Raw genomic sequence first — 55,534 nt, 5'->3', positions numbered from 1 at the left:
ACGGCCTCTTCGACGCCTGGGTGCACGGCACCCGGCTGCCCGCGCTGCCGGCCCAGATCCCGGCGCGCCCCACGCACCCGCCGACCAACGCCGAGTCGGCGTAGGCGGGCGGGCCGGGCAGAATGGCCCCCATGTCCCGACGTCCCTCGCCTTCCTGTCCGTGCGGTCTCGCGGAGACGTACGAGAAGTGCTGTGGCCGCTTCCACCGGGGTGAGGCGGCCGCACCCACCGCCGAGGCGCTGATGCGTTCGCGCTACAGCGCCTTCGTCCAGCGCGACGAGCCCTACCTGCTGCGCACCTGGCATCCGCGGACCCGTCCCGCCCGGGTCGGCTTCGACCCCGGGATGCGCTGGACGGGCCTGGAGATCCTGGACACCGCCGACGGCTCGGCCTTCCACGCCACCGGCACGGTGACCTTCCGCGCGTCCTTCAGGGGCGGTGCGCTGCACGAACGGAGCCGCTTCGAGCGGGTCGAGGGGGCGTGGGTGTACGTGGACGGGGAGTTCCTCGAGGACTAGAGCGCGCCGAGTTCCCCGTAGAGGCGGACACAGGTGTCGGTTCCGCGGTGCAGGCTGCTGAGGGCGAAGCGTTCGTCGGGGGCGTGGATGTTGTCGTCGGGGAGGCCGAAGCCCAGGAGGAGTGCCCGGGTGCCGGTGGTGGCGAGGTCGCCGACGAAGGGGATGGAGCCGCCCGAGGGCAGCAGGAGGGGCGGCCGGCCGAAGACGGGGGCCGCGGCCCGGCGTGCGGCGGCGACCGCGGGGTCGCGGAGGTCCAGCTGGTACGGCCCGCAGGAGGACAGCGGTGTCAGCCGCACGCTGACCCCGCGCGGGACGCCCTGTGCCAGATGGGCGCGCAGGGCCCGGAACACGGTGGCCGGCTGCTGACCGGGCACCAGACGGACGCCGAGTTCGGCGCCTGCCCGGCGCGGGACTGCGGCACGGGCCGCGGCGTGCAGGGCGGTGACGACCACGGCCGGGCGGACGGTGGCCCGCTCGAAGGCGGAGTAGCCGGGTTCGCCGTGTCCGTACCGGAGTCCTGCCGGGGCGAGGAACCGTCGGTCCGTCGGTCCGTCGCGGGCGAGCCGGGCGCGGGTGTCCGGGTGCGGGGGACGTACGTCGTCGTAGAAGCCCTCGACGGCGACACGGCCGTCGGGCCGGTGCAGGCTCGCCACCAACGCGCACAGCACCTGGGCGGGTTCGGCCACCGCGCCCCCGTAGGCACCGGCGTGCAGGTCGGTGGCGGGGCCGGTGACGTCGAGGCGGACGGCGAGTGAGCCGCGCAGGCCCGTGACGAGGACGGGGGTGTGCGCGTCCCGCATCCGGGTGTCGGAGACGACGGCAAGATCGGCGCGCAGGAAGGCGGGACGGCGGAGCAGGTGGTGCCTCAGTGCCGGGCTGCCGATCTCCTCCTCGCCGTCGAGGACGATCCGCAGGTTGACGGGCGGGCCGCCGGTCGCCAGCCAGGCCCCGATCGCGGCGAGTTGCGCGACGAGCTGCCCCTTGTCGTCGCTGGACCCGCGGCCGTGGACGTACCCGTCGTGGACCGTGGGGCGGAAGGGCTGCGTGGCCCAGGCCGATCGCGGTCCGGCGGGCTGGACGTCGTAGTGACCGTAGACGAGCACCACGGGTGCGCCGGGTCGCCGCATCCACTCGCCGGTGATGTACGGGGCGGCGCGCCCCGGCCGCACGGTGACGGCGTCCAGTCCGATGCGGCGCAGGTGCGCGGCGAGCAGCGCGGCACAGGCACGCAGATCGGCGCGGTGGGCCGGGTCGGCGCTGACGGTGGGGTGGCGGATCAGGTCGCACAGGAGGGAGAGGGCCCGGGCGCGACGGGCGCGGGCATGGCGGAGGGCGGCGGTCGTACGGGCTCCGCTCGTACGACCGCCCCCGAGGGTCGGGCTCCCGCCGGGAACGTGGCCCGCGACGGCGGGCCGAGCCGTTCCCCCGGGCGCTGTCCGCACGCGGTCGGCGCCGGGCTCATCCCTTCGGGTCACACACGTGCCCCGTTGAGCGGTGCGGTGACTCGGCCCCGTGTCCCGCCGGCCGGACCCGTGCCGCGGACCACCGGTGGCGCCGGTGGCCGTGGGCGGGTGACGCGTTGGGCGCCCGCGACCGGGGCGGCGGAGCGGTCCCAGGGCATGCCCCGGCGGTCCTCCTGGCGGACGGCGACGCCGAGCGACTGGGCACTGGTGAGCCATTCCTCCGCGCTTTCGGCGATCTCCAGCAGGAGCGTCTCGAACTTGGCGCGCTGGGTCTGCAGCAGATGCGGCTGGGCCAGCCAGCGCAGGACCTCGCGGCCGGCGATGCCCATGCGCTGGCGCGGCGAGGTGACCAGGCGCTCGCCGAAGTACTGGGCGAGCACGATCTCCACGACGTCCCAGGCGGTGTCGGCGCCGTACAGGCGCCGGATGTCGTCCGAGCCCAGGATGCGGTAGGCCTCATCGAGGAGTTGCATGACCTCGACGCGGAGCACGTTGACATGGCCGTACGAGGTGAACTTCAGGTTGTTGCGCAGGTCCAGGCCGGCCCGGCGGACCACGGCGATGCTGCCGAAGCTCGGGTCGTAGGCCCGCTCGCGCACCACGTCCGCGATCCGCTTGTCGCGGTGGAAGAGCGCGACCTGGTTGACGAAGTGCTCGAAGAGGCCGTGGAAGTCGCCGTTGGCGCGGGAGCCGGAGGGGACGGGCGCCCTGCCGTAGCCGAACGCACGGCGGTAGGCGGCCAGTCGGTCCCGGCGCGTGTAGCGCAGCACCTCTCGGCGGTCGAACTGGTAGAGGGCGTACGCGCCCGCACCGCTGGACAGGTACACGGCGCCCGCGCGGAACAGCTCCTGGAGCTTCTGCACGGCGCGGAACACGCCGATCATCTCGTGCTGGTAGATGTAGTAGAGGTCGGCCATCGCCACGAGCCGCTCCGACGACACCGTCTCGTCGTACGGTTCGATCGCCTGCGGCAGCCGGGTCTTGCCGAGCGCGTCGGCGGCCTGGTCGCCGATGCCGACCAGTTGGGCGAGGCCCTTGTCCGGCGGCGGCTTCTGCTCCAGGTCCGCCTTGACCGCGGACTGCAGCAGGTCGTCGATCTGCTTCGTCAGCACGTCCGCGAGCTGCGGATCGGCGACGAGCTGCGCGGACAGCCGGTCGGTGACGGTCTCCCGGAGGGCCGCGATGCGGTCGAGGAAGGCCTGGTAGTCCTGTTCGTTCGCCATGGGTCTCCTCCGTCAGGTCGTCAGGGCGTCGACCGTGTTGCTGCGGATGCCGCCGGGGTTGACCAGGGTCACCACCCAGGTGAGGCCGCTGTCCCGTGGCACGCGATGGAACAGGGCGATCGCTCGTCCCGGATTGGTGGTGTCCACGGTGCCGTGCGAGACGATGACGGCCCAGTCCGGCCGTTCGAGGGCGGAAAGCTCCGCCGTGGCGCCGGGGAGGAAGCCGCTGCCGACCAGGCGGACCCGCAGATGGTGCCCGCTGTGCTTCTCCGCCTCGGCGAAGACCACGAGCGGAGGCTCGCCGCGCTGCACCGCGTGGGCGAGCGTCGCCGTGTCGGTGAGTTGCTGCGCCAGTTCGCCGAGGGCGCGCACCACCCGCCCGGTCCGCAGGCCGTCGGGCAGCGGAACGCCGCTGGGCAGGGTGCCGCTGCGGGCCAGAGCGAGGGTGCGGCGCACCAGGTCGGCAAGCTGGTCCAGGATGGGGGTGATCGCGACGACGCCGTCCTTGCCGGCCTCCCGGATCAGCCGCGGTGCCTCGCTGGTGCTGACCCGGACCACCCAGTCCAGCAGGTCGGAGAAGAGGATCGAGGGCAGGCCCGACGAAGCGGGGAACTCCAGCCTGATCGTCTGGCGCTGGGCCGCGTCGATGAAGACCGACTCCAGCGTGAAGACGGCTTCCTCGACGGACTGTGCCACCACGTCCAGGTTGCGGGACAGCCGGATCAGGACCGTGCCGAGCGAGGTGTCCGGGGTGGTGCCGTCGAACAGCCGGCGGTAGTCCCGCCAGCCTGCTTCCAGGGCCAGCACATGGTCGACGACGATACGGAAGTTGGTGACGATCCGTTCCTCGTCGAGTGTGCCGACGCGGCCAGTGTTCAGCCCGAAGCGCTCGCGGAGCTGGGCGAGTTGCCCGCCCACCGAGTCCGGATCGAGTGGCGTGCCGGTGACGTGCCGACCGGCCAGCAGGGTGAACAGCTCGTCCACCCGCTGGATGCGCGGCCCGCCCTCCACGGCCAACTCGTCGACCAGCTCTCCCAGTTCCGAGCGCACGATGGTACGGATGGCCTCGGTGTCCTGCGGATCGGCGGCCGGGTCCAGGGGTTGCAGGCCGTCGAGCAGGGGGGTGACCTGGTCCAGGGCGTTCTTGGCCCGGTTGTAGATGCTCGCCTGCGCTCCGGTGAGCGCGCCCAGGTCGGCCTGGACGGCATAGCCGCGCGGGTGCCAGGTGAACTCCGTGTGGCCCTCCACCTCCCGCAACTCGAAGGCCCCGGTCAGCGCCGCCCGGAAACCCGAGGTGTTGGAGCCGGGACGCCAGCCGAGCACATCCCGCAGAGCGCCCTCGACGATCTGCCCGTAGGTGGCCGAGCGGTCTCCGCCGACGACCGGTGCGCCGCGGCCGGAACCGATGTCCTCGGTGAGAACGGGGAACGAGGACAGATCGCTCAGCACCTGGCCGGAGGGGGTCGTCCCGCCGCCCCGGCCGGGCGGGCGGGTGACGACGAAGGGCACGACGGGCGTGGAGTTGACGTCGACGGTGGTCCACTGGACCGGTTCCCCGTATCCGGGATCGGCGGAAAGCAGGTAGACGCCGGCACGGTCGACGACGAGTTCGTAGTCGCCGTCGTCGTCGGTGTGCGTCGTGCCCAGTTGTTCCGTTCCGTCCTCGCTGTGGATCGTCACCCTCACGTTGGGGACCGGGTGACCATCCTCGTCGCGCACCTGCCCGCTGATGCCGTGTGTCTCCTCGGTGGCGAGCCGGAGGAACCTGAAGCGCTCCGAGATGTCGTGCTCCTTGCCCCGGGTGGCCTTGCAGAGCGCCCGCCGGTACCTGGGATCGACGTCGACACCGTGTGTGCCGCACTTGGCGTGGGAGAGGTCGTCGACGGCGATGTCCACCATGCCCGGATCGACGGTGTCGAACACGCACCGGCCACGGCGGTCGGTGCGCTGCCTCCGGGCGTCGGTCTCGTCGCGGGCGTCGGACGGCACGAGCCGGAAGACCGCTCCGACCACCGGTTCTCCGTCCACTTCCGCTTCGATCACGAAACGGGCGCAGTCGAGCCGGTACAGCAGCCGCTTCGGCTCGTCGGACAGCGGGTCCACTCCCATGGGGTGTTCGGTGGCCTTTGGGTCGAGCGGTGCGTAGAACCCGCCGCGGCGGGCGACGACGTCGACGCTCTCGCCCTTGGCCGTCGCATGGATGAGGCCGTCCGGCCCGCTGACGTAGTCGACACCCGCCACGCTGGCCCTGGCACCGGGCGCCGTCTCGCCCTCCCGGGTGACGGTCCGCAGCCGCACGAGCCGTGTGCCGACTTCGGGCAGCAGTACGACGTACGGCTCCTTCCCGCGCTGTCCGCTCCGGGCCGCCAGGACCAGATCGGTGGGCTCACCATTGCCCGAGGCCCGCACGTCGGTGAAGCCCACGGCCGTGTCCGGTCGTGCGGCGACCGTGTAGGTGCCCGGCTCGAGTTCGCAGGTGATGAGTCCCCGCTCGTCCGAAGGCCCCACCGTGATCGGTGGCCCGCCGGTCGTCCGGGAGAGCTCCAGTGTGACGTTGTGCGGTTTCGGCCAGGTCTTCGGATCCGGATCCTCGGCGTCGTGAGTGGGCGCGAGGTAGACCTGGATCGTGAGTGTGGGCATCGTGCTCTCCTTCCTCTCCAGGTCAGCGGCCGGCGCCGGACATGGAGCACGGGCTGGTCAGCGCGGCGGTCTGCCGGCGTCGGGCGTCGGGCGCGGTCTTCGCACCTGCCCGCGCGAACCGGAGGGTCACGGTCATCGCCTCGCCAGTTCCGTGTAGAAGTTGCGGGTGATCACGCCCGGGCGGGCGAGGCCGCGGTCCAGGGCGGAGCGGGTGGCGCCGATCAGGAAACGGGCCGGGATGATGCCCGGGTCGGTTCCGGCGGCGAGGCGTTCGGCGGCTTCCCGCTGCATCGCGTACTCCTTGGCGCCGAAGGGCAGCACCTGGGCGAGGCTGCGGCGGCCGAGCTCGGGGAACGGCCGGAAGCAGAGGGCGTCGACGACCGCGGGGTGGGCGGCCTGGAACGTGGCCAGCAGCTCGCGGGGCAGGGTGCCGGCCCGCGGGTCGGGATAGATCGCGGCCCACAACCGCCCGTACCGCTCGGCCTGTTCCTCGAACCCCGTCCTGCGCAGCAGCTCGATCGAGATCCAGGCACGGAACCAGGGCGTCGGATGCGGACCGTGCGGGCTGTACGTCAGGACGGTCGCCGGGGCGCGGGCGATCACGTCGAGCAGGGACCCGACCACGGCGGGGCCGCCGAGCAGAAGGGCGCACAGGTCGGCGTAGATCTCGCGGTTCCAGCGGACCCAGGTGCGCACGACGGCGGGCGGGCAGCCCTCGTCGAGGAGCCGGCGGGCGATCGCGCGGGGCACGGCCCGGTCGAGGCCGAGGTCGCTCTGGAGGTTGTGGGAGACCTCGTGGAGCACCGCGCCCAGGGTCCAGGGGTTGACCAGTCGGTGGTAGGGCAGTTGGACCAGCGGGAACGGGTTGAGCCGTCGGCCGAGGCGGCGCAGCGGGATGCCGCGGCGGAAGGTGGCCGGGGAGAATCCGGTGCGCATGAAGGAGAACGGGGGCGGGGCCGGCAGCGGTTTGGCCTCGCCGACACCCAGGTAGGCGGCCTGGTAGCAGGACAGGGCGATGCGGTCGCACGACAGCAGGGCGTCCGCGAACACGGACTGGCGCTGGCCGAACAGCTCGAAGTAGAAGTCCCAGATCCGCTCGACCTCACGTACCCAGTCGTGGGCCCGCTCCTTGGCCGTCAGCAGCCTCTGCAGGCGCCCGGTGACGGGCCGCGCCTCCGCAGCGCGGGCCAGCTCCCGAACCTGCTCGCTCTGCCGCAGCAGTTCGGCACGCAGCTGCCGCAACAGCGCGTTGACGGCCTGCAGATGTCCGGCGGTGGGCGCCGCGGCCCCGTTCCCGAACTCCCCCTCCCGGAAGGGCCGCAGGGCCGCGGCATGCCGGGTGACGTTCAACCCCTGAGCGCGGAGCCACGGTTGACGGACGGGGACGACGACGGGGGTGGGTCGGACGGGGCGAGCGGACTGGACGACGGCGGTCCCTGGGTCCGGGGTGGGGACTGGACCCCCAGGGGCACGACGGACCTGTCCCCGGGGACGGGCGGGCATGCCGGCGGAGGCGGACATCCGGGGCTGGACGGCCAGCACCGGACCGGCCCCCGCGCGGGGGGCGCCCGTGCGAGGGACGTCCGAGCGGGGTGGACCCGTGCGGGTGCCGTCCGAGCGGGGTGGGCCCGAGCCGGGTGCGACCGCACCCGATGTCCGGGCCCGGTCGCGGGCCGTCGGCGCGCTCATCGTCGGCCTCCGGCCGGAACCCGGGAGCAGACCGTGCCCGCGGAGCGCGTCCGCCGTACGGCACGTCGCGGCGTCCGCCCCGGGGCGGCCGGGGCGGCAAGGTCCGGTTTTCCGGAGGGGACTTTCCGGGCCGCCCGGTCGCACGGCGTGGCTGCGGTCATCAGGAGCCTCCGTCAGAAGCCGTAGGGCCTGCGTGGGCGGGCCGGGCGGTAGGCGGGGACCGGGACCCACGCGACGGACAGGGCGGGCAGACCGGGAGGAGGGGCGGCCACGCGACGCGGCCCGTACCGGCGGCGGTGCGTCGCCGGGACGACCGTTGGCCGTCCGTACGGTCCGGGGCCGGTCACGCCCGTCGGGACCGCCGCCACCGAGCGCACGGCGGCGGCCGAGACCGGCGCCACTCCGGGAGCACCCGACCGTACGGCCTGGTGGTACCGGCGGTCCATGGTCCGGGCCCGCCGCAGCACCGCACGGCGCCTGCGCGGGTCGGACAGGACCGCCGCCGTCTGGCCGGCCAGGGTGCGGGCGGCCGAGCGCGCCGTGACCGGACGGCCCCGGGCCACCTGCCGGGCCAGGCTGCCGGCGGTGCGCACGGCGATGGTGGGGAGCGCCCGGACCAGAGGCCGTGTCGCCGGATTGCGGCGCAGGGTGCGGGTCACGCCCGCGAGGCCACGGACCAGTTGCGGGGCGTGGCGGATGACGGCCGGCGCGGCCCGGCGCACCAGGCCCACGGCGATGGGCGCCAGCGCGCCGATGAACGCCTCGGCCTCCTCCTCGGACTCCGCCTCGGCGGCGGCATGTCCCAGGTGCTCCATCAGGGCGTCCGGATAGATCCGCCGAAGGGGATTGGCCATCCCCTCCGCCTCGGACTCGTACTCGAACTCGCCCTCCGCCTCGTACTCGTGGAGGAGCTCCTCCTCGAACTCCCTGTGGTGGAGGCCCTCTTCCTCGAACTCCTCCTCGAACTCGCCCTCTGTCTCGAAGAGATACTCCTGCTCAGAGCCCCCGCCGCTCAGGGCACCGAGTGCCGAGCGCGCCGCCCGGCCGGCCACTCCCGCGAGGGAGGACAGGAACTCCTCGCCTTCGAACTCGCCCGCGAACTCGCCCTCGCCCTCGTACGCGTTCTCGTATTCGCTCTCGTTCTCGTATTCGTTCTCCAGGGCGCCTTCGCCCTCGTAGAGGTTCTCCCACTCCCCCTCCAGCTCGGGGAGCGGCGCCGCGCCGGACGTCCTGGGACCGGCACCGTTGGTGGTCGTGCTCATGGCCGCAGTCCTTCCTGTGGCTCAGCGCGGGGCCGAGTAGCCGGGGCGGCGGGGCCGCGCGCCCGCGTAGGGGCGGCGGGTCCGGGCGGCGGGGCTGGTGGCACGGACCGCGGTCGCGGCACGCACGTTGCGCTGCAGTGCCCGGGCCGTCTGCTGCGGGCTGCCCAGGACGCGCCGGGTCTGCCCGGCCATGACGCGGGCGGCGGTACGGCGGTCGGCGGGCCGGCCGGCCGCGGCGCGGGCGCCGAGGACACGGGCCGTACGGCGGACGATCAGCGGCACGGCGCGCACGGCGGGCCGGGTGGCGCGCTGCCGGCGCAGCAGCCGGGTGAGGACGCAGGTGGCCCGCACCAGATGCGGCAGCAGCCGGCGCAGGGCGGCCCGGTCCCGGGCGGACAGCGCGGAGACGGTCGCGGCGCCGATCATCGCCTCGGCCTCGGCCTCGGTCTGGGCCTGCGCGGCGACGGCGGCCATCATCTCGGCCAGCGCCTCCTGCTGGGTCAGCGAGCGGGTCGCCTCCTCCTCCGCCTCCGCCTCGAACTCCCCCTCGCCCTCCTCCTCGTAGAGGTACTCCTCCTCGAACTCGCCCTCGCCGAGAGCCCGGGCGGCGACGCTCCCGAGAGCCCCGCCGAGGGGTCCGCCGATCGCGGTGCCCACCATCGGGGCGGCCACCCGCGCGACCTGGCGCAGGATCGGGGCGGCCCGGCGGACGAAGGAGCGGATCCGGCGGAAGAAGGCCTCCTCCTCGAACTCGCCCTCGTACTCGCCCTCCCACTCGCCTTCGTACTCCCCCTCGAACTCCCCCTCGCCCAGGAGCCCGCCGAGCGCACCGGCGATCCGGCCGAGGAACTCCTCGCCCTCCTCCTCGCCTTCCTCCTCGAAGAGGTACTCCTCCTCGCCGGCGCCCTCGAACTCGCTCTCCAGGGCGGCCTCGTCCTCGTACTCCAGCTCGGTCTGGCGCATGTGCATCGCCGCCTCTCGTCACGCGGTCGGACAACTCACCCTGGTCATGGCGGAGTTGGCGTACCAGTCGCACGTCCTGCGGTCGGCCGTACCGGTCGGGTTCGGATGAGCGTCCCTCGGACGTGCTACACGCAAATGGGGCACAGGGGGGTCGTGCCCGCTGTTAAAGTGCGCTCATGCCGACGGGCGTGGAACCGGGTGAGGTCCCGGCCGCTGAAGGCAAGGGGGCTGGCGATGACGGACGGGGCAGGTACCGGACTACTGGCCAGGGAGCGGACCGCCGCCGAAGTCGAGGCGCTGGCGGTGGAGTTGATCGCCAAGCTCGCCGCCGGTGACGGACATGTGCTGCTGGACCTGGAGATCGACGGGGTACGGTGTCTGGTCCTGCGCGGCGACCGCACGGGGCCCGTCTCCTTACTGAGCCCGCGCGAGCTGGAGATCGCCCGCATGGTCGCCTGCGGTCACCCCAACAAGACGATCGCCTCGGTCCTGGAGATCAGCACCTGGACCGTGGCCTCCCACCTGCGTCGCATCTTCATGAAGCTCGACGTGACGTCCCGCGCGGCGATGGTGAGCCGGCTGACCTCGGGTGAGCAACAGCTGAAGCCCGATCCCATGGAGCTGACCTAGCCATGGTGTCCCGATGGGACCGCTGGCCCCAGCAGGACGGGGCGAACTGGCTCGAGGTCTACGGCGAGAGCGACCCCGTCTCCGTCCCGCTGGCGGGGCTGTTCTCCACCGACTCCAACGCCTCGCGGGAGTTCACCCCCTATCTGTACGTCTGGACGTTCGGATACACGGGGGACACGCCCGACAAGGCGGAGGTCCGGCTGCTGTTCCCGGCGGTCGACGGGTGGCGGGTGAAGGACGTCCAGGCGCTGGTGTACCACCTGCCTCCGGTACAGGAGGAGCGGGAGTGGCGCACCGCCGTGGCCGAGGATCTGAACGCGCTCGCTCCGGCGGTGGGGCTGGCCGGTCAGCTCGCCGCCGAGGTGGCCCCGCTGCCCGGACTCAGCGCGGCCTCGGCGGCCATCGCCCATCTGAAGATGCGCAGCGCGCCGCAGGTGGGCCACGACGCCTGGTACGTGCGCAGGATCCACCAACACACGGGGGGCACGCTGTACTACGGGGTCGAGTGGACACTCCCCGGCAAGCTGCTGCAGCAGGTCGGCACGCGTGTCACGGGGGCGCTGCTCGTGCAGTACTTCAGCGCCGAGCCCGTGCGCGGCGGCGGCCGGAGGGATGGTGCGCTGCTGTCCCACGCCAGGCTGACCGTCAAGGGCAGGGCCGTCGAGCTGCCGGCCGGATCGTGGTCCGAGGACCCCGTGACCGACGCCTTCGTCATGCTGCCCCTCAGCGTGACGGCGCAGGCCGCGCGGGAGTGACCGCCCCCGGGCTGTCGTCCTACGGCGCCAGGATGTCCAGTTCCTGGAGCGCGCCCACCGTGATCTGCCGGGTGAGTTCCTCCGCGCGGGTCGCGTCGCCCGCTCGTACCGCCTCGGCGACCTGGACGTGGAGGGTGACGGCGGCGGGGTCGGGGTCCTCGAACATCACGTCGTGGTGGGTGCGGCCGGAGAGGACCTCCGCGACGACGTCCCCGAGGCGGGCGAACATCTCGTTGCCCGAGGCGGTGAGGATCACCCGGTGGAAGGCCACGTCGTGCACGAGGTACTCCTCCAGCTTGTGGCCGCGGGAGTTGGCGACCATGCCGAGGGCGCACCGGGTGAGTTCGGCGCACTGCTCGGCGGTGGCGTTCCTCGCCGCGAGAGCGGCGGCGACCGGTTCGACCGCCGAGCGCAGCACGGTCAGTGAGCGCAGCTGACGGGGGCGGTCGGCGCCGGCCAGGCGCCAGCGGATGACCTGCGGGTCGTACACGTTCCACTCGGCCTTCGGGCGCACCGTCACGCCCACGCGCCGGCGCGACTCGACCAGGTGCATGGACTCCAGGACCCGGACCGCCTCCCGCATCACGGACCGTGAGACGTCGAAACGCTGTGCCAGCTCGTCCGTGCGCAGAACGCTGCCCGGCGGGTACTCGCCCGCTGTGATCGCGGGGCCGAGGGTGTCCAGTACACGGCCGTGCAGCCCCCGGCCCGCTGTGCTCATGCACTCAGAGTACGGGGTGGATCACGGGCACAAAAAGTCAGACTTATTTATGCCAGAGTCTTGAATTCGTCGTACCTAATCGGTTTCAGTTACGTCGACATCATGTGTCGAAGAGGACAGTGAGGCAGCGATGAGCACCCCCCATGTCGTCGTGGTCATGGGCGTCGCGGGCACCGGGAAGACCACTATCGGTCCCCTGCTCGCGGCGCGGCTCGGCGTCCCGTACGCCGAGGGCGACGACTTCCACCCGCAGGCCAACATCGCCAAGATGTCGGCCGGCGTCCCGCTCGACGACGAGGACCGGTGGCCGTGGCTCGACGCCATCGGCGCCTGGGCGCACGAGCGGGCCGGGCTCGGCGGGGTGGTCAGCAGCTCGGCGCTGAAGCGGTCGTACCGCGACCGTCTGCGCGCCGCCGCCCCCGGTGTCGTCTTCGTCCACCTCACGGGCGACCGTGCCCTGATCGAGGACCGGATGTCGCATCGGCAGGGTCACTTCATGCCGACGGCGCTGCTCGACTCCCAGTTCGCCACCCTCCAGCCGCTCCAGCCGGACGAGGCGGGTGTCGCGGTGGATGTCACCGGCAGCCCCGAAGAGATCACCGAACGGGCCATGAAGGCGCTGAGCGCCCTCCCCCACCCGGCCCGATAAGACCGGCCCGACAAGACCGGCCCGACAAGACCGGCCCGGTAGGACCGGCCCGGTAGGACCGGCCGGGCAAGACCCCCTATCCCACTCCCCGTACCTGCAAGGGACCACCGTGACCAGACTCAGCGTCGAGATGCTGGCAGCGGACGCACCCGAGCCGATCACCTCGGCCGGCCACGCTCAGCTGGGCATCGCCGTACTCGTGGGCATCGCCGTCATCGTCGTGCTCATCACCAAGTTCAAGCTGCACGCCTTCCTGTCCCTGACCCTCGGCTCGCTGGTGCTCGGCGCCGTCGCGGGTGCCCCGCTGGACAAGGTCATCCTCAGCTTCACCACCGGACTCGGCACCACCGTCGCGAGCGTCGGTGTGCTGATCGCCCTGGGCTCCATCCTCGGCAAGATGCTCGCCGACTCCGGTGGAGCGGACGAGATCGTCGACACCATCCTCGCCAAGGCCGGCGGCCGGGCGATGCCATGGGCGATGGTGCTGATCGCCTCGGTCATCGGACTCCCGCTGTTCTTCGAGGTCGGCATCGTGCTGCTGATCCCGGTCGTGCTGATGGTCGCCAAGCGCGGCAACTACTCGGTGATGCGCATCGGCATCCCGGCGCTCGCCGGTCTGTCCGTGATGCACGGTCTCGTCCCGCCGCACCCGGGCCCGCTGGTCGCGATCGCCGCCGTCAAGGCCAACCTCGGTGTGACGCTGGCGCTGGGCATCCTGGTCGCCATCCCGACGGTGATCATCGCCGGCCCGCTGTTCTCCAAGGTCGCGGCCCGCTGGGTCGACGTCCCGGTCCCCGAGCGGATGCTGCCGCCGCGCGCGTCCGAGGAACTGGAGAACCGCCCCGGCTTCGGCGCCACCCTGGCCACCGTCCTGCTGCCGGTCGTGCTGATGCTGTCCAAGGCACTGGTCGACATCGTGATCGACAACCCCGACGACATCACCCAGCGCGTCTTCGACGTCATAGGCAACCCGCTGATCGCCCTGCTCGCGGCGGTGCTCGTCGGCATCTTCACACTGCTGCGGCCCGCCGGGTTCGGCCGGGAGCGGCTCACGCCGCTGGTCGAGCAGGGACTCGCGCCCATCGCCGGCATCCTGCTGATCGTCGGCGCGGGCGGCGGCTTCAAGCAGACGCTGATCGACACCGGCGTGGGCAAGATGATCCTGGACATCTCCAAGGACTGGTCGATCCCGGCGCTGCTGCTGGCCTGGCTGATCGCGGTGATCATCCGGCTCGCCACCGGTTCGGCGACGGTGGCGACGGTCTCGGCGGCCGGTCTGGTCGCCCCGCTCGCGGCCGACATGTCGACCACGCACACCGCCCTTCTGGTCCTGGCCATCGGCGCCGGCTCACTCTTCTTCAGCCATGTCAACGACGCCGGTTTCTGGCTGGTGAAGGAGTACTTCGGGCTGAGCGTCGGCCAGACCATCAAGACCTGGTCCGTCATGGAGACCATCATCTCCGTGGTCGCGGGCGGCCTGGTCCTGCTTCTGTCACTGGTCATCTAGGAGTACGAGGATGAGTCACCCCCTGTTCGACATCAGCGGCCGCAGGGCCCTGGTCACCGGCTCCAGCCGGGGCATCGGGCTGGCCCTGGCCCGCGGCCTGGCGGAGGCAGGCTGCACGGTGGTCCTCAACGGCCGGGACGCCGACCGCCTCACCAAGGCGGCCGCCGAACTGCCCGGCGACATCCACACGGCCGTGTTCGACGTGACGGACGGTCCCTCGGTGAAGGCCGGCGTGGCGGACGTCGAACAGCGGGTCGGCCCCCTGGACATCCTCGTCAACAACGCGGGCATGCAACTGCGCGCCCCGCTCCTGGAGTTCACCGACGCCGACTGGCACCGCATCCTGGACACCAACCTCACCAGCGCCTTCCTCGTCGGCCGGGAGGCGGCCCGGTACATGACGGCCCGCGGTCACGGAAAGATCGTCAACATCTGCTCGCTGCAGAGCGAGGTGGTCCGCCCCGGCATCGCGCCCTACGCGGCCACCAAGGGCGCGCTGAAGATGCTGACCAAGGGCATGTGCGCCGACTGGGGTCCGCACGGTGTGCAGGTCAACGGCCTGGGGCCGGGCTACATCGAGACGGAGCTGACCGGGCCCCTCGTCGAGGACGAGGAGTTCAGTGCCTGGGTGCGCCGCCGCACCCCGGCCGGCCGCTGGGGCCGTACCGAGGACCTGGTGGGCGGGGTGCTCTTCCTGGCCTCGCCCGCCGCGGACTTCGTCGGCGGACAGGTGCTGTACGTCGACGGCGGAATGACGAGCGTGCTGTGAAGGGGGCCGCGGGGATGCTCGGTTGTGTGATCCACGGTCAGGACGACCTGCGCGTCGAGGAGTTGCCGGTCCCTCAACCCGCCCCGGGGCAGGCCCTGGTGGCCGTCCGCTACGGCGGGGTCTGCGGGTCCGACCTGCACTACTGGAGGCACGGCGGGGTCGGCGACTTCCGCCTGAGGGAGCCGATGCTGCTCGGGCACGAGGTGGTCGGCACGGTCCTCGCGTACGGCTCCCGGTCCCCCGCAAGTCCCGCCGTGGGTACGGCCGTCGCCGTGCACCCGGCCAGTCCGTGCGGTGCCTGCCCGGAGTGCGTGGACGGACGCCGGAACGTCTGCCGGGACACCCGCTACCTCGGCAGCGCGGCCCGCTTCCCCCACGTACAGGGCGGTTTCGCGGCGCGAGTGGTCGTACCGACCGAGCAGTTGAGGCCGCTTCCGGAGGGGCTGGAGCTGCGCCGGGCGGCCCTCGCCGAACCGCTGTCCGTCGCCCTCCACGCGGTGCGCCGGGCCGGTGCCGTGACCGGCAGGCACGTCCTGGTCACCGGCGCCGGGCCCATCGGCTGTCTGGTCGTCGCGGCGGCCAGGGCGGCGGGCGCCGCACGGGTCACGGTCACCGACCTGCTCCCCGCCGCCCTGGAGTACGCCCGCCTCGCCGGCGCCGACACCCTCGTACGGGCCGATGATCCGGACGATCCCGGGTGGCCGTCCGAGGTGGACGTGGCCGTGGAGGCGTCCGGGGTGGCGGCGGGGCTGGACACCTGTCTGCGGCTGGTGCGGCGCGGCGGGGTCGTGGTCCAGCTGGGGATGCTGCCGCCGGGACCCTCTCCTTTCGCCGGCAATCTCGTCGTCAGCCGGGAGATCGAACTGCGGGGCGCCTTCCGCTTCGACACCGAGTTCGACGAGGCACTGCGGCTGCTCGCGGCGGAGCCCGCCTTCGACGGGCTGGTCAGCGCGGTGGTCCCGGTGCGGGAGGCGGGGTCGGCCTTCGCACTGGCGGCGGACCGCAGCCGGTCCTGCAAGGTGCTGCTGGACTTCGGGACTTCCTGAACATTCCCCAAGGATCAGCCGAATACGGGTTCCCCGGGCGCGTGGCCGCCCGCATGATGAGGAGATCCCCGGACCTGGGAGCTCCGGGGGCGGACCGTGTCGGGGGGCGTGATGGCGGTTTCCCTCGGGATGCGTATCTCGGGGCTGCTCGTGGCGGGAGCGGTGGCGGTGGCCGTCGCGGCCTTCGGCGGTGACGGGAGTGGCAGCCCGGACGGCGGGGGCGGCGGCAGCTCGATCGTGACCACCGGTCCGACGGTCACCGACGGCCCCCGTACGGCACCGCCCTCCCCGACCCCCCGTCAGTCACCGGCCGGGGAGGCCGAGGGGACCGTACGCCCGGACGTTCCGCGCCACCGTCCCGGCACCGCGACTCCCCGTCGCGGCTCCCCCACGCCCTCCCCCAGCCACAGCAGCAGCCTTCTGCTGAGCCCGGGTTGGCTTCCTCCCGGCCCGGCCTCCCCCGACGCCGACCACGCGCCCGACCCGGCCGGTGTCTACGACCAGCTCCGGGACCCGGGCCGGTGCAGGGCCGCCCTCACGGTCGTCCCGGCGGCCTCCGCCGACCCCGAGTGGCGGGTGCTGCGGGCTCTGGCCACCGCCTGTCTCGCCGTTCAGGGCCGGGGCGGGGGTTGGGCGACGGCGGCCGGGGAGTACACCGCGCTGGCCGGCAAGGTCGACACGTGCAAGGGGCGCGCGGCCTACGCCGTTCTCGGCGGGCTGCTGGAGCTGCACCGGCTGCACCCCCACGCCACCGTGCGGCTGAAGGCCTCCTCGGGGTCCGCGCCCGCGTGCGCCTACCGGATCGCCGGGGTGGACACCGAGGTGGCCCAGCCCGGCGACACCGTCGGGATCGAGCTGCACGCCACCTACTTCGACCCCGCCGAACTGCCCAGGTTCGGCAGCGTGTCCATCGGCGGGCGCGCGCTGCCGGTGCCGCCCGTGCTGCGCTCCGTGTCGGGCGACGAGGTGGTGCTGTCGGCGGTCGTACCGGTCCTGGGTTCCTATCCGGCGTCCGTCGACGTGGTCGTCCGCTACGGCGGCACCGAGGTACGTCTGAAGGACGCCTTCACGGTGGCGGCACCCACGGTCACGGTCCCGTCACCGGGCGAGAGCTCGCAGCCGCCGGACAGGGCGCGGCCGCCCGCCGGGACCGGCTCACGGACGCCAGAGGGGGTGTTCCCGCTTCGCCCACTCCCGGCTCACCTTCCCCGTCCGTAGGCCGCTGCGGGCCTCCGGGTCGCCGATCGCCATGCCGATGTGCCCGGCGATGACGATCCCTATGGTCAGCGCCAGCCAGTCGTGCACGAAGGTCGCGCTGGTGCGCCACACGATCGAGGTGAGGTGGGTGAACCACATGATCAGGCCCGTGCCGAGCATCACCAGCGTGGCCCCGGCGATCCAGGACGCGTAGATCTTCTGCCCGGCGTTGAACTTCGCCGCCGGACGCGAGGAGCGGCGCTTGTCCCGGCTCACGACCGCCAGCAGCCACGTCTTGTCGTGCGGCCCGAAGCGGTTGAGGTGCCCGAGGTCGGCGCGGAAGTGCCGGGAGACCAGGCCCACCAGGACGGGCACCGGCAGGGCGAGCCCGGCGCACTCGTGGACGCGCACCACCAGCTCGCGGCGGCCGACCAGTTCTGCGAACTGCGGGACATAGAGGAAGGCTGCCGTCACCACGCACACGCCCATCAGCGCGGCCGTGGTCCGGTGCACCCACTTCTGCACCGGACCGAACCGGCGGACCTCGGTGGCGGCCGGGGTGTGCGCCTCAGCTCGTAGGGTCATCGTCGCGTCCGTTCGACTTGCCGACCCAGGCGTCCACGTCGTAGCCCCGGTGTTCCCAGTAGCCGCGCTCCACGTGCTCGGTGACGGTGATGCCGGAGAGCCACTTGGCGGACTTGTAGAAGTACATCGGCGCCACGTACAGCCGGACCGGTCCGCCGTGGGCGTGGCCGATCTCCTTGTCCTGCATGCGCAGCGCCACCAGGACGTCGGAGCGGCGCGCCTGGTCGAGGGTGAGGCTCTCGGTGTAGGCGCCGTCGAAGCAGGTGAAGCGGACCGCCCCGGCGCCGGACCGCACGCCCGCCGCGTCCAGCAGGTCGGACAGCCGTACCCCTTCGAAGGGGGTGTCCGGGACCCGCCAGCCGGTGACGCACTGGACGTCCTTGACCAGCCGGGTCTGCGGCAGGGTGCGCAGGTCGTCGAGCGTGTAGGTCTTCGGGCGGTCGACCAGTCCGCCGACGGTGAGGCGGTAGTTCGAGGCGTCCTTGTGCGGTACCGAGGTGGTCACCGAGTAGTAGCGGAAACCGCCGCCGTTCGGGAGCAGACCGGTCAGCCCGGTGGGGTCCTTGCCCGCGGCGGCGCCGAGGAAGCTCTCCAGGGCGCGCTGCACGGTGGGCGCGGTCACCACGCCGAGGGCGCCCAGGCCGATGGTGCCGAGCAGGACCCGGCGGCCGACCGGGGTGCCGCGTTGCGCGGGCGGCGCCGGTTTGCCCGGCTCCTCGGGTTGTTCGGGGTTCACGTACCCATTCGAACACCCGCGGGCCCGGCCGGACCAGGAATCGCGGGTGCTCGTCAGGGTTCCGTAAGCACTTCTTACGGCGTTCTCAGAAACGCCACGGTGCCGTGCCGTCGTTGCCGCGGTGCTACGCCGTCTCCTGGGCCGCCTTGTCCAGCTGGAACGCCTCGTTGCCCAGGCCGATGCGGGCGTGGGCCTCGGGTGTACGCGAGCGCAGGACCAGGCCCTGGACGAGACCGACGACCAGGGCGAGGCCGATGGTGCCGGGCAGCACCCAGCTCAGCGCCGAGTCGGGGCCGGCGCCGACCAGGACGTCGAAGTCCTTGACCGTGTAGCCGGCGATCACCAGCAGGGCGACGGCGGCGAGCGCCGAGGTCACCAGCCGCAAGGCCTGCGCGCCCACGGCCCCGCGCCGGGCGAAGAAGACGATCACCGACACGGAGGCGGCCGCCATCAGCACGATCACCCCGAGCGCGCCGATGTTGCCGAACCAGGTGAACAGGTGCAGCACGGGCGCCGTCGGATCCCCGGTGGGCTTGTCGTCGGCGACCGCGAAGACGATCACGATCACCGCCGCGACGGCCGTCTGCAGCAGCGAGCCGGTGCCAGGGGCGCCGCTGGTGCCGGTGGTGCGGCCGAAGGCGCGCGGCAGCAGGCCCTCGCGGCCCATGGCGAAGGTGTAGCGGGCGACGACGTTGTGGAAGCTGAGCATGGCGGCGAACATGCCGGTCACGAACAGCACGTGCAGCACGTCGGTGAAGGTTCCGCCGAGGCGGGAGTCGGTCAGCGAGAAGAGCATGCCGGCGCTCTCCTTCTGGGCCACGCCGACGACCTGGGAGGGTCCCGCGGCGACGGTCAGCGCCCAGCAGCTGACGGCGAAGAAGACGGCGACGCCGCCGACCGCGAGGAACATCACGCGCGGCACCAGGATGTGCGGCCTGCTGGTCTCCTCCGCGTACACGGGGGCCTGCTCGAAGCCGAGGAAGGCCGCGATGCAGAAGCACAGGGCGGTGCCGACGCCCGCGCCGCTGAGGGTGTCCGGGTTGAAGGCGTGCAGCGACAGGCCCTGCTTCGCCGGGTCGGCCACCGCCGCGACGTCGAAGATCACCACCAGGATCACCTCGACGATCAGCAGCACTCCCAGCACCCGCGCGTTGAGGTCGATCTTCAGCCAGCCGAGCGCGCCGACGACCGCCAGTGCCACCAGCGCCGGTATCCACCAGGCGATGTCCACGTGTGCGTAGGTGGAGAACAGCCCGGAGACCTCGAAGCCGAAGATGCCGTAGATGCCGACCTGGAGCGCGTTGTAGGCGACCAGGGCCACCAGGGCGGCGCCCGCGCCGGCGGTGCCGCCGAGGCCGCGGGAGATGTAGGCGTAGAAGGCGCCCGCGTTGTGGACGTGCCGGCTCATCTCGGCGTATCCGACGCTGAAGAGAATCAGCACCACGCCGAGGGCGACGAACAGCAGCGGCTGGCCGACGATGCCCATCACCGCGAATGTGGTGGGCATGACACCCGCGACCACCATGAGGGGGGCGGTCGCGGCGAGCACGGACAGCAGCAGACCGCCCGTGCCGAGGCGGTCGGCCCGCAGCGCGCGCTCCTGGCCCTTGAAGGTGCTGATGCCGGCGGCGGGTCTGCTCGCGCTGGATTTCTCGGTGGCCATGGAGGCGTCCTCGGGGTCGGTGTCGGGTCTGTCACGCCGTGCCGAGCGCGGCGGTGCGCGCGGCACGGAAGGCGGAGTACGGATCGCGGTCGGGGTAGGACCAGGGCGCGGCGGTGGCGTGCTCGCCGATCCGGTGGAAGAGGGCGGCCGCCTCGGCGCCCCGGCCCTCGCAGACCTTGGCGTGGGCCAGGAAGTTCAGGTCGACCAGCCGGCGCGGGTGGCCCTCGTGCTCCCACTCCAGCCACCAGTCGAAGGCGGCCTTCATGACCTGCCGGGCCCGGCGTCCGGTCCAGTGGCGGGAGGCGGCGGGGTTGGCGGGTTCGTGGCCGTGGGCGGCGAGGACGCGGTAGCGCTCGGCGTGCGCGATGACCGGCAGGACGGCGAGCGGGGAGTCGGCGGGGGCCTGTTCGGCGGCCCAGTTGGCGAAGTCGTAGACCTCGTGCAGCGGGTCGGGGCCGGCCTCGGCGTGACGTTCGGCGAGGCGGGCGACCATCACGTGGTGGGCGTGGTGGTGGTCGGCGTACCGGGCGCGGATCTGGCCGAATATCCGCTCGGTCTCGTCCCAGGCCTGCTCCAGCAGGAGCAGGCCGAGCCAGGGGGTGGGGTCGGCGGGCAGCAGGGCCGCGGCGCGCCGGCAGGCCTCGCGGGCCTGGTCCGGCTGCTCCTTGCCGCGTGCGGCGCGTTCGACCAGGGCCAGCGCGAGAAGCAGAGCCCCGTCGCCGGAATCGGGGTCGGCGAGCAGCCAGTCCCGGGCCCAGGCGGCGGCGTGCCGCTCCTGCGCGAGCACGACCACCCGGTGGCCGCGGCGGTCCCAGTCGTCCCCTGTGTGCACGAGCAGCGACCGCGCCACCTGCCACCGCCCCTGCGCCAGGGCGGCCCGGGCGGCGACGAGCTCGCCGTCGTCGAGAGCCGCGTCCATGACCTGGGCCGCACGTTTGCGGGCCCGGCCGAGGGGCGGTGGGGGTGGAGTCACCTCGGGTTTCCTCACGCGGCACGGTCGGCGTAGGGCTGCGGACTGCCTTCGACTGATCACGCACAGCAAACCGGCAGCCAATGGTTTACGTCAAGGGTCGACGGAGCCTTACACGCGTCAACTGCCGTTGCCCTTGTGGTGGTTGAGATCCGGACATCCACCGCGTGGGCGCAGGCCGGGTCCGGGGTGTGGCGTACGCCATGGCGACCGCCCCCGTTCGCCCCGCACCATGGCCGGACGGCCGCGTCGCCGCCCTCGACCGCCCCTTGATCGACGGCGCGAAGTGACGGGTCGACCGCCCGAAAACGGGTACTCCCAGGGGCACGCCGGGCACTGGGACGCTACAGTCACCCAAACGCCCCCGTAGCCCGGCCCAATGATCGAGGTACGCAGCGTGTCGGTTCTGGTTCTGGTTCTCGCCGTGAGCGCGGCATGCTGCCTGGGCTTCGGCTTCGTGCTCCAGCAGAACGCGGCACAGCACGCGCCCCTGGGCGACTTCCTCTCGCCCCGGCTGCTCCTGGACCTGATGCGGGTGCCGCGCTGGCTGGGCGGCATCGGGCTGATGGTGGTCGGCATGGTGCTCGGCGCCGTCGCGCTGAGCGAGGGCGAGATCTCCCTGGTCGAGCCGCTCCTCGCCACCAACCTGCTGTTCGCGCTGGCCCTCTCCCGCCGCCAGACCCGGCAGCCGCTCGGCCGTCAGGGCTGGACCGGACTCGCGCTGCTCGCCGGCGGCGTCACGGCCTTCATCGTCGCGGGCCAGCCACGCGGGGGCAGCGCGCTCACCGACCCCTTCCGGCACTGGCTGATCATCGGCGCCATGCTCGGACTGGCCCTGCTCCTGACGACGTACGCCAAGCGTTCCCGGCTGAGCGCCGCCCCCGTGCTGCTGGCCCTCGCAGCGGGCGTCCTCTACGGCGTCCAGGACGCCCTCACCCGGATCAGCGGCCAGCGCTTCTCCGAGGGCGGCTTCACCGAGCTGTTCACCACCTGGCAGCCCTACGGCGTGGCCGTGCTCGGCGTCACGGGCCTGATCCTGGTCCAGAGCGCCTTCGAGACGGCACCCCTGCGGATGTCCCTGCCCGCCCTCACCGCCGCCCAGCCACTGGCCGGCATCCTGTGCGGGGTCGGCTTCCTGGGCGACCGGCTGCGCACCGACACCGGCGCCCTGGCCTGGGAGGCGGCGGCCCTCGCGGCGATCGTCGGCGGCATCGTCCTGCTCGGCCTGCACCCCTGCATGCCGACCGGCACGGCCAAGCCCGAGCGAATCCGCGACCTGCAGCCGAACTGAGGGCGGCCCGTTCACCCCGGCCTCACCCCGACCCGTTCCCGCGCCGCCGGACCAGGCAGCGACCCCGGCCGTCAGGGGGCGGCGTCCCGGCGCTCATCGCCGCGCGCCGACTCCACGACGGCACCACACCCACCGGCCCCCGCCCGGAACAAGCCGAGCGAATCCGGGACCTCCAGCCGAACCGACGGCGGCCCGTTCACCCCGACCCATTCCCACACCGCCAGACACCAGGCAGCGACCTCCACCGTCGGGGCTGGACTCTCCACCGGCCCCCCTCCCGGGACAAGCCGAGCGGATCGGGGAGCTGCCGCCGAAGCGACCGCGGCCTGATTGGATGGCCGTATGACGAACCCGGCAGATGAGATCCTCGACATCGTCGACGAGCGCGACCAGGTCATCGGGCAGTCCCCGCGTGGCGAGGCGTACGCCAAGGGTCTGCGGCACCGTTGCGTGTTCATCCAGGCCCGGGACGCCGAGGGCCGCGTCTTCGTCCACCGCCGCACCCCGACCAAGCTGGTCTTCCCCTCCCTGTACGACATGTTCGTCGGCGGTGTGGTCGGCGCGGGCGAGTCCTACGACGAGGCTGCCCTGCGCGAGGCCGAGGAGGAACTGGGCGTCACGGGTCTGCCGACCCCCCGCTTCCTCTTCAAGTTCCTGTACGACGACGGCGCCGGCCGCACCTGGTGGTCGGCGGTGTACGAGGTGCGCTGCGAGCTGCCGGTCCGACCCCAGGTCGAGGAGGTCGCCTGGCACGACTTCCTGCCGGAGGCCGAGGTGGAGCGGCGGCTCGCGGACTGGGAGTGGGTGCCGGACGGGCTGGCCGCGTTCGAACGCCTGAAGGCGCACCGGATAAAGTCCTCGACGTGATCGACTTCGCACGAAACGTCCGGCTCTGGTTCGCCCCCGAGCAGGTCCGAGAGGAAGGCCACACCCCCGACTACCGGTTCTCCCTGGCCAACGAGCGCACGTTTCTCGCCTGGCTGCGCACCGCCCTCGCGCTGATCGGCGGCGGCTTCGCGGTGGACCAGTTCCTCCCCGACCTGCGCTGGGCCTGGCGCGTCGGGCTGGCGCTCGCCCTGCTCGGCGCCGGTGTGCTGTGCTCACTGCGCGCGGTCAACCACTGGATGCGTTGCGAGCGGGCCATGCGCCGGGGCGAGGACCTCCCGGTCTCCCGCTTCCCGGCACTGCTCGGCGTGGTCGTCGCGATCGTGGCCGTCGCGATGGTCGTCGTGGTCCTGGTCGGGTGGGAGGGATGAGCCCGCCCGAGACCCGTGACCCCGGCCTGCAGCCGGAACGCACCCGCCTCGCGTGGCGTCGTACGACCCTGGCGAGCACGGTGGCCGCCGTACTGGCCATGAAGACGGCACTGCACGGTGGCGTCTCGGCGGTCGGCGTCGTCGCCTGCGCCCTGTGCTGCGTCCTCTGGCTGGCCTTCCTCGTCCTGGCCCACCGCCGCATCCGCGCCCTCGCGGCGGACGCGGCCCCCGCCGTCCTGGCCCCCCGTCACGCCACGGCTGCCATCCTGTGCACGGTGGCCATGGCGGCGTGCGGGGCGGCGCTGGTGTTCTGACCGTGGGGAGCAGGCTCCCGTGCGAGCTTCGCCCCAGGGTGGCACCGGTCACTTCGAGTCCTGGCACTGGACGACATACCGACCAGTCGGCATGATGGGGCGAGTCCCGTTCACGCGCCCGCGAAGGAGCACCGATGAGCCCCGATCATCCGCCAGGTCTCGATCTCGACCGGTTGCGCTCCCTGCTGGAGCGCGAGCGGCCCGGCCTGGTGCAGGGCCCGCTGACCGGCCGGCTGATCGAGGGCGGACGCTCGAACCTGACGTACGCGCTCTCGGACGGCACCTCGAAGTGGGTCGTACGGCGGCCTCCGCTGGGCCATGTCCTGGCCACGGCGCACGACATGAAGCGTGAGCACCGGGTCATCAGCGCGCTGCACCCGACGGAGGTACCGGTGCCGCGGCCGGTGCTGCTGTGCGAGGACGAGGACGTGCTGGGGGCGCCCTTCTACGTCATGGAGTTCGTCGAGGGCACCCCGTACCGCACCGCCGGCCAGCTCGCCCCGCTGGGCCCCGAGCGGACCCGGGGCGCGGTGCTGTCTCTGGTGGACACGCTGGTGGAGCTGCACGCGGTGGACCCCGCCGAGGTGGGCCTCGCGGACTTCGGCCGCCCCGAGGGCTTCCTGGACCGCCAACTGCGCCGCTGGGGCAAGCAGTTGGATGCCTCCCGCAACCGCGACCTGCCCGGCATCGACGAACTGCACGCCGAGCTCGGCCGCCGCCTGCCGACCTCGCCCGCACCGACCGTCGTCCACGGCGACTACCGCCTGGACAACGTTCTGATCGGAGCGGACGACAAGATCAAGGCCATCCTGGACTGGGAGATGTCCACGCTCGGTGACCCGCTCACCGACCTCGGCCTGCTGGTGATGTACAGCCTGCCGCTCGGCACGCCCGACTCCCCCGTCTCCACCACCGCCGAGGCCCCCGGCCACCCGGCCCCCGCCGAGCTGATCGAGCGGTACGCGGCCCGCTCCGGGCGGGACGTCTCGGCCGTCTCCTGGTACACGGCGTTCGCCTGGTTCAAGCTCGCCGTGATCCTCGAGGGGATCCACTACCGCTACACGCTGGGCCAGACGGTCGGCCAGGGCTTCGACCGCATCGGGGGCCTGGTCCCCGTCTTCATCGAGCACGGTCTGACGACCCTTCAGGAAGGCTGATCGCCCATGGACTTCGCGTTCGACGCACGCACCGAGGAACTGCGCGCCAAGCTGCTCGCCTTCATGGACGGGTACGTCTACCCGGCCGAGGCGGTGGTGGAGGAGCAGCGCGCCGCGCTCGCGTCCCCGTGGGACACCCCTGCCGTCGTCGAGGAGTTGAAGGCCGAGGCGCGCAGGCAGGGCCTGTGGAACCTCTTCCTCCCCGACGGCGAGTACGGCGCCGGCCTCACCAACCTCCAGTACGCCCCGCTCGCCGAAATCACCGGCCGCAGCCCGCAGTTGGCGCCCACGGCCCTCAACTGCGCGGCACCGGACACCGGGAACATGGAGGTGCTCGCGCAGTTCGGCGACGAGCAGCAGAGGAAGCAGTGGCTCGAGCCGCTGCTGGCCGGTGAGATCCGCTCGGCGTTCGCGATGACCGAGCCGGAGGTGGCCTCCTCCGACGCCACCAACATCACCACGCACATCCGGCGCGAGGGCGACGAGTACGTCATCACCGGGCGCAAGTGGTACATCTCCGGGGCGATGAACCCCGACTGCAAGATCTTCATCGTGATGGGCAAGACGGACCCGGACGGGCCCGACATCCGCCGCCAGCAGTCCATGGTCCTGGTCCCCCGGGACACCCCGGGTGTCACCGTCAAGCGCGCGATGCAGGTCTTCGGCTACGAGGACCACTACCACGGCGGCCACGCCGAGGTGGTCTTCGACCAGGCACGTGTGCCGGTCACCAACCTGATCGGGGAGGAGGGCGGCGGCTTCGCCATCGCGCAGGCCCGGCTCGGCCCCGGCCGGATCCACCACTGCATGCGGCTGATCGGCATGGCCGAGCGCGCCATCGAGCTGATGTGCCGCAGGGCCGTCTCCCGCACCGCCTTCGGCAAGGCGCTGGCCCAGCAGGGCGTCGTGCAGAACTGGATCGCCGACGCGCGCGTGGCCGTCGAGCAGCTGCGCCTGCTGGTGCTGAAGACGGCCTGGATGATGGACACCGTCGGCAACAAGGGTGCCCACGCCGAGATCCAGGCCATCAAGATCGCCACGCCCCGCACGGTCGTCGACATCATCGACCGCGCGATCCAGCTGCACGGCGCGGGCGGCGTCAGCCAGGACTTCCCGCTCGCCGAGCTGTACGCCGGCGCCCGCACCCTGATGCTGGCGGACGGCCCAGACGAGGTGCACCAGCGCTCGCTGGCCCGCCGGGAGCTGAAGAAGTACCTGTGACGGCGGGGGCCCGCTAGGGCCTGTCAGACAGGCCCTAGCGAAGGCCCTAGGGACGCAGAGCCCGTAGGAGGAGGTCGGCCAGGTGGTCGGCGACCTCCTGCGGGCTCATCGGTCCGTCGGGGCGGTACCAGGTCGACAGGTGGTGGACGGAACCGAAGTGGTAGTCCACCACCAGGTCGGCCGGGGTGGCCCGGGAGAAGACCCCGGCCTGCTGCCCCTCCTCGATGAGCGCACGGAAGCGCTCGTGGTAGCGCCGCCGCTCGGCGCGCACCTGCTTGTTCTTCTCCGGGCTCAGATGGTGCATGGAGCGGAAGAAGATCATCGCGTCGTCGAGGTTCTCGATGGTCGTCACGACCACGTCCGCCGCCGCGCCCCGCAGCCGCTTCTCGATCGGCTCGTCGGCGTTCGCGAAGGCGTCGAGACGCTCCTGCTGGACGCGCAGCATGCGCGCGTACACCTCGTGCAGGAGGTCGTCCTTGGAGCCGAAGTAGTGGTACAGCGCACCCTTGGTGACGCCGGCCGCCTCGACGATCTCCTGCACGGAGGTGCGGTCGTAGCCCTGCTCGGCGAAGAGCCGGGTGGCGGCGGCCAGCAGCCGCTGCGGGACGGGCGTACCGTCTCCGTCCGTCGTCCTGGGCACTGTGCCGCCACCTGCCTTCCGGGCGTTCCGCCGTGTTCCGGTGTTCTATTCGCTTGCTTGCCTGCGGGAACGAAGCTCCCGACGGAGGATCTTCCCACTCGCCGTCTTCGGCAAGTCGGGCAGGATCTCCACCTGCCGCGGGTACTTGTAGGCCGCCAGTCTCTCCTTGCAGTACACCGCGAGTTCGTCCGGGTCCGTCTCTGCGCCCGGACGCAGGCTGATGTAGGCCTTGACGGTCTCGCCACGGTACCCGTCGGGCACCCCGACCACGGCCGCCTCGCGCACCGCCGGATGCGTGTAGAGCACGTCCTCGACCTCGCGGGGCCACACCTTGAAGCCGGACGCGTTGATCATGTCCTTCTTGCGGTCGACGACGTAGAGCCAGCCCTGCTCGTCCATGAACCCGATGTCGCCGGTGCGCAGTTCGCCGTCCGGGAAGGTCTCGGCGGTCGCGTCGGGGCGGCGCCAGTAGCCGGGCACGACCTGCGGCCCGCGCACCAGGATCTCCCCCTGCTCACCGAAGGGCACCTCGCGTCCCTGGTCGTCCACGATCCGTACGACGGTCTCCGGTCCCGGCAGCCCCACGGCCAGCGTCCCGGACACCGGGTCGACCGGCGCCTCCAGACCGGGCGGCACGGAGGCGCAGGGCGCGGTGCACTCGGTCAGCCCGTAGCCGTTGCGGATGTACGGCCCGAATCCCGCCCGGAACTTCTCCACCAGCGCCGGCGGCACGGGCGCGCCCCCGCTGGAGATGTTGACGAACGACGAGAAGTGGTCCGGCGTGCAGTCCGGGTGCGCGGCCAGCGCCATGAACGCCGTCGACGGTCCGACGGTGTAGTGCGGCCGGTGCTCGGCGAACGCCTCCAGCACCACCCCCGCCTCGAAGCGGTACGTCAGCACGAGCGTCCCCGCGCTGTTGAGGCAGGCGCCGAGCTGGCACACCATCCCGGTGATGTGGAACAGCGGGGCGAGCGCGTAGTAGACGGGTGCGTCCGGAAGGGCGAGCCCGGTCCGCTGCCGCTCGGCGTTGTACATGATGTTGCCGTGCGTGTTGGTGGCGCCCTTGGGCGTGCCGCTGGTCCCCGAGGTGTAGCTGATCAGCGCGATGTCCACGGGGCCGAGGTCCCGTCCGGCCGGCGCCTTGTGCCCCGCGCGCGCCACGGCCACCAGGTCCTCGGCGTCACCGGCCTGCGGCAGCCGCTCGAAGCCCAGCACGCGCGCGTCGTCGCGCGTCTGGAAGTCCAGCTCGCACCCGGTCAGCACGATCCGCACCGGCGAGTCGGCGGCCGTCTGGCGCAGATACGACTCCCAGGCGCGGTCGGAGCACACGAGCGCGGTCACTTCGCCGTCCCGCAGGACGTGCGCGACCTCCCCCGACTTGTACATGGGGTTGACGGGCACCACGACCGCCCCCGCCTTCCACGCCCCGAGGAGAGCGAGCACGAAGTGCGGGGAGTTCTGCAGCAGGATCGCCACCCGGTCGCCGCGCTCCAGCCCCTGGGCGGCCAGATACCCGGCCACCGAGTCGCTGAGCTCGTCGACCTCGCGGTAGCTGATCCGTCCGTCGAAGTAGGCGAGGAAGTCACGGTCGGGCGCCTCGGCGACGGACCGCCGCAGGGCGTGCACCAACGAGTCGACCGGCTCGATGGGCGCCCGCTGGGCCTCGTTCAGCAGCGCCACCCACGGCTTGTCCGCGTAACCCGGCCCGCTCATCGCACCTCCTCCCACTTCTGCTGGATGTGGTTCATGTTGGTCAGCCACTGGTCGGGGCTGGTCGCCCTGGCCCGGTAGTACCCGGCGACCTCGGGGTGCGGCAGGATCAGGAACCGGTCCTCCTCGATCCCCTTGAACAGCGCGTCCGCCACGTCCGCCGGTTCGATCGCGGTCGGCTGCAGCACCAGGTCCCCGGCGCTCCCGGTGGCGGCCAGCATGTCGGTCCGCACCCCCTGGGGACAGATGGCGTGCACCTTGACCCCCCGGTGTCGATAGGTGAGCGACAGCCACTCGGCGAAGGCGTAGGCCCCGTGCTTGGTGACGCTGTACGAGGGCGCCCCGATCATGGTCAGCAGTCCGGCGGCGGACACGGTGGAGACGAATCGGCCCGCTCCGCGCTCCAGCCACCCCGGAAGCAACGCCTCGGCGGCCCGCACATGCGCCATGACGTTGACGTCCCAGGCGGTCGCCCAGGTCTTCTCGTCCGCGGACAGCCCCTGGGCCCCGTCCTCGAAGGCGACCCCGGCGTTGGCGCAGTAGACGTCGACGACTCCGCCGAGGGCGTCCCGTGCGTCGCCGACGACGGAGGAGGCGTCACCGGGCACAGCGATCCCGCCGATCTCGTCGGCGACCGCCTTGGCCCGCTCCCCGTCCAGGTCATTGACGACGACCCGGGCCCCTTCGGCGGCGAACCTCCGGGCCAGCGCGGCCCCGATCCCCCCTCCGGCGCCCGTCACAACCACACCGGCACCCTGAACGGCTTCCACCATCGGTCTCCTTCGACTGCGGCTCTGGTGACGCCCAGACTAACCGGTCGGTATGTATCGAGGAAGGGGCGACCGCCACCCCCTCAGGGGCGCCGGGCTGTATCGATGTGCGGCTCCGCCGCGCGGGCGCGACAAGCCACGAACAACCGCAAGCTTCCTCCCCACCAGCGGGAGCCATACCGTGCCCCCCATGCGCCTATCCAGACGAGCATTCCTCGCAGCGACAACGGCGGCAACACCCCTCACCACCGCACGCCCCGCCTCCACGCCCCCACGCCACCTCCAGACCGGCTTCGAACGCCTCGCCGCGACCGGCTACACACCCCTGAAAAACCAGACCGTCGGCATCGTCACCAACCCCACCGGCGTGACAAGGGACGTTTGCCACATCGTCGACGTCATGCACGAGGACCCCCGCGTCAACCTCACCGCGGTCTTCGGCCCGGAACACGGCTTCCGCGGCACCACCCAGGCCGGCGGCTCGGAAGGCCGCTACGACGACCCGGCGACCGGCCTCCCGGTCTACGACACCTATCTCAAGAGCGGCCGCGAACTGGCCGACGTCTTCACGGCGTCCGGCGTCGACACCGTCGTCTTCGACATCCAGGACGTCGGTGCCCGTTTCTACACGTACATCTGGACGCTCTACGACTGCATGGAGGCGGCCCAGCTCGCCGGCAAGCGCGTCGTCGTCCTCGACCGCCCGAACCCGGTCACCGGACGGTCCGCCCAGGGCCCGGTCCTGCACAGGGAGTTCGCGACCTTCGTGGGCCGCGAGCCCGTTTCCCAGGCGCACGGCATGACGGTCGCCGAGCTGGCGCGGCTGTTCAACGGTGAGTTCCTGACGACTCCGGTGCCCCTGGAGACCGTACTGATGACGGGGTGGCAGCGCTCGGAGTTCTACGACGCCTCCGCGCTCCCCTGGGTGCCGCCGAGCCCGAACATGCCGACGCCCGACACCGCGCTGGTGTACTCGGGCACCTGCATGTTCGAGGGCACCAACCTCTCCGAGGGCCGCGGCACCACCCGCCCCTTCGAGTTGCTCGGAGCCGACGGGATCGACGGCCGCTGGGCCACCGCCGCGAACGGACTCGCCCTGCCCGGTGTGCACTTCAGGGAGGCGTACTTCGCGCCGACGTTCTCGAAGTTCCAGGGCAGGACCATCGGCGGCGTCCAGATCCATGTGCACGACCGTGCCGCCTACGACCCCGTGCGGACCGGCGTCGCGCTGCTGGTGACCGCGAAGAAGGTGTGGAGCGGCTTCGCCTGGCGCTCCGACAACTGGATCGACAAGCTGACGGGCTCCACGCACGTGCGGACCGCGATCGACGCCGGTGCCGGCACCGACGAGGTGGTGGCCGGGTGGCAGGACGAACTCACCGCGTTCCGGCGGACCCGAAGGACGTACCTTCTCTACAAATGAGTCCATAGAACCGAGTCACGCCGTATGGCCAATCTCGTCCCTCCGCAGGACGATGCGCCCACAGCGCACCGCTACGGGGGACGAGGGGGCCGTGATGACACAGGCGACGACGAGCGTGACTCCGTACTGGGAACTGACCTTCGACGCGGACGGGGACGTCGACGGGCAGGAACGGGACCGGCTGCTCAGTGAGGTGACACGGCGCGGCGTGCGCGACCTGATCGTCTTCGCGCACGGCTGGAACAACGACCGCTCGGGCGCGACCAGGCTCTACCGCCACTTCTTCGCGCCCGTCCCGCACCTCGCGCCGCAGGCGAGGCTCGGGTACGCCGGCGTCGTCTGGCCGTCGATGCGCTTCTGCGACGAGCCGATCCCCGACTTCCCGAAGTCCGTGGTGGCCACGGAGGCGGAGACGGCACCCGGGGAGGCGCTGGACAAGGACACCCGGCACGCGCTGCTGGAGACGTTCCCCGGGCGGGCCACGGTCATCGACCAGATCACGCGGATGCTGGAGCAGCGGCCCGCGAACGGAGTGGAGGAGTTCGGGCGGCTGGTGCGGCTGCTGGTGGAGGTCGTACCGGGCGGGCCGCAGCCGCTGTTCGCGGCGGACACCCTCGCGGAGGGCGTCCCGCAGAGCGAACCGGTGCTGTTCACCGGGGATACCGAGACGCTCTGCTGCGACTTCGCGCAGGCACTGGCCTCGCTCCGGTCCGGTGCCGGGGCGGAGGGCTTCACGCTGCCCAATCCCTGGGACGGGGCGAAGGAACTGCTGCGGCAGGCGACGTACTACGCGATGAAGCGGCGCGCGGGGACGGTCGGCGAGCGCGGACTCGGGCCGGTCGTCGGGCGGCTGGCCGCCGTCGCGCCCGAGGTGCGGGTGCATCTGGTCGGGCACAGCTTCGGTGGGCGGCTGGTGTCGTTCGCGCTGGGCGGGCTGCCCGAGGGGGTGCGGACGGTGAAGTCGGTGACCCTGCTCCAAGGGGCCTTCTCGCACTACGCGTTCGCGGCCCGGCTGCCGTTCGACGCGCACGCGGGAGGGGTGCTGCAGGGCCGGCAGAACCTGATCGACGGTCCCCTGGTGTGCTGCTACTCGCACTTCGACTCGGCGCTCGGCACGCTGTATCCGCTGGCCTCCCGGATGACGGGCGACGCGGAGGGCCTCGTCGAGGGGCTCGACCTGGGGTCGGCGCTGGGCGCCAAGTGGGGCGCGATGGGGCACGACGGGGTGCAGGCGGTGCCCGGTACGCGCGCGTACACGCTGTCGGACGCGCTGGCCGCCACGCTGCCCGCCTCGGGGTGCGTCAACATCGACGCCGCCGAGGTGGTCAGGCGCGGCGACCCGCCGTGCGGGGCGCACAGCGACATCGTGCACCCCGAGCTGGCGCGGGTGGTGCTGGCGGCGGGCCGCATCCGCTGACCCGCCGCCGGTGCTGTGTCACATAGCACTCACGCCGTTCGTCACGACTCTCACCGGTGCGAGGTGTACTCCACCACCTGCTGGAAGGTGGGCCGGTTCTGCCAGCTGATGTTGTAGTGCTTGATGCCGCCCAGGGTGCGCTGGACGATCGAGTCGGCGCACCACTGGTCGCCCGCCGAGCACAGCGAGTCCCCGGGGTAGACGGTCGACGCGGACAGGCCGGCCGCCGTCTTCAGGGTGCTGATCAGGACGTCCCGGCAGCCGCTCACGGTGCCGTCGCCGCAGAACTTCTGCGTCAGGCCGCCCTGCACCGACTGACCGAGCACCGCCCGGATGTCCTTGTCGACGTAGCTCCACCAGCCGTACTGGAAGGAGCTTCCCGCGTGTGAGCCGGTGGGCCCGTGCGCGGCCGACGGGGCCTCGTCGATGGGCAGGTTGCCGGTGATGTCGGTGTACAGGTCGCTGCCGAGGCCGGGCTGGAACTCGGCCTTCACCAGCAGCGGCCACCAGGCGTCGAGGATGCGGACGGCGTCGGCGTTGGCGTAGGTCTTGGAGCCGGCCGAGGTCTCCGTGCGCTTGCCGCCCGCGGTGACCCACGCCTGCAGCTTGCTCACCGCGGCGGCGGCCGTGGAGTCGGTCACCGTACTGCTGTTGATGACCTTGAGCAGCTTGGGCAGGACGTCCTCGGCGCGCAGGTCGGTGAGCGACGCGTCGGCCATGGCCTGCACCAGCTTGGTGCGGGTCACCCCGCCGGCCGCGACCAGCTTCTTGACCCGGTCCTCCAGCAGGTTGCCGCGGTGCACGGAGCCGTCGCCCCAGCTGGCGGTCGTGTAGTTGAGGGCCTGCTTGTTGTTCCAGGAGATGTAGTAGTCCTGGTCGACGGAGTTGGGGTGCTGGGACGCGGGCGTGTAGTCGGCGGTGTTGGTGGTCGGGTTCCAGTTCTGCCACTCGTAGGCGGCCTGTCCCCACACCGGGAACTCGGGGTCGACGCCGCTCGGGCGCACCGGGTTGTCTCCGCTGTTGTAGTACGCCGTGTGCTGGGAGTCGGCGTAGAACCAGTTGAAGGTGTAGTTGATGTGCTGCGCGGCGGCCTGGAAGTCCGCCGGTCCCTTCACGAAGTCGGGGTCGTTGAGCATCTGGAAGCCGATGATCGAGTCGGCCTCGTGCATGTAGGAGGAGCGCAGGGTGGTGTAGGCGACCTTCTTGCCGCCGACGGTCGCCCGGTACTCCACGGGTCCGTACTTCGTCTTCCACACCCGCATGGTGTACGACCCCGCGGCCGTGCCGTCGGCCGTGGTCGGCTTCCAGGAGTTGCTCTGTTCGACCTTGGCCATGGCGGTGCAGGTGCCGTGGTACAGGTAGTGGTAGTCGTCCTGGCACAGCTCGACGGCGTAGGTGTCGATGATGTCCTGGCCGGAGGTGGTCGCGGACCACGAGTAGTCCTGGCCGCGGCCGAGTTCGACGTACATGCTCAGGCCGGCGAAGGAGGCGCCGCGGGCACTGATGCCGGGGCCCTGGATCTCCTGGAGCATGAGCAGCTGGGGGGCGAAGTAGCCGGTCTGCGGTCCGAAGACGGCGATGGGGTGGCCACTGGCCGTGTACTTCCCGCTGACCACCAGAGCGTTGGACATACCGCGCTTGGCGGAGCTGAGGGCGGTCGCGGTGGCGGCCTGGGATGCGGCGTTGGCGCTCTGGCTCGCACCGGTGCCGGTGGCGTCGTAGACCAGCGGCTCGGTGGTCACGGAACCGGAGTCGGGCAGGGCCTCGCCCTGGGCGGTGGCCGGTTTGGTGCCGTACGGGAAGCTCTCGCCGTTGTGGACGGTCACGACGGCCTCGGGGTCGTTGCGCTCGCGGAACGCCTCCCAGACCTTGGTGCCCTGCTCCACGCCGTACTTGGACTGGGCGGCGAGCAGGGAGATCGCGTTGTTGACCTCACCGCCGCCGCCGGAGCCGAACAGCGAGCCGATCACGGAGGCCAGCGCGACCAGGTCGGTCAGCTTGAAGTGGTCGATCGTGCCGGCGTTGGTGATCGAGTCCTTGTGGCCGGTGAGGACGTACTCGCCCGGGAAGTAGCGGCCGGAGTCGGACGCGTCGATGTAGGAGTTGACGCCGGCGAGGTAGGCGTTGGCGTCGGCGAGGGCCTGCTGGCCGCGGGCGCCCGCGTTGGCGACGACGTTGTCGATCTGCGCCTGCAGGTCGGCCTCGCTGTAGGGGGCGTTGCGGTAGAACTCCTGCTCCAGGCCCTGGTTGGAGGCGGCGCCGCCCGCGAAGGTGGTCAGCTGGCCGCGGCCCACGTGCCGGAAGACGTCCATCAGCCACAGCCGGTCCTCAGCGGCGGCATACCCGGCGCCGAACTCGGTGCCGTATCTGGTGGTACCGGTGATGTGCGGTACGCCCGTCTTCTTGTCGCGGACGATCGTCACATCGGTGCGGCCCGCCGGCTTCTCCGTGGAGGCGACTTGATCGGAAGCGACCCCGAACGACGCGTCGTTGAAGAACGTGTTGATCTTCGCGTCGGTCAGGCCCGAGTACCCGGTGGCCAGGTTGGCGTAGGGGCCGAGCTGGTCCTCGGCGTGGTCGGGCTGGGAGCCGAAGGCCTGGTTGAGGAGGATCTGCGCGAGGGTCGCGTTGCCGTTCTCACCGGGAGGCAGGATGTCGGAACACTGGCCGCCGCAGTAGTCGTTGGAGGCCGCGGCCGAGGCCGGGGCCTGGGCCAGTGGGGACAAAAGACCTGCAATCAGGACGCATATGGATGCGGACTTCAGGAACCCGGTGAGTCTGCCGGGAGTTCTCAGTCTGTCGAGGGTGGTGCGCACGGTACGCCGAGGCATGGCAGCTCCTGCCGACGAGGGGTGTGCCGGGACGTTACCGCCGGTATCCCCGGGATTGAAGATGAACAATCGTCAAGTTTTGGAAGTCGGTGCGTCGGCTTATGGAGGTCATCGGAAATCGGATGGAGCCGAATCGTGTGTCGATACGTCTATTCGGCGACGTCGTGCAACGTCGGGCAACGTCGGGTGAAGTCACGCGAAGTCCGTGTACGACGACGCCGAAGTGACCGAAGTACAGGTGCAGGTGTGACGGAGGTGCAGGGCGATGGCCGGTTTCCGGAGTCTGGCGAGACAGGTCCGCGACCCGCGGTGCGATCTGGCACTGCGGCGGTACTCACTGCGCAAGTGCCTTGAGCGGTTCGCTCCTTACGGGCACAGGGCGACCTGGGACCATTTGTGCTCCCGGGCAGGGGTCGGTCCCGAGGACCGCTCCCCCGACCCAGCGCGGCTCGTGGCCGCACTGGAGGAACTGGAAGAGGCGCGTTCGGTCTGGCTGGCCTACGAGGTCGAGTTCGCCGAGCGGCGCCGCAAGGAGAAGCACGACGGGCTGCGCAGGCCGGGCAGTGTGGACGACTGGCACCGGCTGACCTGGGGCGGCTTCGGAGTGGCGTGGTGCGACGACCCGCGGGTTCACCCCCGTGAGCCGCTGGCCGAGGTACTGCGCCGACTGATCTCCGCGCTGGAGCGCGAACCGGGTGCGGAGTGCCCGGTCTGCGGCACGGAGCGGCTGATCTGGACCGACGACCTGGACCACGAACCCTCTTCGGGTCCGGTCTGCACTCACTGCGGAATCCTGGTGCCACGGCCCGTGCTCAAGCCCGAGGCCCTGGCGGACGCGAGGCGCGGAAGGCTGCTGGTGTCGGCCTAGCACGGCGGGGGTGCGCCGGGGATGCCGCACCCCCTGTTTTCCACAAGCGCCGCGTTGTCCACAGGCGGGGCCGGCTCACGCACCGGTGTCGATGGCGACTGGCAGGCTTGAGGCATGGTGCAGGTGTGTCTCAACGGACCGCGGGGAGCGGCCGACGGCGCGATGGTTCCGCTGACTCCGGAGGCGATGGCCGAGTCGGCGGCGCGGGCGGTCGCGGCCGGGGCCACGGACGTCCACGTCCACCCCAAGACCCCGTGCGGACGGGACTCGTTGTCCCCCCGGGTGCTCGCGCCGACGCTGGAGGCGATACGAGCGCGGGTGTCCGTGCCGGTCGGGGTGACCACGGGCGCCTGGGCGGAGCCGGATCCCGCGGCGCGGCTCGCCCGGATCCGGGAGTGGACGGTGCTTCCGGACCACGCCTCGGTCAACTGGCACGAGGAGGGCGCGGAGGACATCGCCGCCGCGCTGATCGAGCGTGGCGTGGGTGTCGAGGCGGGCGTCTGGTCGGGCACGGACGGCGCCGCCCGATTCGCCGGCTCGCCCCTCGGCCCACGGGTGTTGCGCGTGCTCGCCGAGGTGACGGACACCTCGCCGGACACCGCCGAGGCGAGCGCCCATGCCCTCCTGGCCGACCTGGGCCGCGCCTGCGGCCGCCCCGTCCTTCTGCACGGCGAGGACGGCGGGGCCTGGCCGGTGCTGCGACTGGCGGGGCGGCTGGGGCTGCCGACCCGTATCGGCCTGGAGGACACCCTGCTGCTCCCGGACGGCGAACGAGCCCTGTCCAACGCCCAGTTGGTGGCGGAGGGACTCAGCCAGTACGGCGGCGCGCGACGGTAGCACCCGTAAATCCGCTCGCTCCACCCCTTTCCCGTCCGGACAGTTGGGAGGCGATGAAACCGAACTGAGCACCCCAGGAACCGAGGAGTCCCATGTCGACGCTGCGCGTCACCGCCGAAGTGCTGACCGTCCACGAACACCCCAACGCCGACGCTCTCGAACTGGCCCAGGTGGGTCTGTACCGGGCGGTCGTCGCCAAGGGCGCGTACCGCACCGGCGAGGCGGCCGTGTACATCCCCGAGCAGGCCGTACTGCCTGCCGCTCTGATCGAGGAGCTGGGGCTGACCGGGCGGCTGGCGGGTCCGGACTCCGACCGGGTGAAGGCGGTCCGGCTGCGCGGTGAGCTGTCGCAGGGCATCGTGTGCCGGCCGAAGGCGCTGGCGGACGTCGATCTCGAGCGGGCCGCCGAGGAGGGCACCGACTTCGCGGAGACGCTCGGCATCACCAAGTGGGTGCCGCCCATCCCGCCCACGATGAGCGGCGAGGTCGAGTCCGCGCCCGATCTGCTGCCCTGGGTGGACATCGAGAACCTCCAGCGGTTTCCGGACATCTTCACACCGGGCGAGGATGTGGTCCTGACCGAGAAGCTGCACGGTTCGGCCTGCCTGCTCACGTATCTCGCCGACGCGGGCCGGGTGCACGTGTCGTCCAAGGGGTTCGGCGCCAAGTCCCTCGCCCTGAAGGAGGATCCGCGCAACCTGTACTGGCGTGCCGTGCGCGGGCACGGTGTCGCCGAGGCCGCGGCGCGGCTGGCCGAGCGGCTGGGGGCGCGCCGGGTCGGGATCTTCGGCGAGGTCTACGGGGCGGGCGTCCAGGACCTCACCTACGGCGCCGACGGGCGACGCGAGAGCCTCGGGTACGCCGTCTTCGACGTGTCCGCGGAGATCGACGGCACCGTGCGCTGGCTGGACGCGGCCGAACTGCTGGGCGGGGAGCTGCCGTCGGTGCCCCGGCTGCACGAGGGGCCGTACGACATCGACCGGGTGCTGGAGATCGCGAGCGGGCGGGAGACCGTGTCGGGGCGCGGACTGCACCTGCGCGAGGGGGTCGTCGTCCGGCCCGCCGTGGAGCGGTACAGCCCGGTGACCGGGGGGCGGGCGATCGCCAAGGCGGTCAGCCCTGCCTATCTGACCAGGAAGGGCGGCACGGAGTACGAGTGAGGGTGCACGGCCCTCCGCGGGGGCGGCGCGGTTCTACTGCTGCCGCCCCTGCCGGCTCCCCCGCCGCTCCACCATGAGCCGCGACCCGGTCAGGCGGTCGCCGAAGACGTCGTCCGGGTTGGACAGGACACAGGTGTCCAGGGAGAGGCAGCCGCAGCCGATGCAGTCGGTGAGATGGTCGCGCAGACGGTTGAGCTGGGTGATGCGCTGGTCGAGTTCGGAGCGCCAGGCCTCCGAGAGACGGGCCCAGTCCTCGCGGGTGGGGGTGCGCTCCTCGGGGAGTTCGGCGAGGGCCTCGCGGATCGTGGCGAGAGGTATGCCGACGCGCTGGGCTGCGCGCACGAAGGCGACCCGGCGCAGGGTGTCGCGGTGGTACCGGCGCTGGTTGCCGGCGGTGCGCCGACTGGTGATCAGACCCTTGGACTCGTAGAAGTGCAGGGCGGAGACGGCGGCGCCGCTGCGCGCGGCGAGCTGGCCGACCGTGAGCTCGTGGATCTTCTCTGGAATCTGGGGCACTCATCGAACCCTACCCACCCCGTCCGGCCACGATCCGTTGACATGAGGTCCCGACCCGACCATGCTAAGCAGTTGCTTAGACATTTTTGCCGGGACATCAGCGGTGTGGACACAGAGGCACACAGGAAGGCCGGGACATGGCAGAGCCGAGGATCTTCTCCTCCGCCGACGAACTGAAGGCGGCGGTGGGCGAGCAGCTGGGGTACAGCGACTGGCTGGAGATCGACCAGAAGCGGATCGATCTGTTCGCGGACGCGACCGGCGACCACCAGTGGATCCACGTGGACCCGGAGAAGGCCGCGGCGGGGCCCTTCGGCACGACCATCGCGCACGGCTATCTCACCCTCTCGCTGCTCCCGCTCTTCGGCCCGCAGCTGATCAAGGTCGAGGGCGTGAAGATGGGCGTCAACTACGGCACCAACAAGGTCCGCTTCCCCGCGCCCGTCCCGGTCGGCTCCCGGCTGCGCGCGACGGCGACGATCAGCAAGGTCGAGGACGTGCCGGGCGGCGTCCAGGTGTCCGTCGCCTTCACCGTGGAGCGCGAGGGCGGGGACAAGCCGGTGTGCGTCGCGGAGTCGGTGTCCCGGTACTACGTCTAGCGGGGGCTACTTCGAGGCCCCGACCATCCGCAGCACGAGGTCGGCGTAGAGCGCGCCGACCTCGTCGGGCGTCCAGGGGCCGTCGATGCTGAACCAGCGGGCCACGTCGACGCAGAGCGAGAGCACCGCCAGGGTGGTGCCCTTGACGTCGAGCACGTCGAACTCCCCGGACGCGATGCCGTCCTCCAGGATCCCGCGCACCTCGGCGTCGCACTGCCGGCGCAGCGCGACGATCTCGGCGCGGGCGTCCGGCCCGAGCGAGTCGAGTTCGTACTGCACGACCCGCGCGGTGGTACGGCCGCCCGCGTGCCAGCGGACGAAGGAGCTGACGGCGTCCGCGAGCCGCTCCGCCGCGGTGCCCTCACGCCGGGACGCCGTCCGCAGGATCTCCAGCGCCTTGGTGTGGCCGATCCGGCTGATGCGGTGGAGCAGCTCTTCCTTGGTCTTGTAGTGGATGTAGAGCGCGGCCGGGCTCATACCGGCCCGGCCCGCGATGTCACGGGTCGTCGTGGCGTGGTACCCGCGCTCGGCGAAGGCCTCCACGGCGGCGACCAGCAGCCGCCGGGCCGCGTCGGGCGTGACCTCGGCCCACGGCGCCACTTCGCCGCCGGCCGTCTCCTCCGCCGTACTCATCGCTCGTTCGCCCCTCTCGCCGACATGAGCTCCCACCATACCGCCGAAGGTGAGCGAGCGCTTAGAGTGCCCGTTCAGAGCGGCCCGGCCGGTCAGAGCTTCTCGAACGGGTGGAAGACGCGCTCGGTCGCCTCCTGCCGGTCGCGGATGACCTTGGCGAGGGTGAAGGCGGAGGTCACGAGGTACAGGACGGCGATGCCCAGGAAGGCCCGGACCCAGGCGTCCGCGTTCAGTTTGAAGATGCCGATGGCGGTCGCGGCCATGGCGACCGCGAAGGAGGCGACGGCCTGGCCGTAGAAGGCGGCCGTGTTCTGCTGCTTGCCCGGTGTGTCACTCATGGGGACAAGCGTCGGCGGATGTGGCCGGTCCCACATCCGCCGAAGTACCTAGGGAGTACTCAGAACTGAGGGTGGTTCAGAAGGCGGAGACCCCCGTCAGGGCCCGCCCGATGAGCAGTTTCTGTATCTGGCTGGTCCCCTCGTACAGGGTCATCACACGCGCGTCCCGCAGCAGCTTGCCCGCCGGGTACTCGTCGATGTAGCCGTAGCCGCCGAAGACCTGCAGCGCGTTGTTGGCGGCGCGCACGGCGGCCTCGGACGCGAACAGCTTCGCCTTGGAGGACTCGACGGCGAAGGGCTCTCCTCGGTCGATCAGGTCGGCGACCCGCCAGGTCAGCAGCCGGGCCGCGTCCACGTCGACGGCGATGTCGCTGATCAGCTCCTGGACGAGCTGGTGGTGGGCGATGGAGCGGCCGAACTGCTCGCGCTCACCGGCGTACCGCACGGCGGCGTCCAGCGCGGCCTGGGCTATGCCCACGCATCCGGCGGCCACCGACATCCGCCCCTTGGCGAGGGCCGACATGGCGACCGAGAACCCCTTGCCCTCCTCGCCGAGCATCGCGGAGGCGGGCACGCGGACGCCCTCCAGGGCGAGTTCGGCGGTCGCCTGGCCGCGCAGGCCGAGCTTGCCGTGGATGGTGCGGCGGGTCAGACCGGGGGTGTCGGCCGGGACGAGGAAGGCGGAGACCCCCTTGCGGCCGGGCGCGTCCGTGGAGCGGGCGAACAGCAGCACCACATCGGCCCAGGTCCCGTTGGTGATGAACATCTTGGTGCCGTCGATGACGTAGTCGTCGCCGTCACGCACGGCGCGCGTGGTCAGGTTGCCGGCGTCGGAGCCGGTGCCGGGCTCGGTGAGGCCGAAGCAGCCGACGTACTCGCCGGCGGTGAGTCCCGGCAGCCACCGCCGCTTCTGCTCCTCGCTCCCCCAGGCGGCGATGGTCTTCGCCACCAGCCCGAGCGAGACGGACACGATCCCGCGTACGGACGAGTCGCCCCGACCCAGCTCCTCCGTCACCAGGCAGTAGGCGAGGTGGTCGCCGCCGGAGCCGCCGTACTCCTCGTCCACGGTCAGGCCGAGGAAGCCGACCTCGCCGAGCTTCTTCACGACGGCCCGGTCGACCTCCTCGGCCCGGTCCCAGTCGACGACATGCGGAGCGATCTCGCGGGCGACGAAGTCCCGGGCCAGCTGCCGTACGGCCGTCTGCTCCTCGCTCAGCCCCAGGTTCACCACGGGATCACCCCACTTGAAATCCGTACCTTTGAAATCCGCACATTTAAATTAGCACTGCTAGTTTCTCTTCGCAGCCCTACTATGTGCGCCATGGCCCGACCGCGCAAGCCCCTGCTGAGCACCGACCGGATCGTCGAGGCGGCACGCGCGCTCGTGGACGCGGAGGGCCTGGCGGCCGTCTCCACCCGGCGGCTCGCGGCTGAGCTCGGGGTCAGCGGGCCCTCGCTCTACAACCACTTCCGCACCAAGGACGAGATCCTCGAAGCGGTCGCCGACTCGGTGAGCGCGCAGGTCGACCTGTCGATGTTCGAGGACGGCCGCGACTGGCGGACCGCGCTGCACGACTGGGCCGTCTCCTACCGGGACGCCCTGCGCGACCATCCCAACATCGTCCCGGTCCTCGCGACCGGCCCCGGCCGCCGCCCGGCCGGCCTCCGGCTGGCGGACGCGGTGTACGGCGCGATGGTCGACGCCGGCTGGCCTCCGGCCCAGGCGACGTCGATCGGCGCGCTGATGCGGTACTTCATCATGGGCTCGGCGCTCGGCTCCTTCGCCGGCGGTTTCGTGGACGACGCGACCGCCTACGACCCCGCCGACTACCCCCACCTCGGGCAGGCCCACCTCCTCGCCGAGCAGCAGGAGAAGATCGACGAGCGGGCCTTCGAGACGGGCCTGACGGCACTGCTGGACGGACTTTCCCAGCAGTACGAGCAGGTACGGCGGCCGGTGTAGCGACCTTTCGGCGGGCGCCGAAGTGTCCGTACCCCATCCTGGGACGCATGACCACGAGGGATCCCCAGGCGCAGCGGCTGGCCCGGCTCGCCGGGCTGATCGCCGACGAGACACGGGCCGCGTGTCTGCTCGCGCTGCTGGACGGACGGGCGTGGACCGCGGGTGAGCTGGCCCGGCACGCCGGGGTCGCCCCGTCGACGCTCAGCGAACACCTCGGCAAGCTCGTCACGGGCGGCCTGCTGACGGAGGAACGCCAGGGCCGGCACCGGTACGTCCGTCTCGCGGACGCGCGGGTCGCCCACCTGGTGGAGGACCTGGCAGCACAGGTACCGCCGGAAGACGCCGTACGGCCGCGGGGGCTGCGGGCGTCGAGCGCGGGGTCCGCGATGGCGCGGGGGCGGACCTGTTACGACCATCTGGCGGGGCGGCTCGGGATCGCGGTGACCGACGGACTGACCGTGCGGGGGCTGTTGCGCCAGGGCACGGGGTTCGCACTCACGGATGCGGGGGTCGACTGGTTCGGGGCCGCGGGTATCGCGCTGGCCCCCGGGAGCCGACGCCCCTTGGCCCGGGCCTGCCTGGACTGGACGGAACGCCGGCCGCACCTGGCCGGTGCGGCGGGGGCCGCGCTGTGCCGGCATGCGTTCTCGGTGGGGTGGTGCGTGCGGATCGGTACCGAGCGGGCTGTGAAGGTGACGGATGCCGGTGAGCGGGCCCTGTGGGAGCTGTTGGGGATCGAACCGGGGGCGTTGCGGTGAGGAGGGCTACGTGCCGGGTGCGGGTGAGTGGGGGGTGTTCGCGCAGTTCCCCGCGCCCCTGGAGATGCGGCCGTTTCCTCAGGGGCGCGGGGAACTGCGCGACCGGCCACGACCGGCCCGCACCCGGCATGACACCCCAGCCGCCCTCCCCCGTAGCCGCCCCCACCCCACCGTCCGATATCCGCCAGCCGTCGCCACCACCCCGTGCCTAGCCTCAGGAGCATGATGAACGCCAGTCCGACGACGAACCGCGCCGGCCTCCACGCGGCGGCCGCCGCTGCCGTGACCGTCGTGCTGTGGGCCTCCGCCTTCGTGTCGATCCGGAGTGCCGGAACCGCCTACTCCCCCGGCGCCCTCGCGTTGGGACGGTTGCTGTCCGGCTCCCTCGTGCTCGGCGTCATCCTGGTCGTACGGAGGGCGGGCCTCCCGCCGCGCTCGGCCTGGCGCGGCATCCTGATATCCGGCGTCCTCTGGTTCGGCTTCTACAGCGTCGTGCTGAACTGGGGCGAGCAGCAGGTCGACGCCGGCACCGCGGCCCTGGTCGTGAACATCGGCCCCATCCTCATCGCCCTGCTCGGCGCGAAGATCCTCGGCGACCCCATGCCGCCCCGTCTGCTGGCCGGCATGGCGGTGTCGTTCGCCGGGGCCGTCGCCGTCGGACTGTCGATGTCCGGCGAGGGCGGTTCCTCGGTGCTCGGCGTCGTCCTGTGTCTGCTCGCCGCGATTTCGTACGCGGCCGGAGTCGTCGCCCAGAAGCCGGCACTGGGACAGGCCGGCGCCCTCCAGGTGACGGCCTTCGGCTGTCTGGTCGGCGCGGTGCTGTGCCTGCCGTTCGCCGGGCAGCTGGCCCACGAGGCGGCCCACGCACCCGTGTCGGCGACGCTCAACATGGTGTACCTGGGCGTGTTCCCGCTGGCGCTGGCGTTCACGACCTGGGCGTACGCCCTCGCCCGTACGACCGCCAGCCGCATGGGCGCGACGACGTACGCCGTCCCCGCCCTGGTCGTGCTGATGTCCTGGCTGGCGCTCGGCGAGGTGCCGGGGCTGCTGACCCTCGCGGGCGGGGCTCTGTGCCTGGCCGGCGTCGCGGTGTCCCGGTCGCGGCCCCGGGCGGCGGCGAGCAGCGTCGTGGCCGAGCCGCAGCGCGAGGAGGTGCCGTGAGCCGAGGCGGAGGCCACGCTCTCGGCCCGCTACCGGGCGGCCCTGGAGATGGCCGCCTACGCCGACGAGCACCGGCCGAGGAGATCCCCTTGCTCCCCGTACCGCTCAGAAGACCACGAGTGCCCGGCCGCCCTTCCCCGCGAGCATGTTGTCGAAGGCGGCCGGGATGCCGTCCAGGGCGATCCGCTCGGTGACGAGCGCGCCCAGGTCGAGGCGGCCGGAGCGGACGTGGTCGGCCAGGACCGGGAGGTCCTTCGCCGGGTCCGTGTTGCCGTAGACGCAGCCCGCGAGGGTGCGGCCCCAGTGGAAGATCTCCAGCGCGTTGAAGGTGACCTGCTGGTCCTTGCCGCCGATGCCGACGACCGTCGTACGGCCGCCCCGGCGGGTGGAGTCCCAGGCGGTGCGGATGGTCGCCGCGCGGCCCACGCACTCGATCGCCGCGTCGACGCCCTGTGTGCCGGTCAGCCCCCGGATCTCGCGGGCCGTGTCGTCGGACGCGAGCACGTAGTCGGTGGCACCGGCCGCGCGCGCCAGCTCCTCCTTCTGGGGGGAGACGTCGACCGCGACGATGCGGGAGGCTCCCGCGATACGGGCCCCTTGCAGCGCCGCCAGGCCCACTCCCCCGACGCCGTACACCGCGACCGTCTCGCCGGGCTGGACCTTCGCCGCGTGGTGGACGGCGCCGTAGCCGGTGAGGACCGCGCAGCCCAGCAGGGCCGCGTCGGTGAGCGGGACGCCGTCGGGGAGGGGCAGGACGCAACCCGACGAGACGACGGTCTCCTCGGCGAACGCGGCCACGTTGAGACCGGGATGCAGTTCGGTGCCGTCGGCGGTGCGGGCGTACACGTCGGCCGCGCCGTTCAGGGCGTTGGCGCACAGCCAGACCTCGCCCAGCGAGCAGGCGTGGCAACTGCCGCAGGACGGGGCCCAGTTGAGGACGACCTCGGCGCCCGGGGCGACATGCGTGACGCCCTCCCCGACGGCGACGACCGTGCCGGCGCCCTCGTGACCGAGCACGGCGGGCACCGGCACCCGCATCGTGCCGTTGGACAGGGACAGGTCGGAGTGGCACACCCCGGCCGCGGCGAGCCGCACCCGGACCTGTCCGGGGCCCGGGTCGGGAAGCTCGATGTCCGTGAGCTCCAACGGGGCGCCCACTGCGGGCAGTACGGCTGCGCGAACCACGGAAACGCTCCTCAGAACTGCAGGGACTTGGTCTGGAGGTACTCGGCGAGACCGTGCGTGCCGAGCTCGCGGCCGACGCCGGACTGCTTGTAACCGCCGAAGGGGGCCAGGGGGTTGAAGCGGCCGCCGTTGATGTCGACCTGCCCGGTGTCCATCCTTCGGGCGAAGGCGACCGCCTCCGCCTCGTCGCCGGCCCACACGGCACCCGCGAGGCCGTACACCGTGCCGTTGGCGATGCGCAGGGCGTCCTCCTCGTCGTCGTAGCGCAGGACGGACAGAACCGGGCCGAAGATCTCCTCCTGGGCGACGGTCATCTCGGGGGTGACGTCGGCGAGGACGGTCGGGGAGACGAAGTAGCCCTGCTCGCGCGGCGATTCGGGTCCGCCGGCGACCAGCCGCGCTCCCTCCGCGACACCCTTCTCGATGTAACCGAGCACCCGTGCCCGCTGTTTGGCGTTCACCACGGGGCCGATGCGGGAGCCGTACTTCGCGGCGGCGGTGGCGGCCAGTTCGACCGCCTCCTCGTACTGGTCGCGGTGCACCAGCATCCGGGTCCAGGCGCTGCACGTCTGGCCGGAGTTGGACATGACGTTGGCGACACCGACGTTGACCGCCTTGGCCAGGTCGGCGCTCGGCAGGATGACGTTGGCGGACTTGCCGCCCAGCTCCAGGGCGACCCGCTTCACGGCCGCGCCCGCCGTCGCGCCGATCCGCCGGCCCACGGCCGTCGACCCGGTGAAGGAGACCATGTCGACATCCGGGTGCTCGGCGAGGGCCTGCCCGGCGACCGGTCCGAGTCCGGTGACCAAGTTGAAGACACCGGCCGGCACTCCCGCCTCGAGGACCGCCTCGGCGAAGAGCTGGGCGACCAGCGGGGTGTCCTCGGCGGGCTTCAGCACGACGGTGCAGCCCGCCGCGAGCGCCGGGGCGACCTTGGCGACGATCTGGTGGAGCGGGTAGTTCCAGGGCGTGATCGCGCCGACCACGCCGACCGGCTCCAGGTAGACCGTCGAGTTCCCGTGCCTCTCCTCGAAGGCGTACGTCCTCGCGAGGTCGGCGTACGAGCCCGCCACGGCGATCGGCACGGCGGCGTGGACGTTCTGCGAGAACTGCGGCGGCGAGCCGAGTTCGGCGGTGACCGTCTCGGCGATCTCGTCCTTGCGGGCGACGAGGACGTCCCGCAGGGCGGCCAGCCGCGCGCCCCGCTCGGCGGGCGGGGTGGCGGCCCAGCCCGGGAAGGCGGCGCGGGCGGCCCGTACCGCCGCGTCCACGTCCTCGGCCGTCCCCGCGGGGACCTGGCCGATGACCTGCTCGTCCACCGGGTTCACGACGTCGATCACGTCCCGGCCCGCGGCGGAACGCCACTCCCCGCCGATGTACATGCCGTCATGTGCCTTCATGGTGCTCCTCAGGGCAGCGCCGCGGTTCGCGTCCCAACCTACCGACAGCCACATAAACTAGCGGCGGTAGTTTTGAAACGCCAGACGCCGCGGCCTGTGAGGACGCCAGACGCCCCGGCCCGTGAGGACCGTCAGCCGTCGAGATCGGGCAACCTCGCCGGAGCCGGGCAGATCCGCTCACCGTGCTGGTCGAAGACGAACAGGTGGGCGATGTCGACCAACAGCGGCACCTGGAGCCCTCGGCGCAGATCGATGTCGGGCGTCGTGCGGACCACCAGATCCCCGGGGAGACGCGGCTCGGCCGGGGCCGGCTCCGCGTCCCGCGACTCGTCGTCGAGCACCACCACGGGCCCGGCGCGCAGCGCCTCCGCCCGGTCCTTCAACCGGCCCAGGACGCTCGTCCCGCCGCGTCTGCGCCGGGCCTGCCTCCCGGGGCGCGGGGCCTCCAGATCCGGTACGACGGCGGGCTGGGAACCGGTGTTGAAGTGCACCAGCACCTCGTGCCCCTGGAACTCCACATGCTCGACCAGCCCGGTCAGCGGCACCTCACCCGCCCGGGCGGAGCTGTGCTTGGCGATGCGGACGGCCTCCGAACGCAGCCCGACGATCACCTCCCGGCCCTGCTGGACCCGGAGCAACTGGTGGTCCAGGGACAGCGGTTCGGGCAGCCGCAGGAACTGCTTGCCCAGGCTGATGGTCATCGCGCCGTCCAGTGGGGCCCGCACCAGGCCCCGCAGCAGATTGATGCGCGGGGTGCCGATGAAGGCGGCGACGAAGACGTTGCGGGGCAGGGCGTACACCGTGCGCGGGCTGCCCACCTGCTGCAGGACGCCGCCGCGCAGTACGGCGACCCGGTCGCCGAGCGACATGGCCTCGGACTGGTCGTGGGTGACGTACACCGTGGTGACGCCGAGCTCCCGGGTGAGCGCGGCGATCTCGGCGCGGAGATGGTTGCGGAGCTTGGCGTCGAGGTTGGACAGCGGCTCGTCCATCAGGAAGGCGGAGGGGTGGCGGGCGATGGCCCGGCCCATCGCGACACGCTGGCGCTCGCCGCCGGAGAGCTGGCTGGGGAAGCGGTCCAGGAGGTCCTCGATGCCGAGCATGCGGGCGGTGGCGTCGACCCTGGGGCGCGGGTCCTCGCCGGGGTTCTCCACCCGCAGCGGGAAGCCGATGTTGCCGCGGCCGGTCATGTTCGGATAGAGGGCGAAGTTCTGGAACACCATCGCCATGTTCCGCTCGGACGGCAGGAGTTCGCCCGCCTCCTCGCCGTCGAGCAGCAGCCTGCCCTCGGTGATCTCCTCCAGCCCGGCGATCATCCTGAGCACCGTGGACTTCCCGCAGCCGGAGGGCCCCAGCAGGACCAGGAACTCGCCGGGCCGGATGTCCAGCGACAGCCGGTCCACCACGCGGACGCCCCGCGTGTAGGTCTTGGTCACGTCGTACAGAGAGATGGCGCGTGTCATGTCCGGTGCCCCCGAGGGCTGCAGGCGCTGGTGCTCCGCCGTCCGATGGCCTCGTGCGGGTCGTACGAGGTCTGTGGGTCACGGAAATTAACGGAATGTGTGCGGCCGGGGGAAGAGTCAGGGCGGTCCGGTTCGGACTGTGAGAAAGCGGACGATCAGGTTCAGCGTCCGGCCGGGGCGTCGAGGGTCTGGGTGAGGTGCGCGAAGACGACGACGTTGCTGGTGTAGCCCGTCCTGCGGGTGTAGAGGCCACCGCAGGTCAGAACCCGGAGTTCGGGGCGCCGGCTGGGGCCGTACACCTCCTTGTCGGGGAAGTGGGCCTTGTCGAAGACCCGTACCCGGTCCACGGTGTAGACGGCGGTACGGCCGTCGGCGCGCCGGGCCTCGATGCGGCCGCCGCGCGGGACCTGCGCGAGGGCGGCGAAGACGGCTGGGCCGGTATGGGTGTCGCGGTGGCCGACCGCGATGGCGGTGCCGTTCTCGCCCGGCGAGGGCCCGTCCTGGTACCAGCCGACGAGCTTGGGCTTGTCGAGCGGCGGGGTCGCGAGCTGCCGGTCGGGGCCGAGGCCCAGCCCGATGACCGGCGCGTCGATCCCCAGGGACGGTACGCGCAGTCCGGTCGCCGGTGACCGGGGCAGGGGCTTGGGCGGGGTGGCGGGCTCAGCGGCCGCGGGACGGCTGTCGGCCCCGGGGGCCTGGTCGGCGGACGCTTGCGCGGGCGCCTGCCCCCTCGCGGACGCGGCCGGCTCGTGATGCCCCCCGCACCGGACGACCGTCACCAGGACGGCCACGATCGCGGCCGTCCTGGTGAGGCGGTAGGCGCGGGTCCGGTACCAGGGCCTGCGTCTGCGCCTACGCGGCACCATGCGAGCGGCGGCGGAGGATCCGGATGTACACGCCCGCGCTGATGGCGACCAGCCCGACGGCCGCGGCCGCGCTCAGCGGGGTGTACGCCTGCACGGTGTCGACGAGACCGCCGCCGCCGGCGTGCACGCCGCCCTTCGGCCCGCCGTCCTCGTGGCCGCCCCCGGAGCCGCCCCAGGAACCGCCCCCGGAGCCGCCCTCGTGGCCGCCGCCGGAGCCGCCCCAGGAACCGGCGCCGGGACCCGCCGCCTCACGGCCGTGGTCCTCGATGGTCCGGCCCGGGTCCTGGGCCCGGTCGCGGCCGCGCCGGCCGTTGCAGTCGACGACGAAGACCTTCTCCTTGGGGGCGACGGTGGGGACGGCGGTGGGGGCGCCGGCGACCGGCGGGATGGTCCACTGCAGCGTGTACCTGCCGTCGGCCAGGCCCAGCGTGTCGGTGTGACCGGCGCCGCCGGCGAGGGAGATGGCGCCGCTCACGGTCGCCGCCGTGGGCAGCGGGGGCTGCGGCTTGATGGTGTAGTTGACGGTCGTCAGGTCGCCGAAGTTCTCCGCGTCCAGGTAGAACCTGCAGACGACGGGATCGTCCTTCGAGACACCGTAGGGCATCCGCTCATCGTGGATCCTGATGTCGGCTCCGTCTCCGGGGGCGGCCACGGCGGCCGATGCCGCGGCCAAGGAGGCCCCTGCCGCGGTGAGGACGGTGAGGGCCGCGGCGCCGAGACGGGCACCGACGGCGGACGGGGGCATCAAGGTGGGCATGGATGTTCCTCCGAGTCAGACGATTTTCACACAAATCGCTCTTTCACCTGACTCTCTTTCACATCCGCTCCATGACGGACGGGAGCCCTGCCCGACGCGCCGTCAGATATCGCTCGACCGGCGCAACCGAGTGCCGGCCCGGCCCTCCCGGCGGACGACTCCGGCCCCCGGACCGCCGCCCGGAGCCGACGACGACCGCACCGCCACCCCCGCCGACAGCAGCAACAGCCCGCCCAGCATCACGAACGGCGCCGCCACTCCGGCGACCCCCGCCACCAGTCCCGCCGCGGCCGGAGCGGCCACCTGGCCGAGGCGGTTGCCGGTCAGCCGCAGTGCGAGGGCGGTGGAACGGGCGCCGTCGGGAGCGGCCTGCACGACCGTCGTCATGGACAGCGGCTGTCCGACGCCGAGGCAGAAGCCGAGCGCGGCCAGCATCGGACCGAGCCCCCACACCGGCACGGGCAGGGCGACGCCCGCGCACAGCAGGGCGGCGAGCAGACAGGTCACCGTCAGCAGCAGGGGGCGGCCGAGCAGCCGGAGCAGCGGGGTCAGGACGAGCCGGCAGGCGATGGTCGCCCCGGCGCGCAGACTGAGCAGCACGCCGATCACCGAGGGCGCGATGTCCCGGTGCTGGCCGACTACCGGGAGATACGCGGTGAGGATGTCCGTGGCGGACAGCACCGAGAGGCTGATGAGCATGCCCGCCGGGACGCCCCGGGCGCGCAGGATGCCGCCGACGGGGACGCGATCCCCTTGTGGAGGATGGGACTTGAGGACCGTACGGTCCTCGATGCGCCACAGCGAGGTGAACGCGACGGCCGCGCCCGCGCCCGCCACCACCAGGGCGAGTGCGCTCGTGCCCGCCATGTCGGGCCCGCCGATCAGCGCGCCCGCGGCGATCGGGCCGACGAGCTGGCCCAGGGAGGCGCCGATGGTGAAGTGGCCGAAGTTGCGGTCCTGTTCGTGGGGCGCGGACTGACGGGCGACCAGGGACTGGGCGCCGATCACGAAGCAGAGGTGGCCGAGGCCCATCACGCCGCTCCAGACCGCCATCGCCCACAGGGAGCCGGCGAGTCCGCTCAGTGCGCAGCCGCCGGCGATGAGGACGACGCCGACGGGCAGCAGGGGCGCGCAGCGGCCGTGGTCGGTGCGCCGACCCAGCGGTACGGCGGCGAAGAGGGGGAGCAGGGCGTAGACGCCCGCGATGACGCCGACGGCCCGCTCGTCGGCGCCCAGCGCCAGGGCCCGGTAGGAGACGGCGGGCCGGGCCATCGACACCGCCCCCTGCGCGAAGGAGAAGGCGATGACGAGGCGGAGCAGCCAGCCGCGGTTTCCACCGGGCCTCATGGGACGAACCTCCGTGGTGCGGTCAGATGATGCCGAAGAGGATCCCTGCCCCGAGCACGACCAGTGATGTGAGCGCGGCCCACTTGACCACGAACCTGGTGTGGTCGCCGAACTCCACCTTGGCCATGCCGACCAGGACGTAGACGGCGGGCACGAGCGGGCTGGACATGTGCAGGGGCTGGCCGACGAGGGAGGCGCGGGCGATCTCCAGGGAGGAGACTCCGTGGGCCTGGCCGGCCTCGGCGAGCACGGGGAGGATGCCGAAGTAGAAGCCGTCGTTCGACATGAAGTATGTGAGCGGGATGCTCAGGACGCCGGTGACGAAGGCCATGTGCGGGCCCATGCCGTCAGGGATGTTGTCCACCAGCCACGTCGCCATGTGGTCGACCATGCCGGTGCCCTGCAGGACGCCGGTGAAGACGGCGGCGGCGAAGACCATGCCGGAGACGTTGAGGACGTTCTCGGCGTGGGCGCCGAGGCGGGCCTTCTGGTCGGGCATGTGCGGGAAGTTGACGGTGAGCGCGAGCGCGGCGCCGAGCAGGAACAGCACCGGGATCGGCAGCCACTCCATGATCATGGCGGTGAGCAGGACGACCGTGAGCAGCGCGTTGAACCAGTACAGCCTGGGGCGCAGGGTGGGCCGGTCGGGGTCGAGGCCCTGGAAGCCGTCGTCCTCGGGCTGCCGAGGAAGGTCCGCGCCGGTGCCCGAACCGCCGCCGCTCCTGGGGCTCTTGCCGGTACCCGCGCCGACCAGCAGCGTCTCCTGCTCGGCGGGCTCCTCCACGAGCACCTCGTCCAGCGTCAGCACGCCGAGCCGCCCCCGCTCGCGGCGGCCGAGGACGTACGCGAGGGCGATGACGAAGAGCAGGCCCACGGCGAGGGCCGGGATCATCGGTACGAAGATGTCGCTGGCGTCGAGCTTCAGCGCGGTGGCCGCGCGGGCCGTCGGACCGCCCCAGGGAAGTGTGTTCATCACGCCGTTGGCCATCGCGGCCACACCGGTCATCACGACCAGGCTCATCTTCAGGCGCTTGTAGAGCGGGTACATCGCCGAGACGGTGATCATGAAGGTGGTGGAGCCGTCGCCGTCGAGCGAGACGATCGCGGCGAGGAGCGCGGTGCCGACGACGATCCGGAGCGGGTCGGCCTTGCAGAACCTCAGGATTCCCCGGACGATCGGGTCGAAGAGGCCGACGTCGATCATCACACCGAAGTAGACGATCGCGAACATGAGCATCGCCGCGGTGGGCGCGAGGCTGGTGACGCCGTCGATGACGTAGTCACCGAGCTTGGCACCCTTGCCCACGAACACGCAGAACAGCGCGGGTATGAGCACGAGTGCCGCGATCGGCGACATCTTCTTCAGCATGATCAGGACCAGGAAGGTCGCGATCATGGCGAAGCCGAGGATGGTCAGCATGAATGGATACCTAACGTTCGCCCTTGAACATCCCACCGGGCAGGCGGTGCGAGGAACGTTAGGTCCGTTCAAACGGCGTTAACAAGATGTTGACGCTTGAGCAATAAGCGCAAAACTGCAGGTCACAGCGATGCCATGATCTCGATGGGCACCCCGTTGAGGACCGCGTTGCCCGACAGCGGGTCGAGGAGGCTGCCGTCGAGGAGCTGGTTGACGTTGACGCCGGGCTCGGTGGCGGCGTGGCGCAGCCGGGTGCCGGGCCGGTCGTGGCCCCAGCCGTGCGGCAGACTCACCACGCCCCGGCGCACCCCGTCGGTGACCTCGGCGCGGGCGGTGACCTCTCCCCCGGCGCCCTTGACCCGTACCGGCGCCCCGTCTCGCACGCCGAGCCGCTCGGCGTCCTCGGGGTGGATGTGCAGGGTGCAGCGGTTGGAACCGCCGGTGAGGGCGGGGACGTTGTGCATCCAGCTGTTGTTGGACCGCAGATGCCGGCGCCCGACCAGCACGAGCCCGTCGGGGCGCTCGCGCAACGCCCGCCGCAGACGCGGCAGATCGTCGGCGATCGGCTGCGGCAGCAGCTCGACCTTGCCGCTGCGGGTCTTCAGCGGCTGCGGAAGGCGGGGGCGCAGGGGGCCGAGGTCGATGCCGTGCGGATGCGCGAGCAGGCGTTCCAGGGACAGCCCGTCCGGTCGTACGCCGAAGCCGTCGCCGTAGGGGCCGAGGCGCAGCATCATGTCGAGCCGGCGCTCCGGGCCGCTGACGCCGGTGAGCTGTGCGGCGAGTTCCTTGGTGTCGCGGCCGTGCACGGGCGAGTGGGGCTCCTTGACCGCCTTGCCGAGGGTCTGGCCGATGACCAGGTCGTCCACGGCGGAGGGATCGGCGCCGTGCATGCCGGTCGCGGCCAGGATCAGCCGGGCGAGTATCTCGGTCTCGGCCATGCGGCCGGGCTCCAGCGGGACGGCGGGACGGCTGTAGCGGACCTGGTTGCGCACGGCGAGGGTGTTGAAGGCGAAGTCGTGGTGCGGGCTCTGGGAGGGCGGGGGCGGCGGCAGTACGACGTCGGCGTGGCGCGAGGTCTCGTTGAGGTAGGGGTCGACGCTGACCATGAAGTCGAGGGAGTCCAGGGCCTTGTCGAGCCGGTCGCCGTCGGGCGCGGAGAGCACGGGGTTGGTGGCGACGGCGATCAGGGCGCGGATCGGCTCGCCCTCCGCGGTCGCCGTGTCGATCTCCTCGGCGAGCGCGGAGAGCGGCAACTCCCCCTTCGCCTCGGGGTGCCTGCTCACCCGTGAGTGCCAGCGGCCGAGGGCGAACCCGTGGCCGGGCCCGGCGGGGCGGGGGGTGCGGTCGGTGGCGGCCTGCGGGAAGAGCGCACCGCCGGGCCGGTCGAGGTTGCCGGTGAGGACGTTGAGGACGTCGACCAGCCAGCTGCCGAGGGTGCCGTACGGGACGGTGCAGCTGCCGATGCGTCCGTACACGGCGGCGGTCGGGGCGGCGGCGAGTTCGCGGGCGAGGGCGCGGACGGTGCCGGCGTCCACGTCGCAGGCGTCGGCGACGGCCTCGGGGGTGAAGTCCCGTACGGCCGCCCGCACTTCCTCGACGCCCTCGACGTGCGGCGCCAACTCGCCGAGTTCCACGAGGTCTTCCTCGAACAGGACGTGTGCCATCGCCGCGAGGAGCAGGGCGTCGGTGCCGGGGCGGATCGCGATGTGGCGGTCGGCGAGCTTCGCGGTGCGGGTGCGGCGGGGGTCGATGACGGTGAGGGTGCCGCCGCGGGCCTTGAGGGCCTTGAGCTTGCCGGGGAAGTCGGGAGCGGTGCACAGACTGCCGTTGGACTCCAGCGGGTTGGCGCCGATCAGCAGCAGATGGTCGGTGTGGTCGAGGTCCGGCACGGGGATCGCGTTCGCGTCGCCGAAGAGCAGTCCGCTGGAGACGTGCTTGGGCATCTGGTCGACGGTGGACGCGGTGAAGACGCTCCGTGTGCCGAGTCCGGCGAGCAGGACCGGCGGATAGAGGGCGCCGGCCATGGTGTGCACGTTGGGGTTGCCGAGGACGACCCCGACGGAGTTCGGCCCGTACCGCTCGACGACGGGGCGGATGCCCGCGGCGACCGCGTCGAAGGCCTCCTCCCAGGTGGCCTCGCGCAGCTCCCCGTCCTTGCGCACCAGCGGTGCGCGCAGCCGGTCCGGGTCGCCGTCGACGGCGCCGAACAAGGCGCCCTTGGGACAGATGAACCCCTTGCTGAAGACGTCGTCCCGGTCACCACGGGCGCCGGTGACCCTGGTCCCCTCGATGGTCAGCGTCAGCCCACAGGTGGCCTCGCACAGGGGACAGATTCGCAGAGCGGTGCGGGACACGGGTCCTCCTGGGGCAGCGGTGCCTGTTCCCGAGGAGCATACCGACCGGTATGGACGGAGGGGAGCCCTCTTCAGGGGTGAGGTCGCGAACCCGCGGCTCCGGTCAGTCCAGAACCCGCGCCAGATACGCCCGCAGCATCTCCCGGGCCTCCTCGATGATCTTCTCGTCGCCGTCCGGGGCCACCCGGAAGGCCAGGTGGACCAGGGTGTCCGCGGTCTCCACGGCGATCAGGAACGTACGGCGCAGATCGTCGTCCGGTTCGCGGTCCAGATAGCCGGAGAGCAGATCGGTGAGGCGGTCGGCGACGCGGTGGTTGGGTTCGGCGTGGCGGGAGCCCACCGGGATCTGGTTGCCGAAGTCGACGAGGGAGAAGCCGGGGGCGGTGCGCTTCATGGCCAGGTACTCGTCGAGCACGGCGTCCATGGCGGTGCGCCAGCCGCCCTCGGTGGACTTCTTCAGCCGCTCGGTGACGCGTTCGGTGAAGCGCTCGAGGTTGCGCTGGGCGAGGGCGTCGGCCATCTGCCGCTTGTTGCCGAAGAAGCGGTAGACCGAGCCGATGGGAACGCCCGCGCGCAGCGCCACGGCACGGGTGCTCAGGTCGTCGTAGCCGACCTCGTCGAGGAGGTCGGCGCAGGCGTCGAGGATCCTGGTGAGTCGTTCGGCACTGCGCCGCTGCACGGGCGCACGGCGTAGCGATGTCGCGTGGGGCACGGGTTTCATGATGCCTTTCCGACGCGGTCCGGTGAACCTCGCCCCTCGGTACGGAGATCGATGCCGGACACACTCATCGCGGCCGGGTCCGGGGTGGCGCCGGGTCCGGCGGAGACGGCCGATGTCCCGCCCGACGCGGAGGGCACCCCCGGTGTTCCGCCTGGGGTGCCCGAGGCACCCG

53 protein-coding genes (2 of these 53 only partly in view) are annotated in these 55,534 nt (G+C 72.0%); 24 read left to right on the top strand and 29 right to left on the bottom strand.

What is annotated here, in order from left to right:
- Positions 1-104, top strand: partial view of a M1 family metallopeptidase gene (locus tag ACWCQ1_RS27535; RefSeq protein WP_133047171.1) — the 3' end only. Its footprint begins 1,267 nt before the window's first position; the window shows 104 of its 1,371 coding nt (coding positions 1,268-1,371); its start codon lies beyond the left edge, outside the window; it ends in the stop codon at positions 102-104.
- 27 nt (positions 105-131) lie between these two features.
- A complete protein-coding gene (locus ACWCQ1_RS27530; protein WP_133047172.1) occupies positions 132-518 on the top strand; it encodes a YchJ family metal-binding protein in 387 nt (128 codons plus the stop codon).
- Here ACWCQ1_RS27530 and ACWCQ1_RS27525 read toward each other — a convergent pair.
- The 6 genes from ACWCQ1_RS27525 to ACWCQ1_RS27500 form a co-directional block, all read right to left on the bottom strand.
- Complete coding sequence (locus ACWCQ1_RS27525) at positions 515-1,993, bottom strand: M20/M25/M40 family metallo-hydrolase (RefSeq protein ID WP_358601988.1); 1,479 nt, start codon at positions 1,991-1,993, stop codon at positions 515-517. The two genes, ACWCQ1_RS27530 and ACWCQ1_RS27525, sit on opposite strands and share 4 nt — an antisense overlap.
- On the bottom strand, positions 1,990-3,204 hold the full coding sequence (locus tag ACWCQ1_RS27520; RefSeq protein ID WP_208779344.1) for a hypothetical protein: 1,215 nt from the start codon (positions 3,202-3,204) through the stop codon (positions 1,990-1,992). The genes ACWCQ1_RS27525 and ACWCQ1_RS27520 overlap by 4 nt, the downstream gene beginning before the upstream one ends.
- Positions 3,205-3,216: 12 nt before the next feature.
- Positions 3,217-5,844 carry a carboxypeptidase-like regulatory domain-containing protein gene (locus tag ACWCQ1_RS27515; protein ID WP_451027600.1) on the bottom strand — a complete coding sequence of 876 codons (2,628 nt, stop codon included), beginning with the start codon at positions 5,842-5,844 and terminating at the stop codon, positions 3,217-3,219.
- A 132-nt stretch (positions 5,845-5,976) separates the two neighbouring features.
- Positions 5,977-7,194 (bottom strand): hypothetical protein, encoded by a 1,218-nt coding sequence (locus tag ACWCQ1_RS27510; protein ID WP_451027599.1) that lies wholly within the window; start codon positions 7,192-7,194, stop codon positions 5,977-5,979.
- A gap of 512 nt (positions 7,195-7,706) precedes the next feature.
- The gene (locus ACWCQ1_RS27505; protein ID WP_451027598.1) at positions 7,707-8,795 is read right to left on the bottom strand and encodes a hypothetical protein; all 1,089 of its coding nucleotides are present in this window, start codon (positions 8,793-8,795) and stop codon (positions 7,707-7,709) included.
- A gap of 21 nt (positions 8,796-8,816) precedes the next feature.
- Positions 8,817-9,758: a hypothetical protein gene (locus ACWCQ1_RS27500; protein ID WP_451027597.1), complete on the bottom strand. Its 942-nt coding sequence runs from the start codon at positions 9,756-9,758 to the stop codon at positions 8,817-8,819.
- 234 nt (positions 9,759-9,992) lie between these two features.
- Here ACWCQ1_RS27500 and ACWCQ1_RS27495 point away from each other — a divergent pair, with 234 nt between their 5' ends.
- Positions 9,993-10,388 (top strand): response regulator transcription factor, encoded by a 396-nt coding sequence (locus ACWCQ1_RS27495; protein ID WP_133047177.1) that lies wholly within the window; start codon positions 9,993-9,995, stop codon positions 10,386-10,388.
- A 2-nt stretch (positions 10,389-10,390) separates the two neighbouring features.
- Positions 10,391-11,143: a hypothetical protein gene (locus ACWCQ1_RS27490; protein ID WP_358601973.1), complete on the top strand. Its 753-nt coding sequence runs from the start codon at positions 10,391-10,393 to the stop codon at positions 11,141-11,143.
- Between the two features lie 19 nt (positions 11,144-11,162).
- Here the strand turns inward: ACWCQ1_RS27490 and ACWCQ1_RS27485 are convergent, their stop codons facing one another.
- Positions 11,163-11,864 carry a FadR/GntR family transcriptional regulator gene (locus ACWCQ1_RS27485; protein ID WP_358601970.1) on the bottom strand — a complete coding sequence of 234 codons (702 nt, stop codon included), beginning with the start codon at positions 11,862-11,864 and terminating at the stop codon, positions 11,163-11,165.
- Between the two features lie 130 nt (positions 11,865-11,994).
- On the opposite strand from ACWCQ1_RS27485, the gene ACWCQ1_RS27480 reads away from it, so the two are divergent.
- From ACWCQ1_RS27480 to ACWCQ1_RS27460, 5 genes are all read left to right on the top strand, one after another.
- On the top strand, positions 11,995-12,513 hold the full coding sequence (locus tag ACWCQ1_RS27480) for a gluconokinase (RefSeq protein WP_133047179.1): 519 nt from the start codon (positions 11,995-11,997) through the stop codon (positions 12,511-12,513).
- A 109-nt stretch (positions 12,514-12,622) separates the two neighbouring features.
- Positions 12,623-14,020, top strand: a complete 1,398-nt coding sequence (locus ACWCQ1_RS27475) for a GntP family permease (protein WP_133047180.1) — start codon at positions 12,623-12,625, stop codon at positions 14,018-14,020.
- Between the two features lie 10 nt (positions 14,021-14,030).
- Positions 14,031-14,789: an SDR family oxidoreductase gene (locus tag ACWCQ1_RS27470; RefSeq protein ID WP_358601966.1), complete on the top strand. Its 759-nt coding sequence runs from the start codon at positions 14,031-14,033 to the stop codon at positions 14,787-14,789.
- 14 nt (positions 14,790-14,803) lie between these two features.
- Positions 14,804-15,835 (top strand): L-idonate 5-dehydrogenase, encoded by a 1,032-nt coding sequence (locus tag ACWCQ1_RS27465; RefSeq protein ID WP_358601963.1) that lies wholly within the window; start codon positions 14,804-14,806, stop codon positions 15,833-15,835.
- A 111-nt stretch (positions 15,836-15,946) separates the two neighbouring features.
- Positions 15,947-17,053, top strand: a complete 1,107-nt coding sequence (locus ACWCQ1_RS27460) for a hypothetical protein (protein WP_358601960.1) — start codon at positions 15,947-15,949, stop codon at positions 17,051-17,053.
- On the opposite strand, the gene ACWCQ1_RS27455 is transcribed toward ACWCQ1_RS27460, so the two are convergent.
- The 4 genes from ACWCQ1_RS27455 to ACWCQ1_RS27440 form a co-directional block, all read right to left on the bottom strand.
- The gene (locus ACWCQ1_RS27455; protein WP_208780973.1) at positions 16,991-17,617 is read right to left on the bottom strand and encodes a cytochrome b/b6 domain-containing protein; all 627 of its coding nucleotides are present in this window, start codon (positions 17,615-17,617) and stop codon (positions 16,991-16,993) included. The genes ACWCQ1_RS27460 and ACWCQ1_RS27455 overlap by 63 nt on opposite strands.
- Complete coding sequence (locus ACWCQ1_RS27450; protein ID WP_358601957.1) at positions 17,601-18,353, bottom strand: molybdopterin-dependent oxidoreductase; 753 nt, start codon at positions 18,351-18,353, stop codon at positions 17,601-17,603. Before ACWCQ1_RS27450 ends, ACWCQ1_RS27455 begins: the two co-directional genes overlap by 17 nt.
- Positions 18,354-18,477: 124 nt before the next feature.
- A complete protein-coding gene (locus ACWCQ1_RS27445; protein WP_358601954.1) occupies positions 18,478-20,016 on the bottom strand; it encodes an APC family permease in 1,539 nt (512 codons plus the stop codon).
- 31 nt (positions 20,017-20,047) lie between these two features.
- Positions 20,048-20,989 carry a hypothetical protein gene (locus ACWCQ1_RS27440; RefSeq protein ID WP_358601951.1) on the bottom strand — a complete coding sequence of 314 codons (942 nt, stop codon included), beginning with the start codon at positions 20,987-20,989 and terminating at the stop codon, positions 20,048-20,050.
- A 394-nt stretch (positions 20,990-21,383) separates the two neighbouring features.
- Here ACWCQ1_RS27440 and ACWCQ1_RS27435 point away from each other — a divergent pair, with 394 nt between their 5' ends.
- From ACWCQ1_RS27435 to ACWCQ1_RS27410, 6 genes are all read left to right on the top strand, one after another.
- Positions 21,384-22,277, top strand: coding sequence for a DMT family transporter (locus tag ACWCQ1_RS27435; RefSeq protein WP_451027596.1), 894 nt, complete (start codon positions 21,384-21,386; stop codon positions 22,275-22,277).
- A gap of 342 nt (positions 22,278-22,619) precedes the next feature.
- Complete coding sequence (locus tag ACWCQ1_RS27430) at positions 22,620-23,144, top strand: NUDIX hydrolase (protein WP_358601945.1); 525 nt, start codon at positions 22,620-22,622, stop codon at positions 23,142-23,144.
- The gene (locus ACWCQ1_RS27425; protein WP_133047190.1) at positions 23,141-23,533 is read left to right on the top strand and encodes a YidH family protein; all 393 of its coding nucleotides are present in this window, start codon (positions 23,141-23,143) and stop codon (positions 23,531-23,533) included. The genes ACWCQ1_RS27430 and ACWCQ1_RS27425 overlap by 4 nt, the downstream gene beginning before the upstream one ends.
- Positions 23,530-23,847, top strand: a complete 318-nt coding sequence (locus ACWCQ1_RS27420; RefSeq protein WP_133047191.1) for a DUF202 domain-containing protein — start codon at positions 23,530-23,532, stop codon at positions 23,845-23,847. The genes ACWCQ1_RS27425 and ACWCQ1_RS27420 overlap by 4 nt, the downstream gene beginning before the upstream one ends.
- Before the next feature lie 134 nt (positions 23,848-23,981).
- On the top strand, positions 23,982-25,004 hold the full coding sequence (locus ACWCQ1_RS27415; RefSeq protein ID WP_358601943.1) for a phosphotransferase family protein: 1,023 nt from the start codon (positions 23,982-23,984) through the stop codon (positions 25,002-25,004).
- 6 nt (positions 25,005-25,010) lie between these two features.
- Entirely contained in the window at positions 25,011-26,225 is a 1,215-nt protein-coding gene (locus tag ACWCQ1_RS27410) for an acyl-CoA dehydrogenase family protein (protein ID WP_451027595.1), read from the top strand.
- 46 nt (positions 26,226-26,271) lie between these two features.
- Here ACWCQ1_RS27410 and ACWCQ1_RS27405 read toward each other — a convergent pair whose 3' ends face one another.
- From ACWCQ1_RS27405 to ACWCQ1_RS27395, 3 genes are read right to left on the bottom strand one after another with little or no spacing between them, the layout of a single operon-like run.
- Positions 26,272-26,865 carry a TetR/AcrR family transcriptional regulator gene (locus tag ACWCQ1_RS27405; RefSeq protein ID WP_208780983.1) on the bottom strand — a complete coding sequence of 198 codons (594 nt, stop codon included), beginning with the start codon at positions 26,863-26,865 and terminating at the stop codon, positions 26,272-26,274.
- A 45-nt stretch (positions 26,866-26,910) separates the two neighbouring features.
- Positions 26,911-28,578 carry a class I adenylate-forming enzyme family protein gene (locus ACWCQ1_RS27400; RefSeq protein WP_133047195.1) on the bottom strand — a complete coding sequence of 556 codons (1,668 nt, stop codon included), beginning with the start codon at positions 28,576-28,578 and terminating at the stop codon, positions 26,911-26,913.
- Complete coding sequence (locus ACWCQ1_RS27395; protein ID WP_133047196.1) at positions 28,575-29,348, bottom strand: SDR family oxidoreductase; 774 nt, start codon at positions 29,346-29,348, stop codon at positions 28,575-28,577. The genes ACWCQ1_RS27400 and ACWCQ1_RS27395 overlap by 4 nt, the downstream gene beginning before the upstream one ends.
- Positions 29,349-29,535: 187 nt before the next feature.
- Here ACWCQ1_RS27395 and ACWCQ1_RS27390 point away from each other — a divergent pair, with 187 nt between their 5' ends.
- Complete coding sequence (locus tag ACWCQ1_RS27390; protein WP_451027594.1) at positions 29,536-30,768, top strand: exo-beta-N-acetylmuramidase NamZ family protein; 1,233 nt, start codon at positions 29,536-29,538, stop codon at positions 30,766-30,768.
- Between the two features lie 94 nt (positions 30,769-30,862).
- The gene (locus ACWCQ1_RS27385) at positions 30,863-32,185 is read left to right on the top strand and encodes a serine-threonine protein kinase (RefSeq protein ID WP_451027593.1); all 1,323 of its coding nucleotides are present in this window, start codon (positions 30,863-30,865) and stop codon (positions 32,183-32,185) included.
- 50 nt (positions 32,186-32,235) lie between these two features.
- Here the strand turns inward: ACWCQ1_RS27385 and ACWCQ1_RS27380 are convergent, their stop codons facing one another.
- A complete protein-coding gene (locus tag ACWCQ1_RS27380; RefSeq protein WP_451027592.1) occupies positions 32,236-35,016 on the bottom strand; it encodes a penicillin acylase family protein in 2,781 nt (926 codons plus the stop codon).
- Positions 35,017-35,281: 265 nt separating this feature from the next.
- Between ACWCQ1_RS27380 and ACWCQ1_RS27375 the strand changes: the two genes are divergently transcribed.
- The 3 genes from ACWCQ1_RS27375 (at position 35,282) to ACWCQ1_RS27365 (ending at position 37,881) form a co-directional block, all read left to right on the top strand.
- Positions 35,282-35,884, top strand: a complete 603-nt coding sequence (locus ACWCQ1_RS27375; protein ID WP_451027591.1) for a hypothetical protein — start codon at positions 35,282-35,284, stop codon at positions 35,882-35,884.
- A gap of 114 nt (positions 35,885-35,998) precedes the next feature.
- Positions 35,999-36,721, top strand: a complete 723-nt coding sequence (locus ACWCQ1_RS27370; RefSeq protein WP_358601926.1) for a 3-keto-5-aminohexanoate cleavage protein — start codon at positions 35,999-36,001, stop codon at positions 36,719-36,721.
- 92 nt (positions 36,722-36,813) lie between these two features.
- Positions 36,814-37,881, top strand: a complete 1,068-nt coding sequence (locus ACWCQ1_RS27365; protein WP_451027590.1) for an RNA ligase (ATP) — start codon at positions 36,814-36,816, stop codon at positions 37,879-37,881.
- 33 nt (positions 37,882-37,914) lie between these two features.
- Here ACWCQ1_RS27365 and soxR read toward each other — a convergent pair whose 3' ends face one another.
- Positions 37,915-38,397, bottom strand: a complete 483-nt coding sequence (soxR, locus tag ACWCQ1_RS27360) for a redox-sensitive transcriptional activator SoxR (RefSeq protein ID WP_133047202.1) — start codon at positions 38,395-38,397, stop codon at positions 37,915-37,917.
- 137 nt (positions 38,398-38,534) lie between these two features.
- Here soxR and ACWCQ1_RS27355 point away from each other — a divergent pair, with 137 nt between their 5' ends.
- Complete coding sequence (locus ACWCQ1_RS27355; RefSeq protein ID WP_133047203.1) at positions 38,535-38,996, top strand: MaoC family dehydratase; 462 nt, start codon at positions 38,535-38,537, stop codon at positions 38,994-38,996.
- 6 nt (positions 38,997-39,002) lie between these two features.
- On the opposite strand, the gene ACWCQ1_RS27350 is transcribed toward ACWCQ1_RS27355, so the two are convergent.
- The 3 genes from ACWCQ1_RS27350 to ACWCQ1_RS27340 all read right to left on the bottom strand — a co-directional run bounded on the left by ACWCQ1_RS27350 (position 39,003) and on the right by ACWCQ1_RS27340 (position 41,195).
- A complete protein-coding gene (locus ACWCQ1_RS27350; protein WP_133047204.1) occupies positions 39,003-39,629 on the bottom strand; it encodes a TetR/AcrR family transcriptional regulator in 627 nt (208 codons plus the stop codon).
- 92 nt (positions 39,630-39,721) lie between these two features.
- Positions 39,722-39,967: a YiaA/YiaB family inner membrane protein gene (locus ACWCQ1_RS27345; protein WP_358601918.1), complete on the bottom strand. Its 246-nt coding sequence runs from the start codon at positions 39,965-39,967 to the stop codon at positions 39,722-39,724.
- 76 nt (positions 39,968-40,043) lie between these two features.
- Positions 40,044-41,195 (bottom strand): acyl-CoA dehydrogenase family protein, encoded by a 1,152-nt coding sequence (locus tag ACWCQ1_RS27340; RefSeq protein WP_358602018.1) that lies wholly within the window; start codon positions 41,193-41,195, stop codon positions 40,044-40,046.
- 93 nt (positions 41,196-41,288) lie between these two features.
- Here ACWCQ1_RS27340 and ACWCQ1_RS27335 point away from each other — a divergent pair, with 93 nt between their 5' ends.
- The 3 genes from ACWCQ1_RS27335 to ACWCQ1_RS27325 all read left to right on the top strand — a co-directional run bounded on the left by ACWCQ1_RS27335 (position 41,289) and on the right by ACWCQ1_RS27325 (position 43,849).
- Positions 41,289-41,930, top strand: a complete 642-nt coding sequence (locus ACWCQ1_RS27335) for a TetR/AcrR family transcriptional regulator (RefSeq protein ID WP_133047206.1) — start codon at positions 41,289-41,291, stop codon at positions 41,928-41,930.
- Positions 41,931-41,977: 47 nt separating this feature from the next.
- The gene (locus ACWCQ1_RS27330; protein ID WP_358601915.1) at positions 41,978-42,688 is read left to right on the top strand and encodes an ArsR/SmtB family transcription factor; all 711 of its coding nucleotides are present in this window, start codon (positions 41,978-41,980) and stop codon (positions 42,686-42,688) included.
- Between the two features lie 225 nt (positions 42,689-42,913).
- Positions 42,914-43,849: a DMT family transporter gene (locus ACWCQ1_RS27325; RefSeq protein WP_451027609.1), complete on the top strand. Its 936-nt coding sequence runs from the start codon at positions 42,914-42,916 to the stop codon at positions 43,847-43,849.
- A gap of 105 nt (positions 43,850-43,954) precedes the next feature.
- On the opposite strand, the gene ACWCQ1_RS27320 is transcribed toward ACWCQ1_RS27325, so the two are convergent.
- From ACWCQ1_RS27320 to ACWCQ1_RS27275, 10 genes are all read right to left on the bottom strand, one after another.
- Positions 43,955-45,034 (bottom strand): Zn-dependent alcohol dehydrogenase, encoded by a 1,080-nt coding sequence (locus tag ACWCQ1_RS27320; RefSeq protein WP_451027589.1) that lies wholly within the window; start codon positions 45,032-45,034, stop codon positions 43,955-43,957.
- 11 nt (positions 45,035-45,045) lie between these two features.
- Entirely contained in the window at positions 45,046-46,434 is a 1,389-nt protein-coding gene (locus tag ACWCQ1_RS27315) for an aldehyde dehydrogenase family protein (protein WP_358601907.1), read from the bottom strand.
- Between the two features lie 131 nt (positions 46,435-46,565).
- Complete coding sequence (locus ACWCQ1_RS27310; RefSeq protein ID WP_451027588.1) at positions 46,566-47,897, bottom strand: ABC transporter ATP-binding protein; 1,332 nt, start codon at positions 47,895-47,897, stop codon at positions 46,566-46,568.
- Positions 47,898-48,058: 161 nt separating this feature from the next.
- Positions 48,059-48,763, bottom strand: coding sequence for a class F sortase (locus ACWCQ1_RS27305; RefSeq protein ID WP_451027587.1), 705 nt, complete (start codon positions 48,761-48,763; stop codon positions 48,059-48,061).
- Complete coding sequence (locus ACWCQ1_RS27300; RefSeq protein WP_358601901.1) at positions 48,750-49,520, bottom strand: hypothetical protein; 771 nt, start codon at positions 49,518-49,520, stop codon at positions 48,750-48,752. Before ACWCQ1_RS27300 ends, ACWCQ1_RS27305 begins: the two co-directional genes overlap by 14 nt.
- Before the next feature lie 102 nt (positions 49,521-49,622).
- A complete protein-coding gene (locus ACWCQ1_RS27295; RefSeq protein ID WP_451027586.1) occupies positions 49,623-50,867 on the bottom strand; it encodes an MFS transporter in 1,245 nt (414 codons plus the stop codon).
- A gap of 22 nt (positions 50,868-50,889) precedes the next feature.
- Complete coding sequence (locus ACWCQ1_RS27290; protein WP_358601898.1) at positions 50,890-52,287, bottom strand: CitMHS family transporter; 1,398 nt, start codon at positions 52,285-52,287, stop codon at positions 50,890-50,892.
- 122 nt (positions 52,288-52,409) lie between these two features.
- Positions 52,410-54,641: a molybdopterin oxidoreductase family protein gene (locus tag ACWCQ1_RS27285; RefSeq protein WP_451027585.1), complete on the bottom strand. Its 2,232-nt coding sequence runs from the start codon at positions 54,639-54,641 to the stop codon at positions 52,410-52,412.
- Positions 54,642-54,744: 103 nt separating this feature from the next.
- A complete protein-coding gene (locus ACWCQ1_RS27280) occupies positions 54,745-55,362 on the bottom strand; it encodes a TetR family transcriptional regulator (protein WP_133047217.1) in 618 nt (205 codons plus the stop codon).
- Positions 55,359-55,534, bottom strand: partial view of a hypothetical protein gene (locus ACWCQ1_RS27275; RefSeq protein WP_358601892.1) — the final stretch only. Its footprint extends 517 nt past the window's final position; only the last 176 of its 693 coding nucleotides appear in the window; the start codon falls outside the window, past its right edge; the stop codon is at positions 55,359-55,361. Before ACWCQ1_RS27275 ends, ACWCQ1_RS27280 begins: the two co-directional genes overlap by 4 nt.

It is taken from the genome of Streptomyces sp. NPDC002144, from assembly GCF_053593695.1.
The sequence above is the reverse complement of the archived record's forward strand: the minus strand, read 5'-3'. Positions and strand labels throughout refer to the sequence as shown.

Bases quoted from the DNA above. Each gene is read 5' to 3' on its own strand.
- ACWCQ1_RS27395 (WP_133047196.1), bottom strand. From the start codon at position 29,348: ATGGTGGAAGCCGTTCAGGGTGCCGGTGTGGTTGTGACGGGCGCCGGA.
- ACWCQ1_RS27410 (WP_451027595.1), top strand. From the start codon at position 25,011: ATGGACTTCGCGTTCGACGCACGCACCGAGGAACTGCGCGCCAAGCTG.
- ACWCQ1_RS27295 (WP_451027586.1), bottom strand. From the start codon at position 50,867: ATGAGGCCCGGTGGAAACCGCGGCTGGCTGCTCCGCCTCGTCATCGCC.
- ACWCQ1_RS27465 (WP_358601963.1), top strand. From the start codon at position 14,804: ATGCTCGGTTGTGTGATCCACGGTCAGGACGACCTGCGCGTCGAGGAG.
- ACWCQ1_RS27290 (WP_358601898.1), bottom strand. From the start codon at position 52,287: ATGCTGACCATCCTCGGCTTCGCCATGATCGCGACCTTCCTGGTCCTG.
- ACWCQ1_RS27390 (WP_451027594.1), top strand. From the start codon at position 29,536: ATGCGCCTATCCAGACGAGCATTCCTCGCAGCGACAACGGCGGCAACA.
- ACWCQ1_RS27350 (WP_133047204.1), bottom strand. From the start codon at position 39,629: ATGAGTACGGCGGAGGAGACGGCCGGCGGCGAAGTGGCGCCGTGGGCC.
- ACWCQ1_RS27310 (WP_451027588.1), bottom strand. From the start codon at position 47,897: ATGACACGCGCCATCTCTCTGTACGACGTGACCAAGACCTACACGCGG.
- ACWCQ1_RS27385 (WP_451027593.1), top strand. From the start codon at position 30,863: ATGACACAGGCGACGACGAGCGTGACTCCGTACTGGGAACTGACCTTC.
- ACWCQ1_RS27305 (WP_451027587.1), bottom strand. From the start codon at position 48,763: ATGGTGCCGCGTAGGCGCAGACGCAGGCCCTGGTACCGGACCCGCGCC.
- ACWCQ1_RS27455 (WP_208780973.1), bottom strand. From the start codon at position 17,617: ATGACCCTACGAGCTGAGGCGCACACCCCGGCCGCCACCGAGGTCCGC.
- ACWCQ1_RS27365 (WP_451027590.1), top strand. From the start codon at position 36,814: ATGTCGACGCTGCGCGTCACCGCCGAAGTGCTGACCGTCCACGAACAC.
- ACWCQ1_RS27280 (WP_133047217.1), bottom strand. From the start codon at position 55,362: ATGAAACCCGTGCCCCACGCGACATCGCTACGCCGTGCGCCCGTGCAG.
- ACWCQ1_RS27370 (WP_358601926.1), top strand. From the start codon at position 35,999: ATGGTGCAGGTGTGTCTCAACGGACCGCGGGGAGCGGCCGACGGCGCG.
- ACWCQ1_RS27445 (WP_358601954.1), bottom strand. From the start codon at position 20,016: ATGGCCACCGAGAAATCCAGCGCGAGCAGACCCGCCGCCGGCATCAGC.
- ACWCQ1_RS27380 (WP_451027592.1), bottom strand. From the start codon at position 35,016: ATGCCTCGGCGTACCGTGCGCACCACCCTCGACAGACTGAGAACTCCC.
- ACWCQ1_RS27530 (WP_133047172.1), top strand. From the start codon at position 132: ATGTCCCGACGTCCCTCGCCTTCCTGTCCGTGCGGTCTCGCGGAGACG.
- ACWCQ1_RS27335 (WP_133047206.1), top strand. From the start codon at position 41,289: ATGGCCCGACCGCGCAAGCCCCTGCTGAGCACCGACCGGATCGTCGAG.
- ACWCQ1_RS27470 (WP_358601966.1), top strand. From the start codon at position 14,031: ATGAGTCACCCCCTGTTCGACATCAGCGGCCGCAGGGCCCTGGTCACC.
- ACWCQ1_RS27400 (WP_133047195.1), bottom strand. From the start codon at position 28,578: ATGAGCGGGCCGGGTTACGCGGACAAGCCGTGGGTGGCGCTGCTGAAC.
- ACWCQ1_RS27480 (WP_133047179.1), top strand. From the start codon at position 11,995: ATGAGCACCCCCCATGTCGTCGTGGTCATGGGCGTCGCGGGCACCGGG.
- ACWCQ1_RS27415 (WP_358601943.1), top strand. From the start codon at position 23,982: ATGAGCCCCGATCATCCGCCAGGTCTCGATCTCGACCGGTTGCGCTCC.
- ACWCQ1_RS27420 (WP_133047191.1), top strand. From the start codon at position 23,530: ATGAGCCCGCCCGAGACCCGTGACCCCGGCCTGCAGCCGGAACGCACC.
- ACWCQ1_RS27495 (WP_133047177.1), top strand. From the start codon at position 9,993: ATGACGGACGGGGCAGGTACCGGACTACTGGCCAGGGAGCGGACCGCC.
- ACWCQ1_RS27515 (WP_451027600.1), bottom strand. From the start codon at position 5,844: ATGCCCACACTCACGATCCAGGTCTACCTCGCGCCCACTCACGACGCC.
- ACWCQ1_RS27325 (WP_451027609.1), top strand. From the start codon at position 42,914: ATGAACGCCAGTCCGACGACGAACCGCGCCGGCCTCCACGCGGCGGCC.
- ACWCQ1_RS27490 (WP_358601973.1), top strand. From the start codon at position 10,391: ATGGTGTCCCGATGGGACCGCTGGCCCCAGCAGGACGGGGCGAACTGG.
- ACWCQ1_RS27345 (WP_358601918.1), bottom strand. From the start codon at position 39,967: ATGAGTGACACACCGGGCAAGCAGCAGAACACGGCCGCCTTCTACGGC.
- ACWCQ1_RS27500 (WP_451027597.1), bottom strand. From the start codon at position 9,758: ATGCGCCAGACCGAGCTGGAGTACGAGGACGAGGCCGCCCTGGAGAGC.
- ACWCQ1_RS27520 (WP_208779344.1), bottom strand. From the start codon at position 3,204: ATGGCGAACGAACAGGACTACCAGGCCTTCCTCGACCGCATCGCGGCC.
- ACWCQ1_RS27315 (WP_358601907.1), bottom strand. From the start codon at position 46,434: ATGAAGGCACATGACGGCATGTACATCGGCGGGGAGTGGCGTTCCGCC.
- ACWCQ1_RS27485 (WP_358601970.1), bottom strand. From the start codon at position 11,864: ATGAGCACAGCGGGCCGGGGGCTGCACGGCCGTGTACTGGACACCCTC.
- ACWCQ1_RS27300 (WP_358601901.1), bottom strand. From the start codon at position 49,520: ATGCCCACCTTGATGCCCCCGTCCGCCGTCGGTGCCCGTCTCGGCGCC.
- ACWCQ1_RS27355 (WP_133047203.1), top strand. From the start codon at position 38,535: ATGGCAGAGCCGAGGATCTTCTCCTCCGCCGACGAACTGAAGGCGGCG.
- ACWCQ1_RS27430 (WP_358601945.1), top strand. From the start codon at position 22,620: ATGACGAACCCGGCAGATGAGATCCTCGACATCGTCGACGAGCGCGAC.
- ACWCQ1_RS27375 (WP_451027591.1), top strand. From the start codon at position 35,282: ATGGCCGGTTTCCGGAGTCTGGCGAGACAGGTCCGCGACCCGCGGTGC.
- ACWCQ1_RS27460 (WP_358601960.1), top strand. From the start codon at position 15,947: ATGGCGGTTTCCCTCGGGATGCGTATCTCGGGGCTGCTCGTGGCGGGA.
- ACWCQ1_RS27505 (WP_451027598.1), bottom strand. From the start codon at position 8,795: ATGAGCACGACCACCAACGGTGCCGGTCCCAGGACGTCCGGCGCGGCG.
- ACWCQ1_RS27330 (WP_358601915.1), top strand. From the start codon at position 41,978: ATGACCACGAGGGATCCCCAGGCGCAGCGGCTGGCCCGGCTCGCCGGG.